Origin of the sequence: Vibrio sp. 99-70-13A1, assembly GCF_013114625.1 — a bacterium.
Classification (GTDB): Bacteria; Pseudomonadota; Gammaproteobacteria; order Enterobacterales; family Vibrionaceae; genus Vibrio.
Genome location: NZ_VTXD01000009.1, coordinates 1 through 57,671 on the forward strand (window position 1 = coordinate 1; position 57,671 = coordinate 57,671).

The 57,671-nt window shown below is 41.7% G+C and carries 44 protein-coding genes and 1 other annotated feature (1 of these 45 running past the window's edge); of the genes, 16 read left to right on the forward strand and 28 right to left on the reverse strand.

Annotated features, from left to right (window positions below; translation table 11 throughout):
* Positions 1-272 precede the first annotated feature (272 nt).
* Positions 273-1,418 carry a Na/Pi symporter gene (locus F0226_RS08195; RefSeq protein ID WP_171735190.1) on the forward strand — a complete coding sequence of 382 codons (1,146 nt, stop codon included), beginning with the start codon at positions 273-275 and terminating at the stop codon, positions 1,416-1,418.
* A 234-nt stretch (positions 1,419-1,652) separates the two neighbouring features.
* On the opposite strand, the gene F0226_RS08200 is transcribed toward F0226_RS08195, so the two are convergent.
* The 5 genes from F0226_RS08200 to rppH form a co-directional block, all read right to left on the reverse strand.
* The gene (locus F0226_RS08200) at positions 1,653-2,504 is read right to left on the reverse strand and encodes a thymidylate synthase (protein ID WP_171735191.1); all 852 of its coding nucleotides are present in this window, start codon (positions 2,502-2,504) and stop codon (positions 1,653-1,655) included.
* A gap of 27 nt (positions 2,505-2,531) precedes the next feature.
* Positions 2,532-3,335, reverse strand: coding sequence for a prolipoprotein diacylglyceryl transferase (lgt, locus tag F0226_RS08205; RefSeq protein WP_171735192.1), 804 nt, complete (start codon positions 3,333-3,335; stop codon positions 2,532-2,534).
* Between the two features lie 71 nt (positions 3,336-3,406).
* On the reverse strand, positions 3,407-4,198 hold the full coding sequence (locus tag F0226_RS08210; protein WP_171735193.1) for a TSUP family transporter: 792 nt from the start codon (positions 4,196-4,198) through the stop codon (positions 3,407-3,409).
* Between the two features lie 8 nt (positions 4,199-4,206).
* Positions 4,207-6,456 carry a phosphoenolpyruvate--protein phosphotransferase gene (gene ptsP / locus F0226_RS08215; RefSeq protein ID WP_171735194.1) on the reverse strand — a complete coding sequence of 750 codons (2,250 nt, stop codon included), beginning with the start codon at positions 6,454-6,456 and terminating at the stop codon, positions 4,207-4,209.
* Positions 6,457-6,458: 2 nt separating this feature from the next.
* Positions 6,459-6,977, reverse strand: a complete 519-nt coding sequence (gene rppH / locus F0226_RS08220) for an RNA pyrophosphohydrolase (protein ID WP_171735195.1) — start codon at positions 6,975-6,977, stop codon at positions 6,459-6,461.
* 612 nt (positions 6,978-7,589) lie between these two features.
* Between rppH and mutH the strand changes: the two genes are divergently transcribed.
* Positions 7,590-8,255, forward strand: a complete 666-nt coding sequence (mutH, locus tag F0226_RS08225) for a DNA mismatch repair endonuclease MutH (RefSeq protein ID WP_171735196.1) — start codon at positions 7,590-7,592, stop codon at positions 8,253-8,255.
* A 38-nt stretch (positions 8,256-8,293) separates the two neighbouring features.
* Here mutH and F0226_RS08230 read toward each other — a convergent pair whose 3' ends face one another.
* The 9 genes from F0226_RS08230 to xerD form a co-directional block, all read right to left on the reverse strand.
* Complete coding sequence (locus F0226_RS08230; RefSeq protein WP_171735197.1) at positions 8,294-8,605, reverse strand: DUF6482 family protein; 312 nt, start codon at positions 8,603-8,605, stop codon at positions 8,294-8,296.
* A 201-nt stretch (positions 8,606-8,806) separates the two neighbouring features.
* A complete protein-coding gene (locus F0226_RS08235) occupies positions 8,807-9,058 on the reverse strand; it encodes a DUF1127 domain-containing protein (protein WP_171735198.1) in 252 nt (83 codons plus the stop codon).
* A gap of 109 nt (positions 9,059-9,167) precedes the next feature.
* Positions 9,168-9,290: a hypothetical protein gene (locus F0226_RS22660; RefSeq protein WP_301338149.1), complete on the reverse strand. Its 123-nt coding sequence runs from the start codon at positions 9,288-9,290 to the stop codon at positions 9,168-9,170.
* A 283-nt stretch (positions 9,291-9,573) separates the two neighbouring features.
* Positions 9,574-10,908 (reverse strand): cyclic-di-GMP-binding transcriptional regulator VpsR, encoded by a 1,335-nt coding sequence (gene vpsR, locus F0226_RS08245; RefSeq protein WP_171735199.1) that lies wholly within the window; start codon positions 10,906-10,908, stop codon positions 9,574-9,576.
* A gap of 242 nt (positions 10,909-11,150) precedes the next feature.
* Positions 11,151-12,683, reverse strand: coding sequence for a lysine--tRNA ligase (gene lysS / locus F0226_RS08250; protein WP_171735200.1), 1,533 nt, complete (start codon positions 12,681-12,683; stop codon positions 11,151-11,153).
* Positions 12,684-12,781: 98 nt separating this feature from the next.
* A protein-coding gene (gene prfB, locus F0226_RS08255) for a peptide chain release factor 2 (protein ID WP_171735201.1) occupies positions 12,782-13,880 on the reverse strand; the annotation gives its coding sequence in 2 pieces (ribosomal slippage) (positions 12,782-13,804 and positions 13,806-13,880; 1,098 coding nt in all).
* A gap of 271 nt (positions 13,881-14,151) precedes the next feature.
* Entirely contained in the window at positions 14,152-15,888 is a 1,737-nt protein-coding gene (recJ, locus tag F0226_RS08260) for a single-stranded-DNA-specific exonuclease RecJ (RefSeq protein WP_171735202.1), read from the reverse strand.
* Between the two features lie 74 nt (positions 15,889-15,962).
* Positions 15,963-16,766: a thioredoxin fold domain-containing protein gene (locus tag F0226_RS08265; RefSeq protein ID WP_171735203.1), complete on the reverse strand. Its 804-nt coding sequence runs from the start codon at positions 16,764-16,766 to the stop codon at positions 15,963-15,965.
* Positions 16,767-16,792: 26 nt separating this feature from the next.
* The gene (gene xerD, locus F0226_RS08270; protein WP_171735204.1) at positions 16,793-17,710 is read right to left on the reverse strand and encodes a site-specific tyrosine recombinase XerD; all 918 of its coding nucleotides are present in this window, start codon (positions 17,708-17,710) and stop codon (positions 16,793-16,795) included.
* A 151-nt stretch (positions 17,711-17,861) separates the two neighbouring features.
* Here xerD and fldB point away from each other — a divergent pair, with 151 nt between their 5' ends.
* A complete protein-coding gene (gene fldB / locus F0226_RS08275; protein WP_171735205.1) occupies positions 17,862-18,383 on the forward strand; it encodes a flavodoxin FldB in 522 nt (173 codons plus the stop codon).
* 156 nt (positions 18,384-18,539) lie between these two features.
* Here fldB and brnQ read toward each other — a convergent pair whose 3' ends face one another.
* On the reverse strand, positions 18,540-19,853 hold the full coding sequence (gene brnQ, locus F0226_RS08280; protein WP_171735206.1) for a branched-chain amino acid transport system II carrier protein: 1,314 nt from the start codon (positions 19,851-19,853) through the stop codon (positions 18,540-18,542).
* A gap of 351 nt (positions 19,854-20,204) precedes the next feature.
* On the opposite strand from brnQ, the gene F0226_RS08285 reads away from it, so the two are divergent.
* Positions 20,205-20,933 carry a methyltransferase gene (locus tag F0226_RS08285; RefSeq protein WP_171735207.1) on the forward strand — a complete coding sequence of 243 codons (729 nt, stop codon included), beginning with the start codon at positions 20,205-20,207 and terminating at the stop codon, positions 20,931-20,933.
* A gap of 108 nt (positions 20,934-21,041) precedes the next feature.
* On the forward strand, positions 21,042-22,289 hold the full coding sequence (gene srmB / locus F0226_RS08290) for an ATP-dependent RNA helicase SrmB (RefSeq protein WP_171735208.1): 1,248 nt from the start codon (positions 21,042-21,044) through the stop codon (positions 22,287-22,289).
* A 176-nt stretch (positions 22,290-22,465) separates the two neighbouring features.
* Here the strand turns inward: srmB and yaaA are convergent, their stop codons facing one another.
* A complete protein-coding gene (yaaA, locus tag F0226_RS08295) occupies positions 22,466-23,242 on the reverse strand; it encodes a peroxide stress protein YaaA (RefSeq protein WP_171735209.1) in 777 nt (258 codons plus the stop codon).
* Positions 23,243-23,467: 225 nt separating this feature from the next.
* Entirely contained in the window at positions 23,468-24,895 is a 1,428-nt protein-coding gene (locus F0226_RS08300) for an amino acid carrier protein (RefSeq protein ID WP_171735210.1), read from the reverse strand.
* Positions 24,896-25,603: 708 nt separating this feature from the next.
* Between F0226_RS08300 and F0226_RS08305 the strand changes: the two genes are divergently transcribed.
* Complete coding sequence (locus tag F0226_RS08305) at positions 25,604-25,792, forward strand: DUF3545 family protein (RefSeq protein ID WP_171735211.1); 189 nt, start codon at positions 25,604-25,606, stop codon at positions 25,790-25,792.
* Between the two features lie 193 nt (positions 25,793-25,985).
* Here F0226_RS08305 and F0226_RS08310 read toward each other — a convergent pair whose 3' ends face one another.
* From F0226_RS08310 to nfo, 3 genes are all read right to left on the reverse strand, one after another.
* Positions 25,986-26,537 carry a hemerythrin domain-containing protein gene (locus F0226_RS08310; RefSeq protein WP_171735212.1) on the reverse strand — a complete coding sequence of 184 codons (552 nt, stop codon included), beginning with the start codon at positions 26,535-26,537 and terminating at the stop codon, positions 25,986-25,988.
* Positions 26,538-26,626: 89 nt separating this feature from the next.
* On the reverse strand, positions 26,627-27,304 hold the full coding sequence (ung, locus tag F0226_RS08315; protein ID WP_171735213.1) for a uracil-DNA glycosylase: 678 nt from the start codon (positions 27,302-27,304) through the stop codon (positions 26,627-26,629).
* A gap of 439 nt (positions 27,305-27,743) precedes the next feature.
* Positions 27,744-28,637, reverse strand: coding sequence for a deoxyribonuclease IV (gene nfo, locus F0226_RS08320; RefSeq protein ID WP_171735214.1), 894 nt, complete (start codon positions 28,635-28,637; stop codon positions 27,744-27,746).
* Positions 28,638-28,965: 328 nt separating this feature from the next.
* Between nfo and grcA the strand changes: the two genes are divergently transcribed.
* Positions 28,966-29,343, forward strand: a complete 378-nt coding sequence (gene grcA / locus F0226_RS08325) for an autonomous glycyl radical cofactor GrcA (protein WP_171735215.1) — start codon at positions 28,966-28,968, stop codon at positions 29,341-29,343.
* Between the two features lie 155 nt (positions 29,344-29,498).
* Here the strand turns inward: grcA and thrC are convergent, their stop codons facing one another.
* The 3 genes from thrC to thrA are packed head-to-tail and all read right to left on the reverse strand — an operon-like array spanning position 29,499 to position 34,212.
* Positions 29,499-30,782 (reverse strand): threonine synthase, encoded by a 1,284-nt coding sequence (gene thrC / locus F0226_RS08330; RefSeq protein ID WP_171735216.1) that lies wholly within the window; start codon positions 30,780-30,782, stop codon positions 29,499-29,501.
* Entirely contained in the window at positions 30,779-31,735 is a 957-nt protein-coding gene (thrB, locus tag F0226_RS08335; protein WP_171735271.1) for a homoserine kinase, read from the reverse strand. The genes thrC and thrB overlap by 4 nt, the downstream gene beginning before the upstream one ends.
* Positions 31,736-31,752: 17 nt before the next feature.
* A complete protein-coding gene (gene thrA, locus F0226_RS08340) occupies positions 31,753-34,212 on the reverse strand; it encodes a bifunctional aspartate kinase/homoserine dehydrogenase I (RefSeq protein ID WP_171735217.1) in 2,460 nt (819 codons plus the stop codon).
* 30 nt (positions 34,213-34,242) lie between these two features.
* Positions 34,243-34,361 (reverse strand) — a sequence feature (Thr leader region).
* Between the two features lie 310 nt (positions 34,362-34,671).
* Here thrA and F0226_RS08345 point away from each other — a divergent pair.
* Complete coding sequence (locus tag F0226_RS08345; protein WP_171735218.1) at positions 34,672-35,127, forward strand: ribonuclease regulator; 456 nt, start codon at positions 34,672-34,674, stop codon at positions 35,125-35,127.
* 82 nt (positions 35,128-35,209) lie between these two features.
* On the opposite strand, the gene F0226_RS08350 is transcribed toward F0226_RS08345, so the two are convergent.
* Positions 35,210-35,692 (reverse strand): putative 4-hydroxy-4-methyl-2-oxoglutarate aldolase, encoded by a 483-nt coding sequence (locus F0226_RS08350; protein ID WP_171735219.1) that lies wholly within the window; start codon positions 35,690-35,692, stop codon positions 35,210-35,212.
* A gap of 577 nt (positions 35,693-36,269) precedes the next feature.
* On the opposite strand from F0226_RS08350, the gene arcA reads away from it, so the two are divergent.
* Positions 36,270-36,986, forward strand: coding sequence for a two-component system response regulator ArcA (arcA, locus tag F0226_RS08355; RefSeq protein WP_171735220.1), 717 nt, complete (start codon positions 36,270-36,272; stop codon positions 36,984-36,986).
* 160 nt (positions 36,987-37,146) lie between these two features.
* On the opposite strand, the gene F0226_RS08360 is transcribed toward arcA, so the two are convergent.
* From F0226_RS08360 to F0226_RS08375, 4 genes are all read right to left on the reverse strand, one after another.
* Positions 37,147-37,587, reverse strand: coding sequence for a hypothetical protein (locus F0226_RS08360; protein ID WP_171735221.1), 441 nt, complete (start codon positions 37,585-37,587; stop codon positions 37,147-37,149).
* Between the two features lie 4 nt (positions 37,588-37,591).
* A complete protein-coding gene (gene arcB / locus F0226_RS08365; protein ID WP_171735222.1) occupies positions 37,592-40,039 on the reverse strand; it encodes an aerobic respiration two-component sensor histidine kinase ArcB in 2,448 nt (815 codons plus the stop codon).
* Between the two features lie 140 nt (positions 40,040-40,179).
* Positions 40,180-41,931, reverse strand: coding sequence for a diguanylate cyclase (locus F0226_RS08370; RefSeq protein WP_171735223.1), 1,752 nt, complete (start codon positions 41,929-41,931; stop codon positions 40,180-40,182).
* Positions 41,932-41,974: 43 nt separating this feature from the next.
* Positions 41,975-42,937, reverse strand: a complete 963-nt coding sequence (locus F0226_RS08375; RefSeq protein ID WP_171735224.1) for a TIGR01212 family radical SAM protein — start codon at positions 42,935-42,937, stop codon at positions 41,975-41,977.
* A 537-nt stretch (positions 42,938-43,474) separates the two neighbouring features.
* Between F0226_RS08375 and gltB (F0226_RS08380) the strand changes: the two genes are divergently transcribed.
* The 7 genes from gltB (F0226_RS08380) to F0226_RS08410 form a co-directional block, all read left to right on the forward strand.
* Positions 43,475-48,022, forward strand: coding sequence for a glutamate synthase large subunit (gltB, locus tag F0226_RS08380; protein ID WP_171735225.1), 4,548 nt, complete (start codon positions 43,475-43,477; stop codon positions 48,020-48,022).
* On the forward strand, positions 48,022-49,491 hold the full coding sequence (locus tag F0226_RS08385) for a glutamate synthase subunit beta (RefSeq protein WP_171735226.1): 1,470 nt from the start codon (positions 48,022-48,024) through the stop codon (positions 49,489-49,491). Before gltB (F0226_RS08380) ends, F0226_RS08385 begins: the two co-directional genes overlap by 1 nt.
* A gap of 421 nt (positions 49,492-49,912) precedes the next feature.
* Complete coding sequence (gltB, locus tag F0226_RS08390) at positions 49,913-54,376, forward strand: glutamate synthase large subunit (RefSeq protein WP_171735227.1); 4,464 nt, start codon at positions 49,913-49,915, stop codon at positions 54,374-54,376.
* Between the two features lie 17 nt (positions 54,377-54,393).
* Positions 54,394-55,806 carry an FAD-dependent oxidoreductase gene (locus tag F0226_RS08395; protein ID WP_171735228.1) on the forward strand — a complete coding sequence of 471 codons (1,413 nt, stop codon included), beginning with the start codon at positions 54,394-54,396 and terminating at the stop codon, positions 55,804-55,806.
* A gap of 110 nt (positions 55,807-55,916) precedes the next feature.
* Positions 55,917-56,345, forward strand: coding sequence for a DUF1499 domain-containing protein (locus F0226_RS08400; RefSeq protein ID WP_171735272.1), 429 nt, complete (start codon positions 55,917-55,919; stop codon positions 56,343-56,345).
* Positions 56,346-56,477: 132 nt separating this feature from the next.
* A complete protein-coding gene (gene mtnN, locus F0226_RS08405) occupies positions 56,478-57,188 on the forward strand; it encodes a 5'-methylthioadenosine/S-adenosylhomocysteine nucleosidase (RefSeq protein WP_171735229.1) in 711 nt (236 codons plus the stop codon).
* Between the two features lie 11 nt (positions 57,189-57,199).
* On the forward strand, positions 57,200-57,671 hold the 5' portion of the coding sequence (locus tag F0226_RS08410; RefSeq protein ID WP_171735230.1) for a cobalamin biosynthesis family protein. 482 nt of this gene lie beyond the right edge of the window; the window shows 472 of its 954 coding nt (coding positions 1-472); it begins with the start codon at positions 57,200-57,202; its stop codon lies off the right edge, out of view.

Consider the following 57,671-nt stretch of genomic DNA (forward strand, 5'->3'; position numbering starts at 1 on the left):
CTATTTTCACATTGTCATATTTAAAATAAAAATCGAAAAAAAATTCAAATAATCGAGCTAGATCCCACCGAATAAAAATCAAAATAAAACCTTTAAAAACATATAGATATTAACGTGTCATTTTATATTTACATATTTCACAGTTAAAACATCACGAAAAAAAAGAGACCTCATAAAAATGTAATATTACTGAAATATTTCCCCTCTAACATCACGCTCAGATTAACTCATAGACTAAACACAGACTCTTACAGTCAAATGGAGAATACATTATGAACCAAGCTACTACTGCAGCAGCGCCAATGACGAGCACTACTCGCTGGCTACGCTGGGCTAACTTGGCATTCATGCTTTACCTACTATTACTTTCAGTTTCAATGGTAGGTACAGGCTTTAAATGGGCAACGGGCGAACAAGCAAAAGTTTTATTTGAATTTGCATCTCACCCAGTTGCAGGCTTAATGATTGGTTTAACAGCAACAGCGCTTATTCAATCATCAAGTACTGTTACTTCAATTATTGTTGGCTTAGTTGCTGGTGGTTTACCAGTTGAAGTCGCTATCCCTATGATTATGGGTGCTAACATTGGTACAACAGTAACTAATACGCTAGTTAGCCTTGGTCATGTACGTTGTAAGGATGAGTTTAAGCGTGCTTTTGCAAGTGCGACTATTCACGATTTCTTTAATCTCCTTGCCGTTGCCATCTTCTTACCAATAGAAATGATGTTTGGTATGTTAGAAAAGATTTCTCATTGGTTGGTTTCTCCAATGCTAGCAACCGGTGACATGAGCATTAAAGGCTTTAACTTCATCAAGCCTATTACTAAGCCCGTTGTGAGCGCGATTCAAGAGCCTCTATCAACATTTGGTGATACTGTTGGCGGCGTTATGCTTATTGTATTAGGTATCGCAACTATCTTCATCGCAATCACAGTGATGGGTAAGCTGATGAAGAGCTTGATGGTTGGTCGTGCTCGTGAAATTCTAAAGAATGCAATTGGTCGTGGTCCACTTCACGGTATCGCTTCAGGTTCAATCGTAACGATTCTAGTGCAATCATCTTCTACAACGACAAGCTTAATGGTTCCACTTGTGGGTACTGGTGTTCTTAAGGTTCGTGATGTTTACCCATTCACTCTTGGTGCTAACATCGGTACATGTATTACCGCTTTACTTGCAGCGACAGCCGTTTCTGGTGAGTTCGCAGTATTTGCACTACAGATTGCCCTTGTTCACTTAGTGTTTAACTTGATGGCAACAGTATTCATCTATGGTATTCCGTTCCTACGTGAACTGCCGGTTAAGGGCGCAGATTTCATCTCAGACATGGCAGTAAAAAACAAAGCTGTTGTTGCTGGTTACTTAGCTGCAGTATTTATCGTAATGCCAGGTACTATTCTTGCTCTAACAGCATAGACATTACCTTTATTAAGATACGCTTTTAAATAAAAATCCCCGCTCTCATTGAGGCGGGGATTTTTTACATCCAAAGATAACGTTATAGATACAAAAGAAAGGTATAGATACAAAAAAGGTTGGCTATTTCTAGCCAACCTTTTAATCATTTATTTATCGATTTTTCTCTATCGACAATTACTTCTGTCACTTCCCATTCTTTGTCGCTTTAACAAAAGAACGTCATAGAAACGATTAAACTGAAAATGGGTATTTAATTGCTTCATGGCATTCATAACCTTCAACCCAAAAATCATCTAATGTCACCCAAGTTTCTAAATCTTCAAGTGATTTAATTTCAGGGTTAATATGAAAAGTAGCAGCAGCCAGTGGTTCTCTTTTCAACTGAATATCTTTCATTGGCGCCAGTTGATCTTCATAAATATGAGCATTCACAATTTTATGATAAGCCACGCCAGGTTTCTTACCTGTAATTTGAGCGATGATAGCCAAAAACACATAAACCTGAACCATATTGAAATTAAGCCCAAGCGGTACGTCACAAGAACGCTGAGTACTATTTAAATATAAAGTGTCACCCAGCAGGGAGAAGTGATGGCTATACATACACGGTCTTAAACAGCCCATGTGGAACTCACCAGGGTTATAGAAATTCAGGATTTCACCACGGTCGTCTACACCACGAGTTAAGTCATCTACAATCTTCTTCAATTGATCGATATGACCGCCATCAGGCTTAGCCCATGCTCGACCTTGAACACCGTAAACTCGCCCCATGTCATCTTCACCTTTACGGTAAGGATTGTTTAGCCAAACGTCGTTTAAGTTTGAATTAGCATCCCAAGTCTTAGTGCCAAGCTTTCTGAAATCTTCTGCATTATCGTAACCTCGAATGTAGCCAAGAAGCTCTGCGACAGCCGCTTTCCAAAAACTTTTACGGGTTGTCACTAGCGGGAATTGATTCTGACCAACATTGTAGGTTAGATCAGCATTAACCACGGTAAGACAGCGTTTACCTGTCCGTTCATTTTCAATCCATACACCATCATCGACGATACGCTGACAAAGATCTAAATACTGCTTCACGATAACTTTCCTAACAAAAAATGAATTCTACTGAACAACTTTACGGTTTGATTTGTATGCCCACGCTACCATCAAAGCACCTAAAATCACCATTGGTAGCGATAATATTTGCCCCATAGAGATGAAGTCACCAAACAAACCAAGATGAGCATCCGGTTCACGTACATATTCAACAAGGAAGCGGAAAGAGCCGTACCCCATTAAGAACAGACCAGAAACAGAACCTAACGGACGAGGTTTACGAATAAACCAATTGAGGATGAAGAATAGAACAATGCCTTCTAGTGCCATTTCATACAGTTGAGATGGATGACGAGGCAATGGTCCACCATTAGGGAAAACAATACCCCATGGCACATCAGTTACGCGTCCCCATAATTCACTGTTCATGAAGTTACCTAGGCGCCCCATCCCTAAACCAAATGGTACTAAAGGCGCAATAAAATCAGCTACACCGAAGAATGGTCGACCATTCTTACGTGCATACCAGAACATTGCGCTAATCACACCCAGCAAGCCACCATGGAAAGACATGCCACCGGTCCATACTTTGAACAGATATAGCGGGTCTTGTAAAAACAAATCAAAGTTGTAAAAAAGAACGTAACCAACACGCCCACCAATCACAACCCCAAGAAAGCCTGCGAACAATAAGTCAGACACTTGCTCTCTCGTCCATCCACTATTCGGCTTATCTGCTCGGCGGTTTGCTAACCACAAAGCAAACATAAAACCAACAAGGTACATCAACCCGTACCAACGAACAGCAATAGGACCTAGTTCGATAAGAACAGGATCAATATTTGGGAATTCAATAAACCCCTGAGACATACTCGGCTCTCTATAACAATAAAATAAATAACAATGAATGGAACGCGCAGGCTAAGAAGACTGAAATTGAACTACAGCAACATAGCGCCAGCAATGAACATTAAAAATACGGCAAAGAATTTTTTTAAAACCGATGTCGGCAATTGTGTCGCAAGCTTTGCGCCTATGCGAGTTGTCAGTACAGAGGCACTCGCAACGGCAACTAAAGCTGGTAAGTAAACATAGCCGACACTGTATTCAGGCAAATTACCTACAGATGAGCCATGCCAAACAAACCCAAGCATGCCCGATAAAGCTATCACACAACCACACACTGAGGATGAACCCACCGCTTTACGCATCTCTATGCCATGGTGGTTCAAAAAAGGCACAGACAATGAACCGCCACCGATTCCAGCTAGGCTTGAAATAACGCCTATCCCACCACCATACATGATGGTTTTAGCAGAACTCGGCATAGATTTTTGACTAGTTGAACGAATCGATAACAGCATTTGCATTGCAAGTAACAGTACAATGACACCAAAAACTTTAGGAAGGTATTCTGTTGGGATGACATCAGCAATAAAAGACCCCATGAAGCCGCCAATCACGACTCCTGGCATCAACCACTTAATAACGAATACATCAACATTACCCAACTTTAGATGATTTAAAGCGGATGAACCTGAAGTCACTATGATTGTGGCTAAAGACGTTGCTAATGCCATTTGCATGGCAATATCCGGAGATATTCCAGATTTCGGAAGGAGGAAAAGTAGAGCAGGAACAACAAGTAACCCGCCACCAATACCCAGTAAACCTGCTAATACGCCAACTACCGCACCCAATACCACCAGCAAGCCTATTAGTTCATATGTCACGCTATATCCTATTTCTTACCCGCTCGAATAAAGCCAGTAAACTCTCGTTCTTCAAAATAACTTAGCATCATACTATAGATGCTACTTCCGTAGGGTTGTGATAATGCTTTATTCGCCAAATCTTGCAGTTCTTGATGCGTAGACTGGCGAATCAAATACTTGGTTCTTGCAACGTTGGAGGTATTCATACTTAGAGTGTCGTACCCTAATCCAACTAATAACAATGCACCCATCGGGTCACCTGCAAGCTCACCACATATACAAACAGGTAATGAATGTTGCTTACACGTATCATGTATTTGTTTCAAAGCCATAATAACCGCGGGATGCATAGACTCATAGACACTCGCAACACGTGAATTGTTCCGATCTACCGCTAATAAATATTGAGTTAAATCGTTGGTTCCAACCGATACAAAGTCCACTTTATTTGCAATAAGGGGCAGTAGATACAAAATTGAAGGCACTTCCAGCATAATACCAATACGTGGCATTCTAACTCGGCTATCTAACAAACTCACTTCATCGTAGGCTTGTTCAATAAGTTTAATGGCATCATCAAGTTCCTGCGCACCAGAGATCATCGGAAGTAAAATACTTAAGTTCTGGCTGTCACAGCTTGCTCTAAGCATTGCACGTAATTGAATGATAAATATATCGGGATGATCAAGCGTAAAACGAATCCCGCGCCAACCTAAGAACGGGTTATCTTCCTCAATAGGAAAGTAAGGCAAGGCTTTATCACCACCAATATCAAGTGTTCTCATAACCACTTGTTTATTCGGATAACTGTCCAAGACTGAACGATACTGCTTCACTTGTTCATCTTCAGAAGGGAAACGCTGTTGTAGAAGAAACGAAATTTCAGTTCGATACAAACCAACACCATCAACCCCTTGGTTTAGGGCAATGTTAGTATCAGCACTCAAGCCTGCATTTAATAAAATATCAACATGCCTGCCGTCTTGTGTCAGTGCCGGCTTAAACAGCTCTTTATTGACCATTGAAGAGAGCTCACTCTCCTCTAACACTAACTCACCATATTCACTCAGTAAGTTACCATCAGGTTCAATAAACACGTCGCCACTGTAACCATCAACAATGGCTTGCTTGCCATTTATTTGTTCAAGGTTCAGGCTAAGCCCCATAACAGCAGGTACGCCTAAAGCGCGAGACAAAATAGCAGCATGAGAGTTCGCAGCGCCTTCAAGAGACACCACAGCCAATAACTTCTCTTTAGGGATAGAAGCTAAAACAGAAGCCGTTAACTCACGGACAACTAATATTATTGGCTTTTCTAACGAGCGCTGTTCATATTCAGTATTATGAAGAAAGTAGAGCAACCTCTGACCTAATTCGCGAATATCTTGGGCTCGCTCCCTTAAGTAAACATCCGACATTCTAGCAAAGCGGTTTGAATAACTTTCAACGACCTGTCTTAATGCCCAGTCCGCCCTATCGCCTTTTTGAATCTGAGCTTTTAGATCTTTTCGCAGCATCGGATCGTTCAGAAGGTGAGTAAATAAATCAAAGATAGCTAAAGCATCTTTATTAATATCACTGTCCAAACGCTTTCTCATGCGCCTGAAATCATTCAGCGCATTTTCAATAGCCACCACCAGCTGCTCATGTTCTCTTTCAATATTTAGCGTAGAAGCCGGATATACATCAGTTAATTCAGGTTGTGTGTTGTCCCACCAAAGCTCGCCTATCGCCACACCTGAAGAAGCAGCAATACCTTTGCTTGATAAGCGTTTTTGTTGCTCTAAACGCCATAAACCTTGTGTTTGAGCATGCGCGACAATTACAGCTAGCTGGGCAGAAAGAGTGACAAGGAAAGATTCTTCCATCTCACTGAATAAGCGAGGTGACTTTTGTTGAATAACCAGTACGCCAAGCACTTGCTTGCGATGGATAATTGGGGTGCCTAAAAAAGAGTGATAAACATCTTCACCTAGTTCAGGAAAAAATTTATAGGCAGGGTGATTCGAGACTTCTGCAAGGTTAATCGGTTCGGCACTGCGTTTAACAAGACCAACTAAACCTTCCGAAAAATTAATATGAATGCTGTCAGTTTTAAAATTCAGACCTTGAGTTGCCATCAACTCAAGGCGCTGCATTTCATCATTAGCAAGGTACACGGTGCAGCATTCAGTCTGCATCGCGCTGCATGTCTCTTTAACTAAAATATCAAGGGCAGTATAGACATCTTCAACCCTTGAAACTTGTTCAACTATGTCCCTTAGTTGACTGAGCATGCTTACCCTCTACGTTGTTTACGTTTTCCTTTTGTCTTTCGCTCTTTAAACGGCATTGCTAAAGATGCGAATTCTTTCATTGCTCGACGATATACATCTCGCTTAAAAGAAACGACTTGTCTTACTGGATACCAATAGCTTACCCAGCGCCAACCATCAAATTCAGGTGTACTTCCACGCTGCATATTAATACGAGATTCATCGCAATCTAGCCGTAGAAGAAACCACTTCTGTTTTTGTCCAATACAGACAGGTTTTGAATCCCATCGAACCAAGCGTTTGGGTAGCTTATAGCGTAACCAATGACGACTAGTTGCAACGACCTTCACATCCTTTTTTGTTAGACCAACCTCTTCATATAACTCTCGGAACATTGCCTGCTCTGGAGTTTCACCTTCATCAATTCCCCCTTGAGGAAACTGCCAAGAATGTTGCCCGTATCGTTTAGCCCAGAAGACCTGACCATGGTTGTTACAGATTACAATACCAACGTTTAATCGGTAACCATCGCCATCTATCACTGGCCAACCTCTATCTAAATTTTTAATTGCATTGATTTTTCCACATATCCCCAAGCGGAGCAAACTTAGTGATGTGATTAAACCGATATTTATGATTTTAATCTTAATTCTGGATAACTTTTGTTCAAATTTAAGTTACCCACACAAGAGTGAGACATAGACCACATTTATTCACCTTTTCTGTGAATAACTATGTGAAGAATTAACAGTAATCAGTTATCAGCAGTCTTCATATAGATAATAAATTTATTAATAATTTCAAGAAAAAAAATATAACAATTAAAAATCAAATAGTTAAACAAAAAACAAAAAACAAAAATAAAAATAAAACCGTAAAGATCTTTACGAAAAAACAATCGGTCAAAGATCAACCAATGTGACCTTTATCCACACAGCGCACTAAAAGCTTCATTTTACGCCTGATATAGCAAGTGTTTATTCACCCTTAAACCCCTGTTTATTTATACAGAATACAATTATTTTTATTTTTACGTAACTAATCTGTGGATAACCTTAAGTTTGATCAAAGGATGCACAGCAAGATCGTTTATTAACCGGTAATCATTTCCAATAACTTCTGATAAAATTCATTTTTTATATTGCCTCTTTATTATGAAACCAGAACCTAAAACCCAAGAAGAATTACTAGAAAGAGCCAATGCTATTGCTGGATTGTCATTTCAAGAGTTAGCCAACGAAGCCAAAATGGATGTACCACCAGATCTTAAGCGAGATAAAGGTTGGGTCGGGCAGCTACTTGAATGGCATTTAGGGGCTCTCGCTGGCAGTAAACCTCAACAAGATTTTGTTAACTTAGGGATCGAATTAAAAAGCATCCCTATCAGTTATAGCGGAAAGCCACTAGAGACAACTTTTGTCTGTGTTGCTCCACTGATCGGTGTTCAAGGTTTAACTTGGGAAACCAGTCATGTGCGAAATAAGTTATCTAAAGTGCTGTGGATCCCCGTTGAAGGAGAAAGAGAAATTCCTTTGGCGGATAGAAGAGTTGGATCGCCTTTGCTTTGGACACCAAGCTCTGATGAAGAGGACGTGTTAAGAAGAGACTGGGAAGAGCTCATGGAAATTATCGTGCTCGGTAACATAGAGCAAATCACCGCCCGATACGGAGAAGCTCTGCACTTACGTCCAAAAGCAGCCAATAGCCGAGTTCTCACAGAAGCTTATGGCATAAATGGGAAACCAATAAAAACTAAGCCAAGAGGCTTCTATTTAAGAACGCAATTTACTCACCAAATTTTAACGGCGCATTACCTATAATACTTTAAAGAACCTTTAATTTAAGGTGCTGAAAGCTTTTAATGCGTCGTTAATGACAGCTCTATATCACAATAAGGTTGGGTTGGTGCAGAGCCAAATTCATCGTAGGCATTATGTAGTCGTAAATACGCTTTCTCTATACCTAGCCGCATCAACTCTTCTTTTACTTGATCCAAAGATCCGAAATGCAACGGCTCCCCGCCTTTTTTGACCGGTTCAAGTTTATGTTTGTATTCAACGGCCAATAAGTATTCAGTCACATCTGAACACCCAATCACATACACTTTAGGTGGCTGATAAGACTCCTTATGATGTCCGTGTAACCACATGTCTAATTGATGTTTTTGCATGATTCACCTCCACTGCTCTATTCAAGCTTAGTTGAAGTCATTTGCTTTGCTAAAAAAATACATTTGAAACGTAAAAAGAGAAGTGGGCAGCCACTTCTCTTTTCAATTCGATATTTATTCAGGATAACTCTAATAATCCCGACACCATAATAAACATCTCGCAATACAATTTAGGGGCTGAAGGTATTTCAACCCCATATATTACGTTGGTATTCGTGCACTTAAAACTCGACGTAGGTGACGGACTCGGCGCTCAATAGTTACAGCTTCAGGTTCAGAAAACGCAATAGGCCGACCATCACTTTCCAAGCCAATATCTCTTAGTAAGTGTTTGTTTTCCCATGGCAAAGCAAATGAACTACGGCGAACTTTACGTTGCCATTCTCTTTCTTCACGACGTAAATCAGCACGGACAAGAACGGTTGCAAGTTTTAAATAAATTGAGTGACGCATAATAATTCTCCAGTAATAGGATTAACTGAGAAAATAGCGTTCTAGATGAGATAAAGGATAGGTTCCCATTTAGCTGCTATTTCCGCAGCCAAAGAAGGGTACGGATCTGTTAGTTAGATTTATCTTGGGTGGCTAGATCACTAGTCATAGATGTACCAGCCATGTAAGCAGGCATATCTTTACTACAATCCGACGACGCGTAAATGTGATGAATAAAATTAAAATGTTTCATTTACGCCTCCAAGCTAACTAAAAAATCCAAATATATGATGATGTATAAAGCAAAACTAACTTTGCTTTCACGGTTAAATTCTATTCAAATGAGTATAAAATTCAACCTGTAAATTTATAACATTATGAAAACAAAGTATTCACCTAGTAAACGATTGCATATCCATTTAAATATAACATATTCATATAGGTTATATTTAAACCAAAGAACATATCGCTGAAACGAAAAAGCCACGCTAGATACGTGGCTCCTTTTATGTACATTTCTCTACAGGGTAATTGCTCTATATAGTACTTTCTGAGATTAAACCGTGTTTATTCAACAACCGATACATCGTCGCTCTTGATACCCCGAGCTCTTTTGCCGCTAATGACACTTGTCCACCATGTGATTCTAAGACAAGAACTAAAGCATCCTTTTCAGAGCGTTCTCGAATACTTTTAAGACTGCGCTTTCCATCATTATGTTTTGGTAGTTCTAATTCAATCTCATCAATCATGACAGAATCAGACATAAGCACCGCGCGTTTTAATTGATTCATCAATTCACGAATATTACCTGGCCAATGATAACGAGTAAGAGCTTTCATCGCATCTTCAGAAAAACTACGAGCTTGTGCATTAAACTCTTTAGAATACTCTTGTAAGTAATAGCTAGACAGAATCGAAATATCTCCAGCACGCTCTTTGAGGCTAGGAACATTAATTCTTAATACATTGATGTAATGATACAACTCTTCGTTAAATTCACCGTCAATCAGTGCTTTTTCTATATCCGAAGAGTTCGCGGCAAGAATACGGACATCGACAGCTTTCGAACCTGTCTGAGTATCAACTTTCCCTTCCTGTAAAAACCTCAATAGATTCATTTGCTGAGACTTTGGCATAGCAAGGGCATCATTTAATAAAACCGTTCCACCATTTGCCTGCTCTAATATTGAGGTTTTAGGGTTATGACTATGAGATACCCCGAATAAATCCGACTCAATCCTTTCTTCAGATAAAGCTCGGCAATTGACAACAAGAAAAGGGTTATGTGCGCGTGAAGAGGTATTGTGAATCGCCCTAGCAACGGTTTCTTTCCCCGAACCACTCTCACCGTAAATTAAGATACTGACATCGGTAGGACCAATACGTTTAACTTGATCTCTTAATCGCTTAACGGCTACAGACTCACCCAGTAACCCCATATCATGACTACTGCCATAATTAGGCCATACCTTTTTTTCTAGCTTGAGCATGCCAAGCTGATGACCAATAGTATTTAATAATTGGGCATCTGGGATCGGAGCTGTGAAAAAGTCGATACAGAAGTTAACGATAAACTGGCAAATAGTATCCGAACCTAATTGCGATTCTCGGATAAAAGCCAGCCAGCGAACTTGTTTATGCGTACTAACTAGGTTCGCTATCCCATTTAAACTGAATTCATCGTGGCTTAAATCAACGATACCAATACATGGGCCGGTACTGGTAATTAAGGCATCCGCTTTACGTAAATCAGCACATTGTGTGCATTGCCAGCCAACCTGCTCTAAAACAGATAGCCAAGGTTCATACGCACCACCCACGACGATAAGAGAGCCTGGTAAGGAATCCATCTTAAATTGAGTTCCCATCCTATTTCCTTACTTTATTTATGATTAAATTCATCAACAAAAACTAAAATAAGTCTTAGTCGCATTAAAAATACAAACGTTACAGTTATGAGACTATCTAAGATAACCAGTCTCAATAGTAAGACTATGTCATATTCAGTAATGTTTCGAATAAATAGTGCGGGCTATATATGATTTTTCTATAAAAACAAAAAAGCCACCCGAAGGTGGCTTTAGATATTTATAACTTATTGATTTATCAATTAAGCTTGTGGGCGCATTGCTGGGAACAAGATTACGTCACGGATTGTGTGCGTGTTAGTAAATAGCATCGCTAGGCGATCAATACCAATACCTTGACCCGCTGTTGGCGGTAGACCGTGCTCTAGTGCAGTAATGTAATCTGCATCGTAGTACATCGCTTCATCATCACCCGCGTCTTTCGCGTTTACTTGTGCTTTAAAACGCTCATCTTGGTCTTGTGCATCATTAAGCTCAGAGAAACCGTTCGCTACTTCACGGCCACCGATGAAGAACTCAAAGCGGTCTGTGAAGAATGGGTTGCTGTCGCTACGACGAGCCAGTGGAGAAATGTCCGCAGGGTAACCCGTGATAAACGTTGGTTGAATTAGCTGAGGCTCAGCCGTTTCACCAAAGATCTCTTCAAGAAGCTGACCACATGTCCAGAACTTCTCAACGTACAGACCCACTTCTTCTGCAATTTTAACCATCAATTCTCTGTTCTGAAGATCATCTTCAGTCAGAGCTTGGATATTTGCATTTTCAGGTGTGTAGTGTTTGATTGCATCGAACATGCTCATGCGAGCGTAAGTGCCACCGAACTCAACCGTTTCGTCGCCGTAAGGCATAGAAGTCGAACCAAGAACGTCCATCGCTGCTGTACTTAGCATCTCTTCCGTTAGATCCATTAGATCTTTGTAGTCAGAGTACGCTTGGTAGAATTCCATCATTGTGAATTCTGGGTTGTGACGTGGAGACAGACCTTCGTTACGGAAGTTACGGTTGATCTCGAATACACGGTCAAAACCACCAACCACTAGACGCTTAAGGTAAAGCTCAGGTGCAACACGTAGGTACATGTCGATGTCTAGTGCGTTGTGATGAGTGATGAATGGACGTGCTGTTGCACCGCCTGGGATCACGTGCATCATTGGCGTTTCAACTTCTAGGTAGCCTTTTGAGCTCATGAAGTTACGGATTGAAGACACAAGCTTAGAACGCACGATGAATGTGTTACGAGAGTCTTCGTTCACGATTAGGTCAACGTAACGCTGGCGGTAACGCATTTCTTGGTCAGTTAGACCGTGGAACTTCTCTGGTAGAGGACGAAGTGCTTTCGTTAGCAATTCAAACTCTTCCATGTTCACGTAAAGATCACCTTTACCAGATTTGTGAAGCGCACCTTTAACACCGATGATGTCACCGATATCTAGGCCTTGGTACTTCTCTTTTAGTACTTTTTGTACATCTTTCGCTGCGTATGCTTGGATACGACCAGAAGTTTCTTGAATCGCAAGGAATGGACCACGCTTCGCCATAACACGACCCGCGATCGCAACGATGTGGTTAAGCTCTTCTAGCTCTTCCTTAGTCTTCTCACCGAATTCCGCTTGAAGATCGCCCGCTAGGTGCTCACGACGGAAATCATTTGGGTGACCATTCGCTTTGCAGTTTTGGCGGATGTGATCCAGCTTACTACGACGCTCTGCGATTAGTTTGTTTTCTTCAGGTGAAGAAGCTTCTTGTACGTTTTCATTTTGAACAGCATCAGTCATTAGAGATGTACCCTGCTTTTATAATTTGGACAGCTATATTTTTGCAAATATAGGCATTTTTACCAATATTATTGGTAAAGCTTAATAGTCGGTAAAGCTTACAGACCTGATTTCAGGCTAGCTTCAATAAACTTGTCTAAGTCACCGTCAAGAACCGCTTGAGTATTACGGTTTTCGATACCGGTGCGCAAATCTTTGATACGAGAATCATCCAGTACGTAAGAGCGGATTTGACTGCCCCAACCGATGTCTGATTTCGTTTCTTCGCTCGCTTGTTTTTCAGCATTTTGTTTTTGAATCTCAAGTTCAAAAAGCTTAGCACGTAGCTGCTTCATCGCTTGATCTTTGTTCTTATGCTGCGAGCGGTCATTCTGACATTGAACCACTGTATTGGTTGGAACGTGAGTAATACGTACCGCAGATTCAGTGGTGTTTACGTGTTGACCACCAGCGCCAGAGGCACGGTAAACATCAATACGTAGGTCAGAAGGATTAATGTCGATCGTAATGTTGTCATCAATCTCTGGGTAGATAAACGCAGATGCAAATGAAGTATGACGACGACCACTTGAATCAAAAGGTGATTTACGAACTAGACGGTGAACACCAGTCTCTGTACGTAACCAACCATAAGCATACTCACCAGAGATGCGTACCGTTGCGCCTTTCAGACCAGCCACATCACCATCCGACATTTCAATAACTTCAGTTTTGAAGCCTTTCGAATCAGCCCAACGCAAGTACATGCGGAGCATCATTGAAGTCCAGTCTTGAGCTTCTGTACCGCCCGAGCCTGATTGTAAGTCGATATAGCAATCTGATGCATCGTGATCGCCAGCAAACATACGACGGAATTCCAGCTTTTCTAGCTTAGCTTCTAGCTCTGCTAATTCTGGTTCGATTTCGTCAAACGTTTCTTGGTCTTCTTCTTCAACCGCTAGCTCAAGTAGCCCTTCCACATCCTCAACACCTTGGTCAAGAAGATCGATAGTTTCAACTACTGCCTCTAGTGATGAACGCTCTTTACCCAGCGCTTGCGCACGCTCAGGTTCGTTCCATACATCCGGTTGTTCTAGTTCTGCGTTTACTTCTTCTAGACGCTCTTTCTTAGCGTCATAGTCAAAGATACCCCCTCAGGATATTTGTGCGCTCAGACACATCCTGCAGACGGTTTTTTATAGGATTGATTTCAAACATTTTAGCTCATCATTTATGAGTAGAATTTAACCGAAGAATTGTACTCAAAAGTGTGACGGAGATACAGAATTTTTTAGGTTGGATAAAGAAGAGATCGCAGACTTGTACGTAGAATGTAAACTCGACGCGAAAATCATCGAGTTTGATTTACTTTTGAAACACGATTGAATGATGCCATTCACTTATCCAGTCATTAGATCTGACTGAATAAGGTGAATATTAGTGATAACTAGTAAGCGCTTGATTTGGCTTCTAGCGATTTTGCGTCTAGTCATTTCGCATCTAAGTGATCAACCATCAATTGAAGAGATTGGTTACCACGGAATTCATTTATATCGAGCTTATATGCTAAATGAACCGTTTTAACAGATGCGTCAGGCCAACGTCTTAGATCAACGTTAAAAGCGATACCATCAATCATGACATTGGTTGGGTGACCTTTATACAAAGGTTCAAGCATCAATTTTAAGTGCTTCTCACCCACTAGCTTTTGGTGAAGAACCTTAAACTCGCCATCGAAGATAGGTTCAGGGAAAGCTTGCCCCCATGGACCACCAGCACGTAAAGTTTCTGCGGTATGCATGGAAAACTCTTCAGGTAACAGTTCACCATCAGACAAGATAATGCCCTTCAACGCTGTCTCACCAAGCTCTTTACGCACAACGTCATCAAACATCTTGCTGAATCGCTCGAAGTCTTTTTCCATAATGGTCAAACCGGCCGCCATGGCATGCCCACCAAACTTTAAAATTAAGCCTGGGTTTTGAGTATCAATTCGGTCTAATGCATCGCGCATGTGCAAACCCGGAATTGAGCGACATGAACCTTTAATGCTGCCCTCCCCGCCATCTGCAAAAGCAATAACAGGTCGGTGATATTTATCTTTAATACGAGAAGCCAAAATACCGATGACACCTTGATGCCAATCACGTTGGAACAGGGCTAAACCAGAAGGTAAATCGTCTTTACCAAATTCAAGTCGCTCACAAAAAGCCATCGCTTCTTGTTTCATGCCTTCTTCGATCTCTTTACGAGTTTGGTTCAAGCCATCTAACTCACTCGCCATTCTGCGGGCAGCGTGGATGTTGTTACTCATCAGAAGCTCAACACCAAATGACATATCATCCAATCGGCCAGCCGCATTGATACGAGGACCAAGAGCAAAACCAAAATCAGACGCCACTAAACGCTTAGCATCTCGCTTGGCGATTTCGATTAATGCTTGAATTCCAGGACGTGCTTTACCTGCACGAATGCGTTGTAATCCTTGATGGACCAAAATTCGATTATTCTCATCAAGAGGTACCACATCAGCAACGGTACCTAGCGCGACAAGATCAATCAGTTCCATTAGCTTCGGCTCTGTCATGCCGTGTTGAGCAAACCAACCTAACTTACGCATATGAACGCACAAAGCCATCATCAAATAGAAAGCAACGCCCACACCGGCTAGTGCTTTTGAAGGAAAAGCGCAGCTTTCTAAGTTTGGGTTAACCATTGCATCAGCGATAGGCAATTCATGACCAGGTAAGTGATGGTCTGTTACCAAAACATCTAACCCTTTTTCTTTCGCGAAACGAACACCGTCAATCGAAGAAACACCATTATCGACCGTCATGATCATTTCAGCACCAAGTTCGATTGCTTGTTCAACAACCTCAGGGCTCAAGCCATAACCATCCTCAAAACGGTTTGGGACGAGATAATCAACGTTGGAACTTCCTAGCATACGCAGAGCAAGCACAGACAACGCCGAACTGGTCGCGCCATCTGCATCAAAATCACCGACAATGATGATGCGTTTTTGCTGCTGAATAGCATTAAATAGCAACTCAACAGCAGTATCGATTCCACCCAACTTTTGATAGGAATGAAGACCTTTGGACGCTGTTTCTAACTGACAGGCATCATTGATACCGCGGCTCACATAAATACGCTTGAGAAGTTCTGGTAATTCAGCAGGCAGTGCGCTGGTATCAACATCGGGTCTACGTTGGATCTCTATCATACTTCTATCAGGCTTAACGCTTGGTTAAGCCTCCTTAAATCAAGTTGGGGAAAAACACTAAGTCGGTTTATTGCTTATTGCTGCTCTAGTCGAGCCAAAAGTTGAGCTGGTGGTAAGTAACCACTTACAAGCTCACCGCTTGGTAAAAATATTGCAGGCGTTCCGCTAATACCAAGATCACGACCTAATGCGTATTGCTGCTGAATATCTTGTTTTGATTGCTCAATATTCGCCACATCAGATGCAAACTTACGGTTCACTTTCGCATCATGCATAGCCGTCTGCGGATCTTGAGCCGCCCAAATACCAGCCATTTGGTCAGCAACTTGACCTGTCGCACCTTGACGAGGGTAAGCCATGTAACGAACAGTAATTCCTAACTCGTTATAACCGTTCATTTGGCTATGTAAACGAACACAGTAACCACAGGTAATATCAGTGAAAACCGTTACGACATATTTTTCATTGTCAGCTTTGTATTCAATTGTTTTATCCGCAAGAGCTGCAATTTTACCTGCATTCAAAGGAGCCTGACGTTCAGCCAATACATCACTGAATTTTCCATTTTCATCAAGTGAATACAAAGTACCTGCTAGGAAGTGATCCCCTTTAGGCGATGAAAAAATGATGCCGTTATTAGTTTGAACTTCAAGCAAACCATCAATATCTGAAGGAATGATTTTCAATACTTTAATGCCGATTTTTTCGAAACGAGTTGTCAGAGATTTTGCAACAGCTTCCGATACATCAGAGGGCTGAGAAGACGCTTGAGATTCAGTAACCTGCGCCTCATCTACTTTTTTCGTTTCTTCTGACGCATTACATGCCGTGATAAAAAAGGGTAAAGCCAATAAAGGAAGACGGCGTAATACGCTCATTTAGTTCACCTTAAAATAAAATTGAATTAAGCACGAGGGTGGTGCTGAGCATGAATTTGCTTCAGCCTTTCAGTTGCCACGTGAGTATAAATTTGGGTCGTAGATAAGTCACTATGCCCTAATAGCATTTGTACGACTCTTAGATCAGCCCCATAGTTCAGTAAATGCGTAGCAAAAGCATGACGAAGTACATGAGGCGATAATAATTCCGTGTCAATTCCCGCCAGTACCGCATAATGCTTAATACGATACCAGAAGGTTTGCCTGGTCATTTGGCGAGCTCGTTTACTCGGAAAGACAACATCTGAGCTGTTATCACCTAATAATTGTGGGCGACCTTGCTCAATGAATGTTTCTATCCAATCAACAGCATTTTCACCTAGCGGCACTAAACGCTCTTTACCGCCTTTACCGGTTACGCGTACAACACCCTGCCGCAGGCTGATATTTTCCATGGTCAAACTCACCAGTTCTGTCACACGTAAGCCTGTCGCATAAAGCAATTCAAGCATCGCTTTATCTCGAAGTTCGATCGGGTCATTAGGGTCAGGAGCCTCAAGCAAAGCATCAATCTGTTCTTCACTTAAATCTTTAGGTAATCGCTTTGGCAGTTTAGGGCTAATTAACAAAGCACTGGGATCATCGGCTCGCACTTTTTCACGGTGCAAATATTGGAATAAACGACGAATAGCGGAAAGCATACGAGCACGAGACGTTTGTTTAAAATCTTGATCCGCTAGCCAGCCTTGATAATCCTGCAAACCTGAAAGGCTGATGAAGTCGAGGCGATAGTTATTCTTTTCCATCCAGGCTAATAACTTAGATAAGTCTGTGCGATAAGACACTAATGTATTTTCAGAAAGCCCTCGCTCCATCCACATCGCATCTAAAAATTGCTCTACGATTCCATGATCTAAACTCTGCCCTTGAGATGGCGACTGCATAGCGTTTGCTCATAATATTTAAAACACATTTGAGAGTAAGCTAGTGCACTATTGATTGCTATAAAAATTACGAGTTGGGCGGATAATCGCTGCAATCAAAAGCAATTTGTGGGTAGAATCCCCCATCCCAAACTAAAACCGAATATTTGCTATGAAAATTGGATTATTTTACGGCTCAACCACTTGCTATACAGAAATGGCAGCAGAAAAGATCAGAGCCATCATTGGTGAAGACCTTGTAGACATCCATAACGTGAAAGAAAGCCCACTTTCATTAATGGCAGATTACGACCTGTTGTTACTTGGGATCTCTACATGGGATTTTGGTGAAATTCAGGAAGATTGGAATGAGATCTGGGAAGATATTGCAGCGACACCTGTAAAAGGCAAAGCTATCGCATTATTTGGTTTAGGTGATCAAGAAGGCTACGGTGAGTGGTTCCTTGACGCAATGGGTCTGCTTCACGATGAGTTAAAAACTGCAGGAGCAGAAATGATTGGCTACTGGCCAAACGACGAAAGCTACGAGTTTGAAGCGTCTAAAGCTCTCACAGAAGATAAGTCTCAATTCGTTGGTCTCGCATTAGATGAAGACTCGCAATATGAATTAAGCGATGAACGCATTGAAAAGTGGTGTGAACAAGTGTTGGTCGAACTGCACGACAAGCTGTAGTTTTAAATCTCTATTGAGACAGTTTTGTAAACACTAGCGGCACACGAACAACACATAGATATTAAAAAAGGGTAGATGCGTTGGCATCTACCCTTTTTCTATTCTTGTATCCGATATTTAAAGTGATTCACTCTAAACACAGTCTCTTCGCCTCGATTAAGCCACTTCTTCAGTGAACTCTTCTTGCTCTGTCTTCCCAATAAAAAACATGCAAACAATCGCAGCGACAGTCGGCATTAACCAACCCATGCCAATTTCAAATAACGGCAACATGTTGAATGCAGAAACATCAACACCTGCAATTTTAGCGGCATCAATCAAAGCAAACATCAAAGAAACAAGCAGAACTACGCGGTAAGCCATTTTGGTATTAGGCAGTTTCTTACGAAGGAAAGTTAACGCAACGAGTGCGATAGCCACTGGGTATAGAGCAAACAGCACTGGAACTGAAAGCGAAATCAGTTGAGCTAAACCTACATTCGCAACAATCGCACAAGCCGCACCATTAATGATGACCCATTTTTTGTAAGAGATAGGCGTCAATGAGCTAAAGCACTCAGAACAAGCTGAAATAAGGCCAATTGCTGTTGTTAAACAAGCAAGCAATACAATAACAGACAGAACGATTTGACCCGATGGACCAAATAGAGCTTGAACGTATTGGCTTAGTACGACACCACCATTATCCGCACCAATCGCTACCACTGAACTGGTTGCACCTAGGTAGAACAAAGAGATGTAAACAAAGGCTAAACCCGCAGCTGCAATACAGCCAGCATTGATTAAGTACTTAGTTGTAGTAGCACGATCAGTAATGCCTTTGCTTCGAATAGCGTCAACAATTAGCATACCGAACATCAACGCACCAAAGGTATCCATGGTGTTGTAACCCTCAAGGAAACCTTTCGTTAATGGTTGAGTTAAGTATTCACCCTGCGCCAGTAAAATATCACCTTGTGGGTTAATAAATACCGCAGCCGCTAGAATTACTAGACCAACAAATAGGACAGGTGTCAGTACCTTACCGATAACGTCAATTAGCTTGCCTTGAGACCATGCGAAAAACATAGCAATAGCAAAGAAAGCAATAGAGAAAATCGTCAAGTGCGCTTGAACAGCATCAATGAAGAACGGTTTCACCGCCATTTCATACGCAACTAAACCGGTACGTGGGGCAGCAAATGCAGGACCAATGATGATAAAAATCAGCACAGCCATAATTGATGCAGCACGTTTAGGAAGATCTTGAGTTAAATGTCCCCAAGTACCACCCGCTACAGCGATAGCAATAATGGTAATAAGAGGAAGACCAACCGCTGTTAATAGGAAGCCAAACATGGCTGGTAAATAGTTTTCACCGGCTAATTGACCAGCAAGAGGAGGGAAAATGATGTTACCCGCACCTAAGAAAAACGCAAAAAGCATAAAGCCCAATGCAATAATATCTGTTATTTTTAAACTCTGTTTCACAGATAATCCTTAATTATATTTTTGAATTGATGTTGTGTTTGCACGAATTATTCTTCCGTGACTTATCATTACTATTTATGTGAGCTTCTACGCTAAAAACGTGCACTCAATCTATAAAATAGTCGCGCATAATGACGAAACACTCATCAAGCTGCAAGTCAGCACAAAAAAACACTATATTAATTTGTATTTTTGACCCTTAACTAGTGGATTGCACTGCTTTATCAAAAATAGCTGAAACTATAAACCACACACAAACCACAACAAGCCGCCAACAAATAGAACATCCAACCACACAAGCGATTAACATTAGATGTAATCACTTAAATTATTTAAATAAATAGAATATTAGTGAAAAAGACAATGATTGAAACCAAGAGCTTCAATTTTAAACAGTTTTCCATTTTTGGAGGGCAAAGTGGTATGCCAGTTAGCACTGATGGTGTTTTACTCGGGGCATGGGCAAACTTTGCTGATAAAAAGAGAATAATAGATATTGGTTCTGGAACAGGGCTGCTTTCACTGATGATCGCACAGCGCTATTCGCTTGCTACGATTGATGCGGTTGATATCGATCAGCACGCGATTGAAGCTTCCACCATGAATATAAGTAACTCGCCATGGAAAGATCGAATCACTCTTCATCATGCTGATATTGTTGCTTTGCCTTTTAAAGAGAAGTTCGATGGAATTATCTGTAACCCTCCTTACTTTAATAGCGGAGAGCAGGCGAAAAATAGCCAACGCGCCACGGCAAGGCACAGCCATACTCTTGCCCATAACGCACTAATTAATCATTGTTTTAACATCACGACAGAATGCGCTACCGCTAATTTCATTCTTCCGACTCCAGAAGGCGAAGCTTTCATTGAACTCGCAAACTCATCGGGCTGGTCTGTTTCACGCAGGCTTGAAATCAAAACAACAGAAAAAAAATCCCCTTCTCGCCTTCTTTTTGAATTAGTAAAAGATCCTAATAAATCAGTTATTACGGAGTGTGAACAACTCACAATTCATAGTAATGACGGTTATAGCGATCCCTTTATTCAGCTGACTAAAGATTTTTATCTCAAGATGTAGCAAATACCATGTGATCCTAATCACTAATGCTTCTATAATGTCCGACTACTCTTTTTTATCTTCTGCCTAATGAGTGGCAGAAACCCTATTGCTTGTGGAGAAACAACAGTGATCAGAACCTTTGCAGAACTCGATCTAAACCAAGAGCTGCTAAAAGCAATCGACGAAATGGGCTATGAACGCCCAACACAGATACAAGCTGAAGCGATCCCACAAGCGTTAGATGGAAAAGACGTTTTAGCTTCTGCACCAACGGGCACAGGTAAAACAGCCTCTTTTGTACTTCCTGCTCTACAGTACTTGCAAGACTTCCCTCGTAAGAGGGCTGGCCCGGCTCGTATGCTTATCCTGACGCCTACACGTGAGCTAGCAATGCAGATCACAGAGCAAGCTCGTGAACTCGCTAAGTACACCAGCCTAAATATCTTTACGATCACAGGCGGCGTAATGTACCAAGAGCACGCTGACATCTTAAGTACGACTCAAGATATCGTTGTTGCAACACCTGGTCGTTTAATGGAATACATTGAAGGTGAGCGTTTCGATTGTCGCGCAATTGAATGGCTTATTCTAGATGAAGCAGACCGCATGCTAGATATGGGCTTTGGCCCTGTAGTTGACCGCTTATCAGCAGAATGTCGCTGGCGTAAACAAACCTTACTTTTCTCAGCAACTCTGGAAGGTAAAGGCATTGAAGGTTTCACTGAAGATCTTCTTAAAAACCCAGCAGAGATTAGTGCACAACCTTCACTACGTGAGCGTAAGAAGATTACACAGTGGTACCATCGTGCTGATACACCAGAACACAAACTGAACCTGCTTAAACATATTATTACTGAGCAAGCTGAACGTTCAATCGTGTTCCTAAAAACACGAGATCGCTTAGGCGACCTTCGAGCTCAGCTTGAAAGCGCAAAAATTCCATGTGCATGGATCCAAGGTGAAATGCCTCAAGATCGCCGTAACAACGCTATAGCGCGCTTCCGTGATGGTTCTGTAAACGTACTACTGGCAACGGATGTTGCTGCTCGTGGTATCGACCTTCCAGATGTCAGCCACGTTATCAACTACGACATGCCACGTACTGCTGATGTTTACCTTCACCGTATTGGTCGTACTGCCCGTGCTGGTAAAAAAGGTAATGCTGTTTCGATTGTTGAAGCTCATGACCAACTGATGGTAGAACGTGTGGCTCGCTACACTAAAGATGTGATCAAAGAACGTTTCATTGATGGCATGCGTCCAACACACAAAAAGCCAGCGGTAACGAAAAAGAAAAAGCCAAAGAAAGAAGATAAAAAAGCAGTCGCTAAGCAAAAAGTAGCGAAGAAAAAGAAAGCGGCTAAGAAAAAGTAATCATCTTACTGACTAGCTTTTAATAGCTGTTCAGTTTTAGTAGCTACTCAGTTTTAAAAACAGCTTCGCTTGAAAGACTGACTAAAAAGCCCCTTGCCGTTTATCACGACAAGGGGCTTTTTTTATAACTGGAACTTTGAGAGTCTAATAGTTAAGAGTCTAATAAGATTGATCGGTTAGTTCTGCTCTTCGCGCTTAAAGACTAACTCTTTAGCATTCGATTCTTCTTCCACAAAGTAATAACCCGCAGTATCAAATTTCGTTAATGCTTCAATCGAATCGATTTTATTCTCGATGATATAACGAGCCATCATGCCTCGCGCTTTTTTAGCGTAGAAGCTAATCACTTTGTATTGACCATTTTTGCAGTCTTTAAATACTGGCGTGATAATTTTCCCATCTAACGCTTTTGGCTTCACCGCTTTAAAGTATTCATTAGAAGCAAGGTTAACTAGCACATTATCACCCTGTGCGTTCAGTGCTTCATTCAGCTTATCCGTAATGAGGTTACCCCAAAATTGGTATAAGTTCGTACCACGTTCATTAGCAAGGCGAGTGCCCATCTCTAAACGGTAAGGCTGCATCAAATCTAACGGTTTTAGTAAACCATACAAACCAGAAAGCATACGAAGGTGGCTTTGTGCGTAGTCAAAATCTTCATCGGTCAATGTCTCTGCATCTAGCCCAGTATAAACATCCCCTTTAAAAGCAAGAATCGCTTGGCGCGCATTTTCTTGAGTGAAGGTTTCACTCCACTGCTCAAAGCGAGCAACATTCAAACCAGCAATTTTATCGCTCACTTTCATCAAAGCTGATACATCAGCAGGCGTCAGCTTGCGGCACACTTCGATTAGCTCTGCTGAATGCTCAACAAATTCAGGCTGACTAAAGCGTTCAGTCGCCAATGGTGACTCATAATCTAATGTTTTTGCAGGAGAAACGACAACTAACATAACTTTGACCTTACTAGTAAAGATAACTTTATAGCAGCTAGAGTATAGAAAAAATCACATTTTGTCTTTATGGCTGTTCCTATTACTTCAATAGACAGAGGTGGCTGCTAATCGTTAACAAAAAAAGTCGCTAAAAAGAAAAACAGTAGGCAAAGAAAAAGGCTAAGGTCGAAACCTTAGCCTTTCTTATGATTTTAGGATGAGCGATGAATCACTCCAACAAGATTACTTCTTGTTGTTAACCCAAATACCATCTTCCAATTGAGCTTTAAGCTCAGGGAAATCATCCGCATCAAACGTTGGTACTTTACCTTCGCCTAATTGTCGGTTGTAGTCTTTCGCTAGCTTAATCACGATGCCCGATAACAAGATAATCGCTACCAAGTTAACAATCGCCATTAGACCCATCGATACGTCAGCAAGTGCCCATACCGTTGGCAGTGTCGCAAGAGAACCGAACATAACCATGCCTAGTACAACGATACGGAAAAACACTAGGCCTTTCTTGTTGTTGTGCTCTAGGAAAATAAGGTTTGTTTCAGCGTACGAGTAGTTTGCAATGATTGAAGTGAAAGCGAAGAAGAAAATCGCTACCGCTACAAAGATGCCACCCCATTCGCCCACTTGTGCCGTTAATGCACGCTGCGTTAGTTCAATACCCGTTACTTCACCGTGTGGTACATACTCACCAGACATCAGGATGATTGCTACTGTTGCAGAACAGATAACAATAGTGTCCATGAATACGCCTAGCATTTGCACGTAACCTTGTGATGCAGGGTGCGGCGGGTAAGGTGTTGCCGATGCAGCAGCATTTGGCGCAGAACCCATACCAGCTTCGTTCGAGAACAAACCACGCTTAATACCGTTGATCATTGCTTGAGCAATTGCGTAGCCTAAACCACCAGCAGCAGCTTCTTGAAGACCAAATGCACTATTGAAGATAAGAGCCAGAACTTCAGGCACTTTCTCAATGTTCATTAACATCACGTAGATAGCAATAGCTAGGTAAGCAAGCGCCATAACTGGAACGATGATTTCAGCAGTACGCGCAATCTTACGAATGCCACCGAAGATAACGAATGCGGAAATAATTACAATACCAACACCAACGTAGCTACGCTCAAAGTCGAATGCTGTATTCATTGCACTTGCAATGGCATTTGCTTGAACTGCGTTGAATACTAGACCGAATGCAATGATAAGGAAGATAGAGAATAGAACCCCCATCCAACGCATGCCTAAGCCTTTTTCCATGTAGTAAGCTGGACCACCACGGTAATTGCCGTCGTTATCACGCGTTTTGTATAGCTGTGCTAGCGTACTTTCCGCAAATGATGTAGCCATACCCAGCATTGCAATTAACCACATCCAGAAGATAGCACCAGGGCCACCAGCGGTAAGTGCAACAGCAACACCTGCCATATTACCCGTACCTACACGAGCGGCCAGACTGGTACAAAGCGCTTGAAAAGAAGAGATACCAGCACTGTCGGCTTTACGGCTGTTCTTCAAAACAGAGAACATGTGGCCGAAATGGCGGAATTGAATGAAACCTAGTCGTACAGTGAAGTAAATACCAACACCAACAAGTAAGTAAACTAAAATAGATCCCCACAGGAGATCATTCATTAAATTAATTAAATCTGTCACGTGAACCTCGTAATTGAGTTTAAGCACTGATCTTGCATCCTAGCCCTCCTCTAAATTGCCTATGCCAGTGTCAATGTTGTGTCGGCATTAGTTTTTATATTATTACTGCAATTTAGACTGTAAATGTCGCTTCATGCGTCCATTTTACGTATCAGTGTATTTTTTGACGGGCGGATAATGCAGCTAGATGAAGTAAAAATCAATATGCACAAAGGCGCATTACAGTGTGATATTTCACTATTAAACCACACTTCATTAACACAAAAATCAACAACCCACCCCAATTGAAGTTACATTATCCAGACATCACTCCAACAACTCACAGTGCTCCCTCTTTAGTTTGATAGCATTCCATAAATGCACCGCAGAGCTAGGCTATATAAGGTATGACCTACTTTTTCATATTTTAATAAGCACATTGATCGACCGCCGGCAGTTCAACAATATGCACTCAGGAGCATTGTGATTAAAATGCTATTATCTTCGCACAATGAATTAACATTCTAGACTAACGAATTTAATCGTTTACCTAAGTGCGTTTGCTTGTTTTTTAACCGCATTGAGTTCGACAATTTGTGAGCACACATATAAAACCCACACAAAACCTTCATATATATGAAACAAATGCGAAACAAATCAAAGTTATGGTGAAGCTAAATGTGATACTTAATAGTTCGAAAAGACTCAACCACGGATGGAATATAGCTTATGGATAACTTTCAATTTGATGATATCGCAGAACTAGAAATGCCTAGAATGACTCAAAAGAGCCGTGCTAAACCACTTAAGCGTAAATGGCGTGAGATTGAGGAAATCAATGACCGAAAACGCTTACAAAAAGAACTCATGGATTTGAATTTAGGTTTAGATTTCGGGATTGAAGATATAAAACTATAGAGTGCATGAATATTTAAGGACACATAAAGCCTTAAGAAACATTAGCAGCTACTTTAGTTCACTCAATCATTTTTTAGTTCTAAAACTGAATTTAGAAAAAGGCACATATATAGTGCCTTTTTTGTTCCTGTCGTACTTTGAGCACCGATATTAAAACAGAGGTATAGATACTCACTTCAACCATCCAATATATTTAGACGCACTCTTCGGCATTCTGGCGAACTCTTGCCGCTAACTGTCTATATTGGTCTGCAATAGTATTACCAAAAACAGGATCATCTTCAGGTTGAGCCCATTGCGATTCGACCATTTGCCAATCTTTCATCGTAAAGGTATCAACGATCATCGGTAGTATATGTCTTTCTTCTAATTCTAGATGGGCTTTTTGTGCACTCACAAACCCTTCTAGCTGGCTAATAAAGACCTGCTGAGGAACCACTGCATCTTGTAAGATCATCTCCACAACCAATAAAAACTCAGCCGTGATATCAGACAAGCGTTTATGTTCGGTGTCTAGGTTCTCAATCTTTTGCATTTCACCATAATGTTTTAAGTAATGGTGGTAAATAATGTCTTCTTTTGGGTGATGTACTTTTTCTGAGTGGTTCATTAAATAGCTAACAATTTCAAAAACCAAACTGTAGTTTATTGCTTCACCCGCTTTCAATTGTGCTGTTTTGTTCCTCAAAATCACCAACAATTGCACCATGTAGCTATGCTCGCGTCTTATCCTTTCAATCATCATAGTATTGCACTCCATTACACCTACTATAAGTAAGTGTATATGAAGAATAATGAATACGCTTTGATGGTGGTCGAAAAACAACCAAAGGTTTACTCTTCTGGCAAAGACCAATTAATAAGTGGCTGATCGCCTTCACTTAAGATTTGATTCACTTTAGAAAAGTGCTGACACCCAAAGAAACCACGACGTGCAGACAAAGGCGAAGGGTGAGGTGCCGTTAATACATGATGCTTTTCTACATTAATAGCTTGCCCTTTCTTTTGAGCATGGGCTCCCCAAAGTAAAAAAATGATGGATTCTTCTCTTTCATTAAGATGTTCGACAATGGTATCAGTAAAAATTTCCCATCCACATTTAGCATGAGAATGGGCTTTCCCCTGTTCGACAGTCAGTACCGTATTGAGCATAAGAACGCCTTGAGAAGCCCAAGTATTTAAGTAACCATGCGAAGGAGTAACAAAACCATCGATATCTTGCTGTAGCTCTTTATACATATTACGTAGTGAAGGTGGAATCTTAACACCAGGTAATACAGAGAAAGCCAGTCCATGAGCCTGATCTGCTCCATGGTAAGGATCTTGCCCAATAATGACTACTTTCACATCTTTAAAAGGCGTCATTTCAAACGCACTAAATACATGATCTTCAGGTGGAAAAATCACCTTGCCTGTATTGCGTTCATTTTCCACAAACGCTATGACTTCTTTAAAGTAATCTTTACTGCGCTCATCATCGATGATCGTTTCCCATGTCTTCAATGAATTCATTTTTTGCCTCTATCAATATGACTTCTTGGATGGTTTAGCTGTCGACATTAAATTGCTTAACCTTCCAAATTAACAAGCTTTCAGAACTTTGCTTGCTTCTAGAATTTGATTGATTCTAAAATTTGAGTACTTCTTAAAATAGTGAATGGGGCTAGTTATACCCCATTCCACTATTTATAAGAAATTGTGTTTAAAGAAACTATGTTGAGGACAAAATGATTTCAATAGTCAGAGAGGCTTTCTAACCACTTTTTTGCTGCGTTCGATGATGACCATGATTGTGGTTATGGCGATTAGGCGCTGGAAGACGGCTAGCAGGTCTAATTTCAAGTTCTGGGGTATGTGGTAAAGAATACATAAGGCACCCTCCTCTATTGTTTAGTGTTCTACATATTCATTAAACACTATGAAAGAAAGATGCCAACTATTGAGGTTTTATCTAAACGTCTACATTATCCCTATAAATTTTGTGGAATATTCTTAATTGCTGAATCTCAGATGTCCATAATGATGGATCTATTGTTTCTAAAATCAATGGGATACCGTCAAATCTTGGATCGCTTGCGATATATTCAAAACAATCCCAGCCGATTTCACCTTTACCTAACGAGTGATGCCTATCAACACGGCTAGCAAACTCAGCTTTTGAATCGTTAATGTGCATTGCTCTGAGATAGTGCATACCAACGATACGATCAAACTCTGAAAAAGTGTGCTCACATGCCACTTTGGTACGTAGGTCATACCCCGCAGTAAAGGTATGACAGGTGTCCAGACACACCGCGACTCTTGATTTATCTTCTACTTGTTCAATAATTTCAGCTAAATGTTCAAATTTCCACCCAAGGTTACTGCCTTGACCAGAAGTATTCTCTATAACAGCAATCACATCAGGCACAGCTTGATGAGCAAGGTTTATAGACTCTGCAATTTTAGCCAAACACTCACTTTCAGAAATTTTCTTTAAATGACTCCCAGGATGAAAATTGAGAAGTTTTAAACCAAGTTGGTTACAACGCTCCATTTCATCGATAAAAGCTGCTCGAGATTTCTCTAACTTCTCTTCTTCAGGGGCACCCAGATTAATGAGGTAAGAATCATGAGGAAGAATTTGATCGGCTCCAAACCCCAACATTTTGCAATTGGCTTTAAACGCTCTAATAGTCTTTTCTTCTAGAGGTTTTGCTGCCCATTGCCTTTGGTTTTTAGTAAATAGAGCGAAGGCATTCGCCCCTATTTCACGCGCTCTCATTGGTGCTTGATCCACACCACCGGCAGCAGAGACATGAGCCCCTATAAATTTTTGTTCATCAGATGATAATTTGCTTGTCATTAAATCACTTCACACTTTCAGAATACATGGTAAATGCTTGCTGTAATCTATGTCAGTTCAATAAAAATACAAATAATGTAGTAATTTTACAACAAACTGACTCGTTAAATATTCTTTATAATTTTAAATATTTTGTAATCATATTGTTTTCAAAGGTTTTATTGATTTATCTCAATAAAATTACCTTTTAAAAAATAAGGTTTTTGGTTGTTTTTTGACTTAAATCAATATCATCGCAACTAAAATTAGGTATATATTACCCAGCTCAATAAAAAACGAAAGTTAACACCATAATCAAACCACAATTTTAGTGGACTAGGAGATAGATATGATCCAAGGTATTCAAATTACTAAAGCAGCAAACGACGACCTACTTAACTCAATCTGGCTACTAGACAGCGAGAAGAACGAAGCTCGTTGTGTTGTTGCTTCTGCTGGTTACGAAGCAGATCAAGTTATTGCCGCTGCTGACCTAGGTGAATACGAAAGCCGTGAAGTAGCAATCGAAAACGCACCACGCATTGAAGGTGGTCAGCACCTTAACGTGAACGTTCTTAAGCGTGAAACACTAGAAGATGCAGTTGCACACCCAGAGAAATACCCACAGCTAACTATCCGTGTTTCGGGTTACGCTGTTCGCTTCAACTCTCTAACAACTGAACAGCAACGTGACGTTATCGCACGTACGTTCACAGAGTCTCTATAATTTAGAACTCACCTCTTAAGCAATAGCTCAAGACCAAATACAAAAACGGCGCTCACTGAGCGCCGTTTCTTTATCTATCTATTTCCGACCTCTAACTAAAAGAGGTAACCAGAATTAATGGCTTCCTACGTGAAAGCCATTCAATTCAAACGATTCTATTTTTGCACTCGACGTAAAACCGTTTTAAGAGCATCAAAATCATTCGCAAGGTTTTCTGATAACAGATCCATCGCAGCGTGCTTAGCAAGAGGCGCAGGTAAATCAATATCTGTACCTAAAATATCATCGACCACTTCTTTAAATTTAGCTGGGTGAGCAGTACATAAGAATAAGCCTGTTTCACCGTCTTGAAGTTGCTCATCTAACAGTCGGTAAGCAATAGCGCCATGAGGTTCACATAAATAACCTTGCGCTTGTAAATCACGTACAGATTCAGCACTTTGCTCATCAGACACTTTACCCTTACCTAGAGTATCTAAACCCCAACCTTTTAATTGGCAAAGCTCTTCAATACGAGGCCAGTTATTTGGCTGACTAACATCCATTGCATTAGAAGTAGTTGCCACTGTTGGTTTAGGATCCCACTTGCCTGTTTCTAGGTAACGTGGAACCGTATCATTTTCATTGGTAGCAGCAATAAAGCGTTTAATTGGCAAGCCAAGCGCTTTTGCTAATAAGCCAGCGGTCAAATTACCAAAGTTACCACTTGGTACAGAGATAACTAAGTTTTCACGTTGCTCTTTGGTCAGCTGTGAAGCAGCTTCAAAGTAGTAGCAAATCTGAGCCATCAAACGGCTAATATTGATAGAGTTAGCTGAATTCAGACCAATTTCTTTACGTAATTCTGCATCATCAAATGATTGTTTTACTAATGACTGACAATCATCAAAGTCACCGTCGATAGCAACGGTGTGGATGTTTCCGCCTAATGTACAAAACAGTTTTTCTTGCAGTGGGCTGATTTTTCCATTCGGATAAAGAATCACGACATTAATATCTTCCATACCATAGAAAGCATGGGCAACAGCAGCACCGGTATCACCAGATGTCGCAGTCAAAATAGTGATTTTTCCGCCATCAGACACAGCAGCTAAAGATTGCGCCATAAAACGGCCACCAAAATCTTTAAACGCTAATGTTGGACCATGGAAAAGCTCCAGAGCGTAAACGCCATCTTTAACTTGTTTGATTGGCGCTGGGAACTGAAATGCAGCATCAACCAGTTGGTTAACTTGCTCTGCAGGAAGCTCATCACCAATTAGTGCAGATAGAATTTTGCTACTGCGAGATACGAGGTCTTCTTCAAGAAGCGCGTCGATATCATCAAACTTAGGCAGTTCTGATGGAAAAAATAGACCTTGGTTACGACCTAGCCCTTGGCGAACGGCTTGCCCAAAAGAGACTTGTTCATCATTTTCTTTTATATTGTACAGCTTCATAGCTCACTTCCTGTAACGATCGAACCTTGTTTATCTAAGCGACAAACGTGAACGAATCCTTCTTTATTTTGTACGTAATTTTGTTCTAACCAGCGTGCAACACGCTCAGCGACATCTTTATCTTTGCAAATGCTGAATAAGGTCGGACCGCTTCCTGATATTCCAGTAGCAAGCGCTCCTGCTGATAATGCAAATTTACGAGCATCAGCAAAACCTGGAAGCAGTTTCTCACGATACGGTTCAGCGATCACGTCTTTGATCATTTTAGCAGCAAGCTCAGGCTGACCAGAATGACAAGCATGAATAAAACCAGCGAGGTTACGACCATGAGCAATCACATCTTGTCGACGATATTGAGAAGGCAAGATCTCACGGGCTTCAGCCGTTGAAACGGTAATACCCGGATACGCCATTACCCAATACCACTCATCAAAACATGGTACTTCTTGGCTAATAATGCCTAGCTCTTCCAGCATTAACTGCAAGCCACCCAGGTAACATGGGGCTACATTATCGTAGTGAATCCCACCCGAAATTTTGCCTTCCATTTCACCCATAAGCGCAAGCAGTTCCATCTCATTTAATGGCTGTGCATGAAAACGGTTCAACGCATCAAGAGCCGCGACAATTGAACAAGCACTTGAACCTAAACCAGAACCAATCGGCATATTCTTCTCAAGAGTCATTTCTAGAGGCTTCAGCTCTACGCCTTTTTTAGCCAACTCACGAGCAAATACAACCCAGCAGTCATAAACAATATTATCTTTTGCTTCAGTCGGCAGTTTCGCAACAAAACTGCCCGCCGTTTTCAGTGTGAATGGCTCATCACCTGCTTTAACGAGTACTCTATCACCTAGCAATGTGCCATCTATTGGTGATACTGCAGCTCCCAAAACATCAAAGCCAACACTCACATTACCGATTGAAGCCGGTGCGTAAACCACCACATCCATATCACTTGAACTCATTACTAAACCCCTAACTTCCAACCAAGAGTACGCATTACATCTGAGAATACACCCGCAGCAGTAACTTCAGTACCGGCGCCGTAACCACGTAGTACAAGTGGAATTGGCTGGTAGTAACGACTGTAAAAGGCTAATGCGTTTTCACCGTCTTTAATCTTAAACATTGGGTCATCGCCATCAACAGCTGTAATGCGGACTTTGCACTTACCATCGGCAATTTCACCTACGTAACGTAATACTTTACCTTCTTCAGCTGCGATTGCCGACTGCTCTTGGAAGTAAGCATCTGCTTCAGGTAAGCGAGCCATGAACTCTTCAACAGTACCTGAATCATCAAAACCTGGTGGAAGCGCTTGGTCAACTTCTACATCTTCAAGTTCTAATGCCATACCAGCTTCGCGAGCAAGAATCAGTAGTTTACGCGCAACATCCATACCTGAAAGATCATCACGAGGATCTGGTTCAGTGAAGCCATTATCTTTTGCGATATTGGTTGCTTGGCTTAGCGTCATACCATCATCTAACTTACCGAAAATATAAGATAATGAGCCAGATAAGATACCGTTGAATTTCTCTAATTCATCACCTGCTGCAATTAAGTTCTGCAGGTTTTCGATAACAGGTAGACCTGCGCCTACTGTTGTTTCATACATCAATTTACGACGAGAGCTACGCGCCACTTCACGTAACTGGTGATAATAAGACATGCTTGCTGTGTTGGCTTTCTTGTTAGGTGTAACCACGTGGAAACCAGCCGCTAAGAAATCAGCATATTGATCGGCAATAGTTTCACTGGAGGTACAATCTACAAGAACTGGGTTAATGATGTGGTTTCGCTGCACTAATGCTACTAAGCGAGACAAGCTAAACTCTTCAGTTGCGCTAGACATGCGGTCACGCCACTGTTCTAGAGGTAAACCTTCACTATCCAGTAGTAGACCTTTACTGTTTGCTAAACCACAAACACGAATCACGATGCCTTTCTCAGCTAGCTTAGTTTGCTGGCGCTTAATTTGGTCAACAAGTTCACCACCAACACCACCAATACCAACAACGAATACATCTAGGAAATGTTTCGAGTTAAATAGGTTCTCGTGACACGCTTTAATCGCTTCAGAAATTTTATCTTCAGGAATTACTGCGGAAATTGCGCGCTCAGATGAACCTTGAGCAATAGCCACAATGTTTACATTAACTTCAGCTAGTGATGAGAAGAACTGAGAAGCAACACCACGAGAAGTTCGCATGCCATCACCAACAAGAGTCACGATAGCAACGTTATCCATGAATTCGACAGGCTCAAGTAGGCTATCTTTTAATTCCAACTCAAACGTTTCAGAAAGCACGCGTTGAGCTTTGGCTTTATCAGCAGATTCAATACAAAAGCTAATGCTGTATTCAGAAGAAGACTGAGTAATAAGAACAATCGAAACGCCTGCAGAAGACATTGCGCCAAAGACGCGACTAGCCATTCCGACCATACCTTTCATGCCAGGGCCAGAAACATTGACCATAGTGAGATCGCTAAGAGTCGTAATGCCTTTAATCGCTAGGTTATCTTCACCAGTATCTTGACCAATCAAAGTGCCTGCACCTTGAGGGTTAAAGCTGTTTTTAATCAAGCATGGGATATGGAATTGGGCAATCGGAGCGATTGTTTTAGGGTGTAAAACCGACGCACCGAAATAAGAAAGTTCCATTGCTTCTTGATAGCTAAGGGATTTAAGTAATCGGGCATCATCAACTAAACGAGGGTCACAGTTGTAAACGCCATCTACATCCGTCCAAATTTCACAGCAATCAGCACGTAAACAAGCGGCAAGTACAGCTGCTGAGTAGTCAGAACCATTACGACCAAGTGTAACTAGTTCACCTTTCTCATTTCCGGCAGTAAAACCAGGCATGATATTAACGTGACCTTGTGGAAGAGGAGATTGACGGAAGTTTTGTGTAGAAACCTCAACATCAACCATAGCTTCAAGGTGATCACCTTGGGCAAATAGGTATTGAACAGGGTCAATTAAGCTCGCAGCCTGCCCTTTTGCCTCTAATGCAGCCTTCATCAGCTGAATAGAGATGCGTTCACCTTTACTGATGATACGAGCATTAACGTGATTCGGGCACATACCCAAAAGGTTGATGCCATGCACAAATTGGCGAAGTTGAGCTAGCGAGACTTCCACTTGCTCTTCAAAGGCTGCACCATCAATAGACGGCAATACTGCTTTGATTTCATTAAACAGAGACTCAAATGACGATTCAAGCTCAGTAATTTGGTGCTCTGCTTCACCGTTATTCAGTGCAGCTTCAATAACTGCAACCAGTTTGTTTGTTGTTTTACCAGGGGCTGATAAAACAACTGCTACTTCTTCTTGTTGAGCATTGTTAGCAATGATATCCGCAGCTCGTAAAAAACGATCTGCATCTGCTAACGATGAACCTCCAAATTTTAGAACTCGCATCCCTTTCTCCATAAAATCAAAAAAATGGTATAAAAAAAGGCCTGTATCTTGTTGGATACAGGCCTTTTCTTGTTAATCCGTTACTTAGCAGCCTGCCCCAACAATAATAATGTCGGTAATAATAATGGTGGTGGTCATTACTAGGTGGCGTGAGTGCTGCATATTAAATTCTCTATGTTTGCTTACCTCTACGTGTATCAATTTTTCATGCATGCCGTCAATCAAAAGTTGTGTTTTTTTTATATTCAGCCAGTTTTTAGGAGCTGAGCTTCATTTCAATAAAAAACACACCGAACAACCGAAAATGACGCTCATGGATACATATCTCCTACACACCAGTGAGTCACAATGCATATCACATAATAATCAGATATTCAGTCAATTTTAAAGCTAGCTTTTTATTTGTGTGCTTTAATTATGAGGCTGTTTAAATAATAATTTCGAACCAAGGAGTGGAGAGTGAGAAGAATACTATTTCTTATGATTTTTTCTGTGCCCTCGGTTTGCCTTGCTAACCAGCTTCCCCTTCTTCCAGGACAAGATCTCGAGTCCCCACATAAGCTATTTATTTCAAGCCAAAATGCTTCAAGTGAAAACTTCGATGTATGGCAAGTTGACGGTGGCTATTCTTACAATGTTTTTAGCAATGTAGATTTATATGTAGGTGCAAGAATTAATACTTCTTCTCTTAAATCTGAAAATGGCTTTTTAAGCGGTGTAAGCTATCAACTAACAGAAAAAGTCTCTGTAAAAAGTGCGCTTCATACCTACAACACCAATAATGAAAATGAAAATGTAGTAACTGCTGAAGTGTCTAGCCGAATGCAAGTGACGGATAATCTCGATATCCATGCCACTCTTGACTACGAAGAGTGGCAGAAAGGTTTTGAAGTGGGTTTAGGTTTTCGCTTCTAGCTTCTAGCTTCTAGCTTCTAGCTTCTAGCTTCTAGCTTCTAGCTTCTAGCATGAAGATAAGTATTTATCGCAAGCTGACTTACTAAGAAATTAACTTCTCTGACGAAAGTAAAATCCCATTCCAATCTGCATAAATATAATCACCCGGCTGTATCAGTTGATTATAAATCGAGAGTGTTACATTCACCTCACCTGCACCGCGTTTCTCGGTTTTAAATGGGCAAGAACCAATAGCTTGGACACCAAGTTCCATCTGAGACATCATAGCAACATCTCTAATTGCTCCATTGACAATCACCCCTTCCCAGCCATTTTCAATAGCAAGGATCGCTAACTGATCTCCCAACAATGCTTTTTGACAAGAACCGTTTCCATCAACAAATAATACTTTTCCAGTTCCATCCGTTTCGAGCATTTCACGTACTTTTGAATTATCGTGATAGCAACGAACTGTGACAATTTCGCCCCAGAACGCACCTCTTTGACCATAATTTTGAGTAGGAAGGCGAAGTAAAGTTACTTTGCTTTCAAATTGGTCACACAAATCCGGTGTTATATCGTGCATATATCCTCCATGAGATGAAACTATGCGAAATAGCATAGCCTTATGCTTTTTTAGTTATACAGGTTAACCAGTTATAAAATACATTTGGTTACAAAGCAGGCTTTAAAATTTATTAAAATGAGTTTTTGCGTGTTTCATCGTTATCTAAGCATCTTCTTCGAGAGGTGTTACAAGACTTTCCAACAAAACTCTACAAATCATCTACAATTCTTTATGTATAAAAATTCCAATACGCTAATTATTTAATCAATTAACATACCGCCTAACTTGTAGCCATACTATTAGCGTTTGTTGCAAATCAGCAATTGATATAAATCAACAAAGTGAATGGAATTAACATTCTCGCATTGTTAGCATGCTGTTAACATTATAGAATTCGCTTCAATTACTAACAGAATGATATTGGCGTACTTGGATATACGTTATTGGGCAAAGCTGCAAGGAAGGCGGATAGCGGGAAGTAAGTGTTTTTTTGAAAACTTTGAGTTATCATCAAAAATACATTACCTGTATGTTATTTTTTTGCCTAGAATTTATTCTATTAGCACAGTTTAGTCACAAATTTAGGTACCGCCAAATGCAAACCCCGCAGATTCTTATCGTTGAAGATGAGCAAGTAACTCGTAACACTCTTAAGAGTATTTTTGAAGCAGAGGGATATGCTGTTTTTGAGGCCAGCGATGGTGAAGAAATGCACCAAGTGCTTTCTGACAATCAAGTAAACCTGGTTATTATGGACATTAACCTTCCTGGTAAAAATGGTCTTTTATTAGCGCGTGAGTTAAGAGAGCAAGCAAACGTAGCTCTTATGTTCTTAACTGGTCGTGATAATGAAGTAGATAAGATCCTCGGCCTAGAAATCGGTGCTGATGACTACATCACTAAACCATTTAACCCTCGCGAATTAACTATCCGTGCGCGCAACCTGCTGAACCGTTCAATGAGCACAAGTGCTACAACGGAAGAAAAACGCAGCGTTGAAAAATACGAGTTCAATGGTTGGGTACTTGATATCAATAGCCGTTCTCTTGTTAGCCCTGATGGCGAAGGTTACAAGCTGCCACGTTCTGAATTCCGTGCGTTACTTCACTTCTGTGAAAACCCAGGGAAAATCCAAACACGTGCAGACCTTCTTAAGAAGATGACAGGTCGTGAGCTTAAACCACATGACCGCACTGTTGATGTAACGATTCGTCGTATTCGTAAACACTTTGAATCAGTGTCTGGTACTCCAGAGATTATTGCTACGATTCACGGTGAAGGCTATCGCTTCTGCGGTGATCTAGAAGACTAATCTCCTTTATTGAGAGTAAGTTTTAGAAAACAATTGGTTTTCGAACATATAAAAAGGAGCCTGTATTTCAGGCTCCTTTTTTCATTCTGGCTTATCTAAAGCCTATCGCTTCTCTAAAGTCTATCTATAAGTACAGGCTTAGGAGTTTATGGGATGAGTTCTAGTAAACTGTATCTACTTTCACATCATTCTCTACTAGCCATTTAATGGCTTCGCCATCTTTTAGCTGAACGGCAACATTAACAGGCTGTGTGTCATCTAGCTCTAGCTGCCACTTAAATGCAACTTCCCACTGTGTTTCACTGTGTGTTCTTAATTCTAAATCGCTACCATCAATCAACCACGTCTCTGCTCCTTGCTTGATTGTCAGCCCCTCTACGGTTAACTCAGCAGGCAAATCAGATGTCGCTTGAAGATAAATAGCACCATGTAGCATTTGGTCTTGTGCTTCACCAATGCTTGGCATTTTATTTATCCATAAGTTACTTTTCAGCACTACTGTCGCTTCAGCAACTTTAATTTGATTATCTTGTTGCCACTCGACTTGTGTTGTTGAACAGCCAGCTAAAGCCAGCACACATACCAATGCAATTTTTTTCATTTTTCTACCTTTGGTTTAACCAACTTTTGAGAACTTCAATATCGTTTTGATATTCATTATTTATTATTTCAATCCACCCAGAAACGTTGTCCCACCACTCTGGCATATTCGGTGACTGAGCTTTTTGTGCAGTTTGCTGAATTCGTTTTAAGCCGATAGAACCCGCAGCACCCTTTATTTTATGAGCCTCTGAAACAATACTCGTTTGTTCTTTCGCTGCCATATGAGCATTTAAAATGTCCATATAGCCAGGCATCATGTCTTCAAACATTTTTATACTATCAAACACAGGCTTTGACCCGACAATATCAACGTAAGACTCTAGCATCTCGGTATCAAGTAAACTGATATCAATTGAAGTCATATTGTTCTTTATTGAAGATTCAGTATTCCCTTTCTTCTCTTCAGTTTTCTTATCCGTGCCTTTATCTAAGGCGACTTCTTTTTGAAGTGTGTCGGATAATTGAGATCCTGTCCCCTTAGATACAAGAGTCCCCTTATCTTTAATATCGCGTGGATCAACTTCCACTAGCTCTGCGATTACGTCTTGAATTGCTTTAACTGATAAAGGCTTGCTGATAGCTTCATCCATTCCCTTTTGGAAATACTCTTGCTTATCACTCAAAACATTAGCAGTAAGAGCAACAAGTGGCGGCAACTCTGGGTATTTATCACGGTAGTACTGAGCCACATCAAAGCCCGTCATATCAGGAAGTTGGATATCCAATAACACTAGATCATATGCTTCTGGAGTAAACTCAATTTGGGCATCTTTTCCTGTCATCGCTACCGTTACAGTATGACCTAAGCTTTCAAGTAGAGAACGAGCAACCGTCACATTCAGCTCTATATCCTCAACCATGAAGATATTCAGCTGAGACTGATTTCTTGGTGTTTTAAGTAATACTTTTTGATCATTATGGACAGGAACACGAATAGATACGGTAAACGTACTACCAAAGCCTTCTTCACTGGTGACATCAATATCGCCATCCATCATATTAATTAGTTGCTTAGAAACCGCTAAACCAATACCAGTACCGACTGCATGTAAGTTATCAGCCCCAGACTTCACCTGGTAATACATAGCAAATATCTTATCAACTTCCGCTTCAGGGATACCAATACCAGTATCTTCAACTTCCATAACAATGTTGGCAAAGCCATCTTCAACATCAGCGCTGACGGTCATCACCACGCCGCCATCTTTAGTGAACTTCATCGCATTACTGATTAAGTTCCAAAGCACTTGTCTTAAACGGGTACCATCGACCTCAATAGCAAGAGGAAGATCAGACAACCTCTCCAAATCAAATCTAAGCCCTTTCTGTTCAGCCATTAACCCTGAAATGCTCTCCATTTCTACGACAAAGTCTTCAAAGTTCACAGGCGTAGGCAGTAATTCCAATTTACGACGATCAAATTTATCCATATCGATAATGTCATTAAAGATATTACCTAGAGTCACAGCACTGACTTTAATCGTCTGCATGTGCTTACGCTGCTCTTGAGTTAAGTGACTATCTAGTAACATTCGGCTTAAGCCAATAATGCCATTTAATGGTGTTCTTAATTCATGGCTGATCGTTGAAATGAAGGTGGTTTTATCTCGGCTTGCTTTCTCTAAAGATTCTTGGTGCTCTTTACGTTCAGTAATATCTCGCCCGAAGCCAACCAACCCTAAGTGACGTCCTTCTTTGCTATAGAATGGCACTTTACGTAATTCAAAGTAATTTTTACGACCGTCTGGGTATTCAAGCCACTGTTCGTAAGTTAAGGCTTGGTTATCGGCAAACACTTTCTCATCGGTCTCAACGACTTGTTGCGCCACTTCCTTGCTGTATACGTCCCAAGGGGTTAATCCAACAAGGTCTTTCTCTTTCTTTCCTGTTAACTCTTCAACTGCGCGGTTACAGCCTGAAAAAACACCATCTTCATTGCGGTAATAAATCAAATCAGGAGAAGCATCAATGAATGAGCGTAATAACGCCGTGCGTTCCGCTAACTCTAATTGAGTGCGTTCACGTTGAAAGACTTCATTTTCAAGATCGTGCATCGCTTCAGCACGAGCCTCTTCTGCCTTTTTACGTTCTTCGATTTCTTGATTTAGCTTTTCGATATTCAATTGAAGTTCATTGTTCAAATCTTGATCTCGAGAACGCATATCACCAAGTTTAGAAACTAACTTAGCCAAACGCTGGCGAGATTCTTCCAACTGATCAACAACAACTGATAAGAAATAAACCGCCCAAGGGGTAATGACAAGACCGAAGAAAACGGAACGGACAATATCGATATCATCAACATTGCCTTTTAAGGCTAAGGTAATTCCAACTTGGACCACTACGGCAAGAGCGACTAAAGCTAAAGCAAGTAAGATAGAAAAGCGGACAATTCCCAATTTGACGAGAAGATCGACATAGTACTGGGCGAGGTTTTTCATGGGTTTCATTTAGCGCTCCATGCGATAAGACTAGCAATATTCTAACCTGTTTACAGTCAGTAGGTAAGCTTGTCACATCACATGAAGGAGAGTGCTGTTCATTTAAAGCAATAGATAAATTCTATAAATTAACAATAGAAAACCTAAGCTTAAAACATTGACGAAGGGTGAACGCTGGTTTGGTTTCGACCATTAGCTTTTGCTTGGTAAAGTGCGCTGTCGGCAAGAGCAACCCCAGACTCCATTTCATCACTTGGTCTAGGAACAAATGACGCAATGCCTAAACTCACGGTTAGCAGATTAGAGACCGTAGACTTGTCATGTTCAAGACCTAGTTTTTCAATTTCGTCATGAATTCTTTGCGCGACTAACTGAGCGCCTGTCGCGGTGGTATTAGGTAAGATAAAACCAAATTCTTCGCCGCCATAACGAGCGACACAGTCAGAAGAACGGTTTAACACTCGCGTAAAGGCCTGAGACACCTGAACTAATGCATCATCACCTTGTTGGTGCCCATAAAAGTCGTTGTAGCCTTTAAAGAAATCAATATCACACAACATAATAGTAATTGGGATATTTTCGCGAATATGATGATGCCAAAGTGTTGTTAACTGTTCATCAAATCGACGACGGTTAGACACTTGAGTCAAACTGTCCATAAAACTTAAACGCTCGAGTTCTAAGTTCGCTTCTTCTAATTTTTGCTCTGCCAAATAACGCTCTGAAATATCACGAGCCATGATGAGTACACCATTAGTACCGGAAGCGGGTTCTCTAAAGGGAGACTTCACCACATCATACCAAGTGTAATTACCTTCGCTAGACTGAACTTTGTCGATGTAACGTAAGGATTTACCATGGTGAAGCACTTGAGTATCAGTTTCAGACAATCTTAGATAAAGATTGCCAGGAACAACATCTTGCAAGCGCTTACCTATCAGGTCGTTGACATCTGATATCCCAAGGGCATGGACGAACGGTCGATTACAAGCTTGGTAAACCATATTTTCATTGAAGATACCAATCGAATCAGGGCTAGATTCTAGGATATTTTGAAGAATGGTATCTCGCTGAGCTAACGCCACTTCTGTATCCTTACGCTTTTCCATTTCATCACGCAGTTGCTGCTGCATATCATGCCAATCGGTTACATCATGGCTGATCGATAGTACCCCGATGTTTTGACCGCTTTCAGACAGTAAAACACTTTGATAGGTTTCAAGCAGGCAGCTTTTTCCATCTTGGTCAGTTGTCCACGAACGATCACTGACTCGCCCTTTAAGCATCCCACCAGCAACATTAAATGTGCCTTCTTCAGGGCGACCATGCCAAAACCTTTTAAATGATCGGTTACTGGTGACTAGCTTACCGCTTTGATCTTTCACATAAATCAACTCAGATAATGAATCGAGAGCCGTTCGAGCTACATTGAGTGCTTTAATCTCTTCAGATTGTTCTTCTTGGGAATTTTGGTGTGGAGAAGCGTAAATCATCCACACTCGCTTCCCTCGGAAAAATACTTTTCTACCTGAAAAATTAACTTTAAATGACTCAAACTCTGATGACGCCCAAAGCGCAACTTGCTCAAAAGACTGTGATTGCTGATGGCTGGCTAGATATTGTTGGAAATTTTGCTGACTGTCTGGCGTAGGGTATCTGAAGTGAATACCGATCAAACGGATCCCGAGAAGTTGCATAGCAGGTCGATTGGCATGCAACACTTCTCCAGAACGCAGATCAATAAAACAAATTGCAGAAGGTGAATCTAACAGAATATTGTCTAAGTGAGCTTGGTAACGAGAGTAAATAAACCAACAAATTAAAATGAATAACAGAATAATTACGATATCAAAGCCGTAGCCATACGTATTATCCCACAACCAACTCTTTACCAGTTCCATTTACACTCAATACATCGACCTATTCAATAGATAAAATATATCATTAATTGACTATTTTATCTGCTGTTAAAATTGGCAGAGTATATTCAAAGGGTTGGGCGAGTTTAATGCCTTGAGGGCCTGTTTTATCTAACGCTCTGCCAATTTCAGTCATCGCTAACCAGCGATTCTCGCACCATAATGGTGACAATAATGTGGGTCTTCTTGCCGCTGATGATACGCGATGAAACACAACTTCTGCTGGTGTGCTTTGAATCATCTCACATGCAATATCAACATATTCTTCTAGCGTAGGCGCTTCTAACTTACCCGCTTTCCATGCTTTCGCCATGGTGCTGCCTTCAACAATATGTAGACCATGTAATTTAATACCATCAGTGCCGACTTCAAGCACCTTCTTTAGCGTTTCTAAATTATCGGCTTTTGTTTCTTTTGGTAAGCCAACAATTAAATGCGTGCAGACTTTTATGCCTAAGGCACGAGCGCGCTGAGTAATATGTTCATATATGGTAAAGTCATGCCCGCGGTTAATCCGCTTGAGTGTTAAATCGTTGGCAGTTTGTAGACCAAGCTCTAACCAGATTTCGTAGCCTTGCTGAACATAACCTGATAATAATTCCAGAACAGAATCAGGTACACAATCAGGTCGTGTACCTACACACAAGCCCACAATATCAGCCTCTGGAGCTTTTAGAGCTTCTTCGTACATATTCTTTAGCACTTGAACTTCAGCATAAGTACTTGTGTACGCTTGGAAGTAAGCTAGGTACTTTTTAGCGCGAGCGATCTCACCAGCTCTATCGCTTAATTGAGCAGCGATACTTTGAACTTGCGTCTCTTCATCAGCAAAAGACGCCACGTTACAAAACGTGCAGCCGCCTCTTCCTATCGTGCCGTCTCGATTCGGACAGTTAAAACCACCATGCAGAGTAAGTTTGTGAACTTTTTCGCCATAACGACGTTGTAAGTCTTGACCGATAGTATTAACCAGCTCATGTAATTGCATATTTTCAAAGTACCTAATAAATAAGAATGAATATCAATCTGATTTTGAAAAAAAATTACATCCCTGCAAAATTCAACCAAGCACAATACTGGATCACTTTTTCGAGTAACCTATCAAATATCAATAAACATGCAAAAAATAGCCTCTATTTGCCTAATGTTGCACAATTGTTAGTCATAATATTCATGGTGAAACGAAAAAAATGGTCTACAGATATTAAGTTTCGTTGGAATTCACCCAAACAAAATTGTAGGATACTTACACATATTGGTGATTTTTGTGATTTAAGTTACACATCTTATTTGCCAATAAGTCGGTGATATCCACCTCCCATCTATATAAACCACTAGTTTGTGGCTCTAATTAAACGGATATCACTAAGGATTGTTTTTCTCGCAAAATATTTCCTGCGAGATACGGAAAGGACTCAAACTGTCTCACCAAGAGTCAGTTTTAGATTCATAAATATAAAAGGACAAGGCTCATCATCTGTATTTAAGCGGAGTTGTGCCTAGAATAAACTGGAAGGATGTATCTATGGTAGATAGAGAGCAGAGTGCGCAGGGCATGTATACTCCTGAATTGGAGCATGATGCGTGTGGTATCGGTTTTGTAGCTCACCTAAAAAACCGTAAATCTCATGATGTAGTAACTCAAGCCCTCGATATGCTAGCGCGTATGGAACACCGTGGTGGTCAAGGTTGTGATCCTTGCTCTGGTGATGGCGCAGGTATCTTGCTACAAAAGCCCCATGAATTTTTACTTGAAGAGTCGGTTAAGCTTGGTATTAAGCTGCCTTCTTTTGAAAAGTATGGTGTTGGTGTTGTACTTTTCCCTAAAGATGAACATAAGCGCGCACAGTGTCGTGATATTCTTGAACGTAATGCTCAACGTCTAGAACTTGAAGTTTTAGGCTACCGTGAATTACCTACTGACAATTCGATGATTGGTGCAGATCCATTAAGCACTGAACCTCAATTTGAACACGTATTCATTTCTGGTGGTCCAAGTACCACTCCAGAAGAACTAGAGCGTAAACTTTACGTACTTCGTAACTACACGGTTCGTGTATGTTTAGAAAGTGTGTCGAACATTGGCGATGATTTCTACATCAACTCAATGTCATATAAGACTCTAGTTTACAAAGGTCAGTTAACGACGGAACAAGTTCCTCAATACTTCTTAGACCTTCAAAACCCAACGATGGTAACGGCACTCGCGCTCGTTCACTCTCGTTTCTCAACAAATACATTCCCTCGCTGGCGTCTAGCTCAACCATTCCGTTACATCGCTCATAACGGCGAAATCAATACGGTTCGTGGTAACTTGAACTGGATGAAGGCACGTGAAGCGATCATTGAATCTGATCTTTTCACAAAAGCTGAAATCGACATGCTTCTTCCAATTTGTCAGGAAGGTAGCTCAGATTCATCTAACTTTGATATGGCATTAGAGCTCCTAGTTCTTTCTGGTCGAAGCCTGCCACATGCGTTGATGATGATGATCCCTGAAGCATGGCAAGAAAACAAAAACATGGATCCAACTCGTCGTGCGTTCTATCAGTACCACGCGAATGTAATGGAACCTTGGGATGGCCCGGCTTCTGTATGTTTCACTGATGGTGTTCAAGTTGGCGCAACACTTGACCGTAACGGTCTACGTCCTTCTCGTTACACAGTGACCAAAGATGACTTCCTTGTGATGGCTTCTGAATCTGGCGTTGTAGAAATTGAACCAGAGAACGTAGAGTTCCGTGGTCGCCTGCAACCTGGTCGTATCTTTGTTGCAGACCTAGAGCAAGGTCGTATCATTTCTGATGAAGAAGTGAAAGATGGCATTGCTAACTCACAGCCATACGAGCAATGGGTTAAAGATAACCTATTAAGCTTGAAAGAATTGCCTGAAGCAGATAATGCACACAGCCAACCTTCTCCTGAAAAGCTGATGCACCACCAACAAGCGTTTGGTGTGAGCTCTGAAGAAGTGAACGAAATTATCGTTCCTCTTGCGAAGACAGGTTATGAACCACTTTCTGCAATGGGTGCCGATTGGCCACTAGCGATTCTTTCGCACCAATCACAGCATCTATCGAACTACTTCAAGCAGCTGTTTGCTCAAGTAACTAACCCGCCGATCGACCCGATTCGTGAGCGCATGGTTATGTCTCTGAACACTTACCTAGGTAAAGATCAGAACTTACTGGCTGAAACGCCAGAACACTGTCAGAAAGTAGAATTGGAATCTCCAGTACTTTCAAATGCTGAACTTGAAAAGCTTCGCGCTATCGATAACGAGCACTTACAAGCTAAGACGCTAGATATCGTTTTCCGTGCAAGTGAAGAAGAAGGCAAACTTGAACGTGCTCTTAAGCGTATTTGTCAGTATGCCGAAGATGCAGTAATCGATGGTTACTCAATCATTCTTCTAACTGACCGTGCAGTTAACTCTAACCACGCAGCTATTCCAGCAATGCTGGCTGTTGGCGCTGTTCACCACCACCTAATCCGTAAAGGTTTACGTGCGAAGTGTGACATCGTAGTAGAGACTGGCGACGCTCGTGAAACGCACCACTTTGCAACCTTAGTCGGTTATGGTGCTAACGCAGTTAACCCATACCTAGTCACTGAAACGATCATTGATCTTCAGCGTACTAAGAAGCTTGACCCAAATACTTCAGCAGAAGAATTATTCGATAACTACCGTAAAGGTGTTAATGGCGGTCTTCTTAAGATCTTCTCGAAGATGGGTATCTCTACACTTCAGTCTTACCACGGCGCTCAAATTTTTGAAGCTCTAGGTATTAGCAAATCTGTAGTTGAAAAATACTTCACGGGCACGGTTTCTCGTATCCAAGGTTTGACGATTGATGACATAGCAAAAGAAGTACTAGTTCGTCACCGTGTTGGTTACCCGACACGTGAAATCCCAGTACAAGTTCTCGATGTTGGTGGTGTTTACCAGTGGAAACAACGTGGTGAAAAACACTTATTCAACCCAGAAACAATTTCTCTACTTCAAGAATCAACTCGTAACAAAGATTACGTTCAATTCAAAAAGTACGCGAAAGCCGTTGATGACCAAGGCGATAATGCAGCAACACTGCGTAGCCAACTAGCATTCATCAAAAATCCAGCAGGTTCTATTCCTCTAGCGGAAGTTGAACCTATTGAGAGTATTCTTAAGCGTTTTGCTACAGGTGCGATGAGCTTTGGTTCTATCTCACACGAAGCGCACTCAACACTTGCTGTTGCAATGAACCGTATCGGTGCTAAATCTAACTCAGGCGAAGGTGGTGAAGACCCAGTTCGTTTTGAGCGTAAAGAAAATGGCGATTGGGAACGTTCAGCAATTAAACAAGTTGCTTCAGGTCGTTTTGGTGTAACTTCTTACTACCTATCTAATGCTGATGAACTTCAGATTAAGATGGCACAAGGTGCAAAACCTGGCGAAGGTGGTCAATTACCTGGTGATAAAGTTGATGATTGGATCGGTGCGACACGTCACTCGACTCCGGGTGTTGGTCTAATATCACCACCGCCACACCATGATATCTACTCAATCGAAGATTTGGCTCAGCTAATCTACGATCTGAAGAACGCAAACCGCGCGGGCCGTGTAAACGTGAAGCTCGTTTCGGAAGCAGGTGTTGGTACTATCGCATCAGGTGTTGCGAAAGCGAAAGCTGACGTAGTACTTATTGCAGGTTTTGATGGTGGTACAGGTGCATCTCCAATGTCATCTATCCGTCATACCGGTCTGCCTTGGGAGCTAGGTCTAGCGGAAACTCACCAAACACTACTGAAGAATGGTCTACGTAACCGTATCGTTGTTCAGTCTGATGGTCAGATGAAGACTCCTCGTGACCTTGCAGTTGCAACGCTACTTGGTGCTGAAGAATGGGGCGTAGCAACAGCAGCATTGGTTGTTGAAGGCTGTATCATGATGCGTAAGTGTCACAAAAACACTTGCCCAGTTGGTATCGCAACACAGAACAAAACACTTCGTGAACGTTTTGACGGTCGCGTAGAAGACGTAGTGACATTCTTCCAGTACATGGCTGAAGGTCTACGTGAAGTGATGGCAGAACTTGGCTATCGCACAATTCAAGAAATGGTTGGTCAATCTCACAAGCTAAAAGTTCGTGAAGACATCGGTCACTGGAAATACAAAAACCTAGACCTAACGCCGGTTCTACACATTGAACCAGCACGTGAAGGCGATGGTATTTACAACCAAACACAGCAAAACCATAACCTAGAAGATGTTCTAGACCGCAAGTTGATTCAAGCTGCCATTCCAGCACTTGAAAAAGGTGAAGCCGTTAACGCTGAGTTCCCTATCATCAACACGGACCGCTCTGCGGGTACGATGCTGTCTAACGAAATTTCTAAAGTCTACAAAGACCAAGGTTTACCTAAACCAATGAACGTTAAGTTCTACGGCAGTGCAGGTCAGTCATTCGGTGCATTCCTTGCGAAAGGTGTGAAATTCGAAGTAGAAGGCGACGCGAACGATTACTGGGGTAAGGGTTTATCAGGCGGTACTTTAGTGCTTTATCCAGATGCAAAATCTTCAATTATTGCTGAAGACAACATCGTTGTAGGTAACGTTTGTTTCTACGGCGCGACATCCGGTGATTCTTACATCCGCGGTATGGCTGGCGAGCGTTTCTGTGTTCGTAACTCAGGAGCGAAGGTTGTAGTAGAAGGCGTTGGTGACCACGGTTGTGAATACATGACTGGCGGTGTAGCGGTAATCCTTGGCTCTACAGGTCGTAACTTTGCGGCTGGTATGAGTGGTGGTGTGGCGTATGTTTGGGATAAGGCTGGTGATTTCGAATCTAAGCTGAATGCCGAATTAGTCGACCTAGATCCTATCGAAGCAGAAGATAAAGCTCTGCTAAAAGAAATGCTAACTAAGCACGTTGAATTCACAGGAAGTGAAGTTGCTAAGTCTTTCCTAGACAACTTTGAAGTAAGTATTCAATCACTGGTTAAAGTAATGCCACGTGATTACAAAGCGGTACTTCAAAAGCGCAAGGCTGAAGCACAACAGGCACAAACGGAAGAAATGGAGGCAGTATAATGGGTAAGCCTACTGGATTTTTAGAACACGGTCGTGAGCTTCCAAAGAAGCTCGACCCATCAGTTCGTATCGAAGACAACAAAGAATTCGTACTTAACGAAGAATTTGGTGAAAAGATCGGTACTCAGGCGTCTCGTTGCATGGATTGTGGTGTCCCTTTCTGTCACAACGGTTGTCCGATTGGTAACATCATTCCTGAATTCAACGATGCGGTTTACCGCGACAGCTGGGAAGAAGCTTGGAACATCCTAAGTTCTACAAACAACTTCCCAGAATTTACAGGTCGTGTATGCCCTGCTCCTTGTGAAAGCGCATGTGTACTTGGCATTAACCAAGATCCAATCACAATCTGTAATATCGAAAAAACCATTGTAGAAACTGCGTACCGTGAAGGGTACGCAAAACCAAAAACACCACGTTCTCGCACTGGTAAAACTATTGCGATTATTGGTTCTGGTCCTGCTGGTTTAGCCGCTGCTGAGCAGCTAAACAGTGCTGGTCACACAGTAACGGTATTTGAACGTGACGAAAAAGTTGGTGGTCTACTGCGTTTCGGTATTCCTGATTTCAAACTAGGTATGGATGTCATCGATCGTAAAATCGACATGATGGCTGATGCTGGTGTTGAGTTTAAAGTAAACCAACACATTGGTGTTGATGTTAATGCTCAACAGCTTCGTCAAGAGTTTGATGTCGTTCTACTCACTGGTGGCTCTACTGTACCTCGTGACTTACCAATCCCAGGTCGTGAATTCAAAGGCGTTCATTTTGCCATGGAATTCCTTGGTCAAAACAACCGCCGAGCGAACAACTTAGACCTTCAGACAGAAGAGATTCACGCTAAAGATAAGCACATTGTGGTTATCGGTGGTGGTGATACTGGTTCTGACTGTGTGGGTACTTCAAACCGCCATAAAGCAGCCAGTATTACTCAGGTTGAGATCATGCCGATCCCACCAGAGAAGCGTCCTGCTAACATGCCTTGGCCTCAGTTTCCAATGATCATGAAAACAACCACTTCTCATGAAGAAGGTTGTGAACGTCACTGGAATATCCTGACCAAAGAATTTATCGGTAACGATAAAGGCGAAGTCACAGGTCTACGTATTGCTGACATTGTATGGCAAGACGCAAAACCAGGTGAACGCCCAGGTTTTGAAGAAGTCGCCAATACAGAACGTGTTATCCCTTGTGATATGGCATTCCTAGCAATGGGCTTCTTACATCCAGAACCAACAGGTGTACTTGCTCAACTTGACATCAAACTTGATGATCGTGGCAATGTGGCAACACAAGGTTTTGCAACTAGCCAAAAAGGCGTATTTGCAGCTGGCGATATGCGCACAGGTCAATCACTTGTTGTTCGTTGTATTAATGAAGGCCGTGAATGTGCAATTGCCATTGATGACTTCTTAATGGGTAATTCAAACTTAGAAGCGAAAGCTGATTCATTAATGCTTTCCGCATAATATTTCTCAGGCAAGTATTTCATATGCTTGCTTAGAGAAAATGCAACACCCTTCCTAAACTTTTATATTTGGCTAGCACTCGATGCTAGCCTTTTTTTCACCTATCCTCTCTCAATCACCACTCAGACATGTTAAATAAATGTAATAAATAAATGCCTATCCCTTTGATCTATCGAATTTAGTTCAGACTATTCGATGGCTATTCCCCTTATTGCATGATAATCAACCGCAAACTTGACCTTTTTCATCATTAGCTATACGTTGTTGATCGGTGAAAAATAAATCAATAACAAATAATACCAATTTCAATAACGTTAAAAGCTAACTTTATGATGTTGTAAGCTCCATATGAGTAAGCAACTGCAGTAGATAGTTAGTCATTTACTGTCAGGATGACAGAAAAGCAAAAGGGAGAATTGCAATGGCTCTATATGATCCAAGTCTTGAGAAAGACAACTGTGGGTTTGGTTTAATCGCGCAAATGGAAGGTCAGCCTAGCCACAAGCTGGTACGTACTGCGATTTCTGCACTAGATCGTATGACTCACCGTGGTGGTATTGCCGCTGATGGTAAAACAGGAGATGGCTGTGGCTTATTGCTACAAAAGCCTGATTCATACCTCCGACTTATAGCCGATGAAAACGGATTTAAACTCGGTAAGCAATACGCTATAGGTATGGTGTTCTTTAGCCAAGATCCTATAAAAGCCGAAGCCACTCGTAATATTATCAACAAAGAGCTTGCCCAAGAAACACTCACAGTAGCAGGTTGGCGACAAGTTCCAACCAATACCGATGTTCTAGGTCCTATCGCTAAAGACTCTGTACCCAATATCGAGCAAGTGTTTATTTCCGCGCCTGCCGGGTGGCGAGAAAGAGATATCGAAAGACGTTTATATATAGCGCGTCGTAGAATTGAAAAACAGATAATTGAAGATAAAGAATTCTATATTTGTAGCCTATCGACACAAGTCATAGTCTACAAAGGTTTATGTATGCCTGCCGATCTTCCACGATTTTACCTCGATCTTGCAGACTTACGCATGGAATCAGCCATTTGCTTATTCCACCAACGTTTCTCTACTAATACACAACCACGCTGGCCACTCGCTCAACCATTTCGTTACCTAGCACATAATGGTGAAATTAATACCATAGAAGGTAACCGCCAATGGGCAAGAGCTCGCGCTTACAAATTTTCTTCACCTTTACTTCCAGATCTTCAAACCGCAGCACCCTTTGTTAATGAGACAGGCTCAGATTCTTCTAGTCTTGATAATATGCTCGATCTTTTCTTAGCGGGAGGCATGGACGTATTCCGAGCGATGAGAATGCTCGTTCCGCCAGCTTGGCAAAATCACCCAGACATGGATCCAGATCTTCGAGCTTTCTATGATTTTAACTCCAAACATATGGAGCCTTGGGATGGACCTGCAGGAATCGTATTATCTGATGGACGCTACGCAGCATGTAATTTAGACCGAAATGGCCTAAGACCTGCTCGCTATGTCATCACAAAAGATAATCTCATTACACTTGCTTCTGAAGTTGGTATTTGGAATTACGCACCTGATGAGGTAGCCGAAAAAGGTAGAGTAGGACCTGGTGAGTTACTGGTAGTGGATACTCGCCGTGGAAAACTGTGGCAATCCAGCGAGATTGACAATGATCTAAAAGGTCGACACCCATATAAAGAATGGATGGAAAATAATGTCCATAAACTCACGCCGTTTTCTGATCTCGATGATGAACAAGTAGGGTCGCGTAGCTTCGACTCTGATCAACTCAATACCTATCAAAAACAGTTTGCGATGAGTAATGAAGAAGTCGATCAAGTATTGCATGTACTGGGAGATATGGGGCAAGAAGCCGTTGGATCTATGGGTGATGATACGCCTATGGCTGTCCTTTCTTCTAAAGAACGCTTAGTTACAGACTACTTCAGACAAAAGTTTGCTCAAGTTACAAACCCACCGATAGATCCACTCCGTGAAAAACATGTCATGTCACTTGCCACCAGTATTGGTCAAGAAATGAATGTGTTTTGCGAAACAGATGGACACGCGTATCGAGTCGCCTTCAATTCACCAGTGTTATTGTATTCAGATATGAAGCAATTGCTGGAATTAAGTGATAAGCATTACCGTCATACCATTTTAGATATTAATTACAGTCCTGATGATAAAGATCTTCAACAAGCCATTATTAAATTATGCGATCAAGCAGAAAAAGTGGTTCGCGATGGTACTGTGCTTGTAGTGCTTTCAGATAAGAACCTAGAAAAAGGGAAACTGCCAATCCCAGCAGCCATGGCAGTCGGTGCGGTGCAAACTCGCCTTGCTGAAACCAACTTACGCTGCGATGCAAACATCATTGTAGAAACCGCGACCGCAAGAGATCCTCACCAGTTTGCCGTACTACTTGGCTTTGGTGCAACAGCCGTTTACCCGTATTTAGCGTATGAAACGTTGGGGAAAATTATTGATGATGGTGCTCTGAAAAAAGCCTACCGCGATGTCATGCAAAATTACCAAAATGGCATTAATAAAGGCTTATATAAGATCATGTCGAAAATGGGTATCTCAACCATCGCCTCTTATAGATGTTCACATTTATTTGAAGCTGTTGGGCTGCATTCCGATGTCGTAGAACTGTGCTTTAAAGGGGTGACGACTCGAATTCAAGGCGCTAGCTTTGATGATTTCCAGCAAGATATCTTTAACCTTTCACGTAAAGCTTGGACGAAACGCAAACCCATAGAACATGGTGGGCTACTTAAGTACGTTCATGGTGGTGAATACCATGCTTATAACCCTGATGTGGTCAGCACTCTACAAACTGCCGTAAATTCAGGTGATGCTTCTGATTACCAAACATTTGCTGAGAATGTGAATTCTCGTCCAGCAGCGATGCTGCGTGATCTCATGACCTTAAAGAAATCCGACGTCCCCTTAACACTAGAGAAAGTCGAACCCAGTACTGAATTATTTAAACGGTTTGATTCTGCTGCCATGTCTATTGGCGCATTAAGCCCTGAAGCTCATGAAGCGCTAGCAACAGCGATGAACCGACTAGGTGGCTACTCAAATTCAGGTGAAGGCGGAGAAGATCCTCGTCGCTTTGGCACTGAACGTAACTCTCGAATTAAACAAATTGCATCAGGTCGATTTGGAGTCACACCACACTACCTCACCAACGCGGATGTACTGCAAATTAAAGTCGCGCAAGGTGCTAAACCAGGTGAAGGCGGGCAACTTCCGGGTCATAAAGTCACGGCGGAAATCGCTAAGCTTCGCTATTCAGTACAAGGGGTTACCTTGATCTCCCCTCCTCCTCACCATGATATCTATTCGATTGAAGATTTAGCGCAGTTGATTTTCGATTTAAAACAAGTGAACCCTAAAGCTTTAGTCTCTGTGAAGCTCGTCTCTGAACCAGGCGTTGGCACCATAGCAACTGGCGTAGCGAAAGCTTATGCCGATCTTATTACTATTTCCGGTTATGACGGTGGGACCGCAGCAAGCCCATTGACCTCAGTTAAATACGCAGGATGCCCTTGGGAATTAGGATTAGCTGAAACCCAACAAGCACTCGTTGCGAATGGATTGCGCCATAAAATTCGATTACAAGTTGATGGCGGCTTAAAAACAGGTCTCGATGTAATAAAAGGAGCCATCCTAGGCGCTGAAAGTTTTGGGTTTGGTACCGCTCCTATGGTAGCGATGGGTTGTAAGTTCTTAAGAATTTGTCACTTAAATAACTGCGCGACAGGTGTAGCGACTCAAGATGAAACTTTACGTCGAGATTACTTCAAAGGTCTTCCAGATATGGTCGTTAATTACTTCACAGGTCTTGCTGATGAAGTACGTGGTTACCTCGCCGAGTTAGGCGTCGAAAAGCTGACCGATCTTATTGGTCGAACAGATTTACTTGAAGCAGTCCAAGGCTTAACAGCAAAACAAAGTAAGCTCGATCTATCTGGGATCTTAGAATCTCCAGTTTCACCTGAGGGACACCCTGTTTTCTGGACTGAACCAAATGCCCCGTTTGATAAAGCAGAGCTCAATCAAAGAATTTTGGATGATGCACTAAGCGCAATAGAGAACAAGCAATCAACGAATCTCTACTATCATGTGATCAATACTGATCGCTCACTTGGCGCAAGGATCTCTGGAGAAATTGCCAAACGATACGGTAATCAAGGCATGGCAGCCGCACCGATAAAACTCCATCTAGATGGTACCGCTGGTCAGTCGTTTGGGGTTTGGAATGCTGGTGGAGTAGAGCTTTATCTCACTGGTGATGCCAATGATTATGTCGGTAAAGGTATGGCAGGTGGCAAAATTGTTATCAAACCACACTTAGGCACGGCTTTTGTCTGTAACGAAGCCACTATTATCGGCAATACCTGTTTGTATGGTGCTACAGGCGGAAAACTGTTTGCTGCCGGTACCGCTGGTGAACGATTTGGAGTAAGAAATTCGGGAACAATCTCCGTAATTGAAGGTGCGGGCGATAATGCTTGTGAGTATATGACAGGTGGTATTGTTGCCATCCTTGGAGCAACAGGCGTTAACTTCGGAGCCGGAATGACTGGAGGCTTCGCTTACGTGCTTGACCAAAACAATGACTTCGAAGGACGTGTCAATAATGAGTCTGTCGATGCCATTGCGCTTTCAGACTTAGCGATTCACCAAGAGCATTTACGTGGCTTAATTGCCGAACATCTTGAAGAGACAGGATCTAGTCACGCTGAAAATATTCTTGCGAACTTTGATGAATGGATTCCTAAGTTCTACCTAGTTAAACCTCAGACTGCAGATCTCAATACATTACTAGGCCACCAAAGCCGCAGTACTGCAGAATTACGTGTACAAGCACAATAATTGGAAGGAACCAAAATATGAGCCAGAATGTTTACCAATTTATTGATGTTGGACGCGTAGACCCAGCTAAAAAGCCGACAAAACTTCGTAAGATTGAGTTCGTCGAAATATACGAACCTTTCACTAAACAGCAAGCAACAGCTCAAGCTGATCGCTGTTTAGATTGTGGCAACCCGTATTGTGAATGGAAGTGCCCAGTCCACAACTACATCCCCCAATGGCTAAAACTCGCTAATGAAGGGCGCATCATTGAAGCTGCTGAGCTGTCCCACCAAACTAACAGCCTCCCTGAAGTTTGTGGACGTGTTTGCCCACAAGATCGTCTATGTGAAGGTTCTTGTACATTAAATGATGATTTTGGTGCGGTCACTATTGGTAATATTGAAAAGTACATTACCGATAAAGCTTTTGAAATGGGCTGGAAACCAGACATGTCTAAAGTTGAGTGGACTGATAAAAAAGTCGCAATAATTGGTGCCGGTCCCGCAGGGCTTGCCGCTGCCGATGTACTGGTCCGAAACGGAGTTAAACCCGTGGTCTTTGATCGTTACCCTGAAATTGGGGGGCTGCTCACCTTTGGTATTCCATCGTTCAAATTAGAAAAAGGCGTGATGGAAAACCGACGTCGCATTTTCACCGATATGGGTGTTGAATTCCAAATGAATGTGGATGTGGGTAAAGATGTCGAACTCAAAACCTTAATAGATGACTACGATGCCGTTTTCCTTGGCGTAGGCACTTACAAGAATATGCGAGCAGGTTTAGAGAACGAAGACGCCCCTGGTGTATATGATGCACTCCCTTTTTTAATATCAAATACTTACAAGGTTATGGACTTAACAAGCCCTACGCCCTTTGTCGATATGGCGGGTAAAAAAGTGGTGGTACTTGGTGGTGGTGATACCGCTATGGATTGTGTCCGAACCTCTATTCGTCAAAAAGCTGAACACGTTATATGTGCATACCGCCGTGATGAAGCCAACATGCCAGGATCTCGCCGTGAAGTAAAAAATGCTAAAGAAGAAGGCGTAAATTTCATGTTCAATTTGCAGCCTTTAAGCTTAGAAATTGATAGTAGTGGAAAGGTCACTGGTGTAAAAGTGGTGAAAACAGCACTTGGTGAGGCTGACAAAGCAGGTCGCCGCAGACCCGAACCAGTAGCCGGAAGTGAGCACATTCTGCCAGCTGATGCTGTAATAATGGCATTTGGTTTCCAACCTCATAAAATGGAATGGCTTGAACCATTCGGTGTTGATTTAGACCAGTGGGGAAGAATTAAAGCCCCTGACAAACAAGAGTTCCAGTATCAAACCAGTAATGAAAAAATCTTTGCTGGTGGTGATGCTGTAAGAGGTTCAGACCTTGTTGTAACGGCCATTGATGAAGGACGAAAAGCAGCAGAAGGGATACTAGATTTCTTAGAAGTATAAATTCACTTTATCTGTATCTCGGTTATTATTACAAGGATCCATTAATGGATCCTTTTTACTGTAAATAACAAATCACAATAAAAACAGTGAGTACAAACATGGCAAAAATCATGAAAAAAACCGCTCTCCTAACTATCACACTTTTCGGCTTAACGGCATGCAGCCAAGGAGTTTCAACAATGGCAGACAGAACATCCTCACCTTGTGGTGATAAACCAAACTGCGTTTCAACTCAAGATGACCGTGAACAGCATGCTTTGGCAGCATTTACTCTTTCCGAAACGGCTACATTAGATAAAATTGAGGCTGTAGCCCTTGTTCTACCGAGATCAAAAACAGCAGAAAAAACGGACAATTATTTGCGTATCGAAAACACCAGTTTAATTATGCGTTTTGTCGACGATCTTGAGTTAAAGGTAGCGGATGGAGAGCTCCTCGTTCGCTCTGAATCTCGCACTGGACACTCAGATTTCGGTGTAAACCGAAAGCGTGCAGAGCAGCTTAGAGAGTCATTAAAAGCCGCGAATCTAATCAAGTAGACTCACCTTATTCTTCACTTACCAAGACAAGAAGATTGAATGTCATCGAGAAGTCCTTTGAGCAGTCGCTAGCCACTTCTTTTCCATGCTACAATTTCGGTCTACTGTTCTACTATTTTAAAGAGATTACACATGAAAATCGGCATCATTGGCGCAATGGAACAAGAAGTTGCGATCCTAAAAGCAGCTATTACTGACATGAACGAAGTAAACAAAGGTGGTTGTACTTTCTTTTCTGGGCAGCTAAATGGTGTTGACGTTGTATTGCTACAGTCTGGTATTGGTAAAGTAGCGGCAGCTGTTGGTACTTCTATCTTATTGAGTGAATACCAACCGGATGTTGTCATCAACTCTGGCTCTGCTGGTGGCTTTGATTCTAGCCTAAACTTAGGCGATGTGGTTATCTCAACAGAAGTTCGCCACCACGATGCAGATGTAACAGCATTCGGCTATGAAATCGGTCAAATGGCAGGTCAACCAGCCGCATTCAAAGCCGACGAAAAGCTGATGGCGGTTGCTGAAAAAGCGCTAACTCAGATTTCCCTTTCTGAAGGAAATAATGTTCACGCTGTTCGTGGTTTAATTTGTACTGGCGATGCTTTCGTATGTACACCGGAGCGCCAAGACTTCATCCGCAAGCACTTCCCTTCAGTTATCGCTGTTGAAATGGAAGCATCAGCCATTGCTCAAGTTTGTCATCAATTCCAAGTACCATTTGTTGTAGTACGTGCAATTTCAGATGTCGCAGACAAAGAATCTCCAATGAGTTTTGAAGAGTTTCTACCTCTTGCGGCTCAAAGCTCTTCAGACATGGTTCTGAAAATGGTTGAACTACTTAAGTAAGCGCCCAAACCATGCAAGCACTGTTCGATCAAGTATTTGCAAATGGAGTGCTCCTCGTCATGTGGGGAGCACTGCTATTTCATCTTATTTTACCCATCCCGTATGCCGCACACCCTACTACCCTCTGGCATAAATTTGCAGAGCTGCTAGCTAGCAAAGTTAATAAGAACCAAAGTTACTCACAAAGCTTATTGTCCGGTTCTATGGCATGGTTACTCATGTGCTTCCCTGCTTTGATTACTTTAGTCGCACTCAAACCACTAATGTGGCAACCACAACTTTTTGAGCTTGCTTTACTGCTTCTCGCTATCGATTGGCGCAATAATGAAAAACTGGCAAATCAGCTAATCAGAGCATTAGGCAAACAAGATAAAAACAAGGCTCGCGAGTTATTGGCACCAATAGTTAACCGTCAAACAGAAACTCTCTCCATTTTAGGGTTAGGCAAAGCAGGGGCCGAAACCATCATTATGGGTTATGGTC

Coding starts and splice junctions, on each gene's coding strand:
- thrC (WP_171735216.1), bottom strand. CDS start 30,782: ATGAAGCTGTACAATATAAAAGAAAATGATGAACAAGTCTCTTTTGGG.
- thrA (WP_171735217.1), bottom strand. CDS start 34,212: ATGCGAGTTCTAAAATTTGGAGGTTCATCGTTAGCAGATGCAGATCGT.
- F0226_RS08370 (WP_171735223.1), bottom strand. CDS start 41,931: ATGGAACTGGTAAAGAGTTGGTTGTGGGATAATACGTATGGCTACGGC.
- grcA (WP_171735215.1), top strand. CDS start 28,966: ATGATCCAAGGTATTCAAATTACTAAAGCAGCAAACGACGACCTACTT.
- arcB (WP_171735222.1), bottom strand. CDS start 40,039: ATGAAACCCATGAAAAACCTCGCCCAGTACTATGTCGATCTTCTCGTC.
- xerD (WP_171735204.1), bottom strand. CDS start 17,710: ATGCAGTCGCCATCTCAAGGGCAGAGTTTAGATCATGGAATCGTAGAG.
- F0226_RS08375 (WP_171735224.1), bottom strand. CDS start 42,937: ATGCAATTACATGAGCTGGTTAATACTATCGGTCAAGACTTACAACGT.
- F0226_RS08265 (WP_171735203.1), bottom strand. CDS start 16,766: ATGAGCGTATTACGCCGTCTTCCTTTATTGGCTTTACCCTTTTTTATC.
- arcA (WP_171735220.1), top strand. CDS start 36,270: ATGCAAACCCCGCAGATTCTTATCGTTGAAGATGAGCAAGTAACTCGT.
- F0226_RS08360 (WP_171735221.1), bottom strand. CDS start 37,587: ATGAAAAAAATTGCATTGGTATGTGTGCTGGCTTTAGCTGGCTGTTCA.
- ptsP (WP_171735194.1), bottom strand. CDS start 6,456: ATGCTCAGTCAACTAAGGGACATAGTTGAACAAGTTTCAAGGGTTGAA.
- thrB (WP_171735271.1), bottom strand. CDS start 31,735: ATGGATGTGGTGGTTTACGCACCGGCTTCAATCGGTAATGTGAGTGTT.
- F0226_RS08235 (WP_171735198.1), bottom strand. CDS start 9,058: ATGCGTCACTCAATTTATTTAAAACTTGCAACCGTTCTTGTCCGTGCT.
- recJ (WP_171735202.1), bottom strand. CDS start 15,888: ATGATAGAGATCCAACGTAGACCCGATGTTGATACCAGCGCACTGCCT.
- F0226_RS08195 (WP_171735190.1), top strand. CDS start 273: ATGAACCAAGCTACTACTGCAGCAGCGCCAATGACGAGCACTACTCGC.
- mutH (WP_171735196.1), top strand. CDS start 7,590: ATGAAACCAGAACCTAAAACCCAAGAAGAATTACTAGAAAGAGCCAAT.
- F0226_RS08230 (WP_171735197.1), bottom strand. CDS start 8,605: ATGCAAAAACATCAATTAGACATGTGGTTACACGGACATCATAAGGAG.
- F0226_RS08385 (WP_171735226.1), top strand. CDS start 48,022: ATGGGTAAGCCTACTGGATTTTTAGAACACGGTCGTGAGCTTCCAAAG.
- F0226_RS22660 (WP_301338149.1), bottom strand. CDS start 9,290: ATGAAACATTTTAATTTTATTCATCACATTTACGCGTCGTCGGATTGT.
- vpsR (WP_171735199.1), bottom strand. CDS start 10,908: ATGGGAACTCAATTTAAGATGGATTCCTTACCAGGCTCTCTTATCGTC.
- F0226_RS08310 (WP_171735212.1), bottom strand. CDS start 26,537: ATGATGATTGAAAGGATAAGACGCGAGCATAGCTACATGGTGCAATTG.
- F0226_RS08350 (WP_171735219.1), bottom strand. CDS start 35,692: ATGCACGATATAACACCGGATTTGTGTGACCAATTTGAAAGCAAAGTA.
- F0226_RS08400 (WP_171735272.1), top strand. CDS start 55,917: ATGAAAAAAACCGCTCTCCTAACTATCACACTTTTCGGCTTAACGGCA.
- F0226_RS08305 (WP_171735211.1), top strand. CDS start 25,604: ATGGATAACTTTCAATTTGATGATATCGCAGAACTAGAAATGCCTAGA.
- yaaA (WP_171735209.1), bottom strand. CDS start 23,242: ATGTTAGTTGTCGTTTCTCCTGCAAAAACATTAGATTATGAGTCACCA.
- ung (WP_171735213.1), bottom strand. CDS start 27,304: ATGAATTCATTGAAGACATGGGAAACGATCATCGATGATGAGCGCAGT.
- nfo (WP_171735214.1), bottom strand. CDS start 28,637: ATGACAAGCAAATTATCATCTGATGAACAAAAATTTATAGGGGCTCAT.
- mtnN (WP_171735229.1), top strand. CDS start 56,478: ATGAAAATCGGCATCATTGGCGCAATGGAACAAGAAGTTGCGATCCTA.
- F0226_RS08395 (WP_171735228.1), top strand. CDS start 54,394: ATGAGCCAGAATGTTTACCAATTTATTGATGTTGGACGCGTAGACCCA.
- fldB (WP_171735205.1), top strand. CDS start 17,862: ATGAAAATTGGATTATTTTACGGCTCAACCACTTGCTATACAGAAATG.
- lysS (WP_171735200.1), bottom strand. CDS start 12,683: ATGACTGATGCTGTTCAAAATGAAAACGTACAAGAAGCTTCTTCACCT.
- gltB (WP_171735225.1), top strand. CDS start 43,475: ATGGTAGATAGAGAGCAGAGTGCGCAGGGCATGTATACTCCTGAATTG.
- lgt (WP_171735192.1), bottom strand. CDS start 3,335: ATGTCTCAGGGGTTTATTGAATTCCCAAATATTGATCCTGTTCTTATC.
- gltB (WP_171735227.1), top strand. CDS start 49,913: ATGGCTCTATATGATCCAAGTCTTGAGAAAGACAACTGTGGGTTTGGT.